Source organism: Nonomuraea lactucae (genome assembly GCF_003313395.1).
Lineage (GTDB): Bacteria > Actinomycetota > Actinomycetes > Streptosporangiales > Streptosporangiaceae > Nonomuraea > Nonomuraea lactucae.
Genome location: NZ_QNFZ01000122.1, coordinates 1 through 47,708, shown reverse-complemented (window position 1 = coordinate 47,708; position 47,708 = coordinate 1). Strand labels below are relative to the sequence as shown.

Here is a 47,708-nt window from a genome sequence, read left to right as displayed (position 1 = left end):
CGATCGCCGCGGCCTGCGCCTGGCGCCTGGCCGGCAAGCCGCCTCACGCCGGCCCGGCGCGCAAGGGCCAGGCGTACGCGGGCACGGATCGACAGTGTCGTGGCCGCCTGCTCGCGGTGCTGCGGTCGGCTCACGGTCCGGTGCCCAAGGCGGCGCTCGACGCCGTGTGGGACGACGCGGCCCAGCGCGAGCGCGCGCTCGACGGCCTGGTCGCCGACGGCCTGGCGGAGCACCTCGACGACGGCACGTACCGGCTGCCGCATGCCTGACCGGAGCAGGCGGGCGGCTGCGAGGCCCATGGGGGCGCCGGTTTATTCGCATGAGGAATAGCACTCTTACGAATAAGGTGCGAAACCCAACAATCTTCGCGAAACACCCTTGATACCGCCGGTAAAGTCGCACAGCGGTGTGCGCCCTGGCATGCCTTTGACTGGAGTGAGGGTGGAGATGGGCGAGATGGCGGCCGGCGGCGCGCGTCCGGCGGCGCGTGACAAGACCGGGCGCGGCGTGAGCAGGGCCCAGGAGCCGGAGCTGCGCCAGCTCCTCGCCGGGCTGACCGCGGTCCGCGACGGCGACTTCGGCACGAGGCTGCCCGACGACGCGGGCGGGCTGCTCGGCGAGATCGCCCAGGTGTTCAACGGCATGGTGGACCAGCTGTCACTGTTCACCTCCGAGGTGACCAGGGTGGCCAGGGAGGTGGGCACCGAGGGCCGGCTGGGCGGCCAGGCCGAGGTGCCCGGCGTCTCCGGCACCTGGAAGGACCTCACGGAGTCGGTCAACGCCATGGCCGGAAACCTCACCAGCCAGGTGCGGAGCATCGCCGAGGTCACCACGGCCGTCGCCAAGGGCGACCTGTCGCAGAAGATCACCGTTGACGCCCGGGGCGAGATCCTGGAGCTGAAGAACACCGTCAACACGATGGTCGACCCTGAAGAACACCGTCAACACGATGGTCGACCAGCTCTCCTCGTTCGCCGCCGAGGTCACCCGCGTCGCCCGCGAGGTCGGCACCGAAGGCCAGCTCGGCGGCCAGGCCGACGTCAAGGGCGTGGCCGGCACGTGGCGCGACCTCACCGACTCCGTCAACTACATGGCCGGCAACCTGACGGCCCAGGTGCGCAACATCTCCCAGGTGGCCACGGCGGTCGCCAAGGGCGACCTGTCACAGAAGATCACCGTCTCGGCGCGCGGCGAGATCCTGGAGCTGAAGAACACGCTGAACACGATGGTCGACCAGCTCTCGTCGTTCGCCGACGAGGTCACCCGCGTCGCCCGCGAGGTCGGCACCGAAGGCCAGCTCGGCGGCCAGGCCACGGTGCGCGGGGTGTCCGGCACCTGGAAGGACCTGACGGACAACGTCAACTTCATGGCCTCCAACCTCACCGGCCAGGTGCGCTCCATCGCGCAGGTGGCGACGGCGGTGGCCAAGGGCGACCTGTCGCAGAAGATCATGATCGAGGCCAAGGGCGAGGTCGCCGCGCTGGCCCAGACGATCAACACGATGGTCGACACCCTGTCCGCGTTCGCCGACGAGGTCACCCGCGTCGCCCGCGAGGTCGGCACCGAAGGCCAGCTCGGCGGCCAGGCCCGGGTGCCGAACGTGGCCGGCACGTGGAAGGACCTCACCGACAACGTCAACTCGATGGCCGACAACCTGACCAACCAGGTGCGCTCCATCGCGCAGGTGACCACGGCGGTGGCAAAGGGCGACCTGACCAGGAAGATCGACGTGGACGCCCGCGGCGAGATCCTCGAACTCAAGACGACCATCAACACCATGGTCGACCAGCTCTCCTCGTTCGCCGCCGAGGTCACCAGGGTGGCCCGCGAGGTCGGCAGCGAAGGCCGCCTGGGCGGCCAGGCCGAGGTCGAGGGCGTCTCCGGCACCTGGAAGCGGCTGACCGAGAACGTCAACGAGCTGGCCGGAAACCTCACCCGCCAGGTGCGCGCCATCGCCGAGGTGACCAGCGCGGTCACCTCGGGCGACCTGACCCGCTCCATCACGGTGGACGCCGAAGGCGAGCTGGCCGACCTGAAGGACAACATCAACTCCATGGTCGGCTCGCTCCGTGAGACGACGCGGGCCAACCAGGAGCAGGACTGGCTCAAGACCAACCTGGCCCGCGTCTCCGGCCTCATGCAGGGCCACCGCGACCTCGCCTCCGTGGCCGAGCTGGTCATGAACGAGCTCGCCCCGCTGGTGTCGGCCCAGTATGGAGCGTTCTTCCTCGCCGAGGACGCCCCCGGCGGCACCGAGCTGCACCTCATCAGCGCGTACGGCTACGCCGACGACGCCGCCCGGCCCACCCGCTTCAAGCTGGGCCAGTCACTGGTCGGCCAGGCCGCCCGGTCCCGCCGCACGATCGCGATGGACGACGTGCCCGCCGACTACATCAGGATCTCCTCGGCCCTCGGCCACACCACGCCCGCCTCCGTGATCGTGCTGCCGATCGTGGTGGAGGAGCAGGTGCTCGGCGTCATCGAGCTGGGGTCGGTCTACGCGTTCACCGCGGTGCACTGGACCTTCCTCGACCAGCTGATGGAGACCATCGGCGTCAACGTCAACACGATCATCGCCAATGCCCGTACCGACGAGTTGCTGGTGGAGTCGCAGCGGCTCACCGCCGAGCTACAGGCCCGCTCGGAGGAGCTGCAGAACCAGCAGGTGGAGTTGCAGCGCTCCAACGCCGAGCTGGAGGAGAAGGCGGCGCTGCTGGCCACCCAGAACCGCGACATCGAGACCAAGAACCTGGAGATCGAGCAGGCGCGCCAGGAGCTGGAGGCGCGCGCCAAGCAGCTCACCCTTGCCTCGAAGTACAAGAGCGAGTTCCTGGCCAACATGAGCCACGAGCTGCGCACCCCGCTCAACAGCCTGCTGATCCTCGCCCAGCTGCTGGCCCAGAACCACACGCGCAACCTCACTCCCAAGCAGGTCGAGTACGCCAGCATCATCCACTCGGCCGGCTCGGACCTGCTGCAGCTGATCAACGACATCCTCGACCTGTCCAAGGTCGAGGCGGGCAAGATGGACATCGCACCCGAGCGGGTGCCGCTGCGGCAGCTCCTCGACGACATCGAGGCCACGTTCCGGCCGTTGACCACGCAGAAGAGCCTCGACTTCGTCGTCGCGACGGCCGCGGGCGTCCCGGTCGACGTGCTGACCGACGACGCCAGGCTCCGCCAGATCCTGCGCAACCTGCTGTCCAACGCCGTCAAGTTCACCGAGGCGGGCAGCGTCGAGCTGCACATCGAGCCGGCCGGACCGAGCGAAGTGCCCGCCCCGGTCCGCGTACACGGCACGGCCATCGCCTTCCGCATCAAGGACACCGGCATCGGCATCGCCGAGCAGCAAGTCGAAGCCATCTTCGGCGCCTTCCAGCAGGCGGACGGCACCACCAGCCGCAAGTACGGCGGCACCGGGCTGGGCCTGTCGATCAGCCGCGAGATCGCCCACCTGCTCGGCGGTGCGATCACGGCGCAGAGCGCGCCGGGCAAGGGCAGCGTGTTCACCCTCTACCTGCCCGTGGCGCGCCCCGACTTCGCGGAGCTGCCGCCGGGCGCGTTCGCGCGGGAGCGGACCGAACGGCCGGAGCACGGCGAGACGGTGCCCGACTCCCCGCCGCCCGCCCCGCGGTCCCACCAGAAGGCGCAGCAGAAGCCACAGCAGCAGCGGCGGTTGATGGTGGTCGAGGAGCGCGACCGCGGGCTGCTGTCGCTGGTGTCCGAGAGCGCGGTGGCCGACCTGGCCAACAACCGCGACCTCGGGGACCCGCGCGGCCCCATCGAGGTCGTCAGTGCCGTCGGGGTGCAGGAGGCGGCCGCCGCGCTCGCCGCGCAGGCGTACCACTGCATCGTGCTGGAGCTCGACATGGCAGACGGCGCGGCGCTGCGCTTCCTGGAGGACATGGACGGCGACTCGGCCCTGCACGGCGTCCCGGTTCTCGCCTACAACAACTGGCGGCTGGACCCCAGGCAGGAGTCCGACCTCCAGGCGCGGACCGGCACCCAGCCGCTGGAGCTGCTGTCCAGCCTCGACGAGTTGCGCGAGCGCATCGCGCTGCACCTGTCCGCCGACGGCCCCGGCGACGTGCTTCCGCTGGTCAGGCACGAGGAGGTGCACAGGCCGGTCGCGCGCACGGTGGACGACTCGCTGGCCGGCCGTACCGTGCTGGTCGTCGACGACGACGCGCGCAACCTCTACGCCCTCACCGGCATCCTGGAGATCCACGGCATGCAGGTCCTGCACGCGGAGAACGGGCGCAAGGGCATCGAGGTGCTCACCTCGAACCCCGAGGTCGACATCGTGCTGATGGACGTGATGATGCCGGAGATGGACGGCTACGCGGCCACGGCCGCCATCAGGCAGATGCCCGAGTACGCCGACCTGCCCATCATCGCGGTGACGGCCAAGGCGATGCCCGGCGACCAGGAGAAGAGCCTCGCGTCCGGCGCGAGCGACTACGTGACCAAGCCGGTCGACGCGACGGACCTGCTCGCCCGGATCCAGCACCGGCTGGCCACGTAGGCCCCGGAGAACCCGGCCCGCCCGCGCACCGGAAGTGGCCGCGTGGGCCGGGAACAGTCCGCGCCCCAGCACATCCACCGTCGAGGAGCAGCACGTGCAAGAGCCCCAACAGCCCACCGGTCGGGGTGCCGGCCTCGGGCGGCTGGCCGCCACCGTCGAGCGGCTCCGCCGCGAGGTGCGCGACGCCCACGCCGCCGCCGACGGCCGCGCCCTGATCGAGCTGGCCAAGGGCATCCTGGTGGAGAGGCTGCGCTGCAACCCCGCGGAGGCGGCCCGGCAACTCGCCGTGCTCGCCGAACGGGCTCAGCTCTCACAGCTGGAGCTGGCCGCCGACATCGTCAACCAGGCGGCCCAGGACCACCTGACCGAGGCCGCCAACCAGTTCCTGCTCTCGGCCACCGGCCGCGGCACCACGAGCCACGCGCTCGCCGGAGGCGACGCACCGACGGAGAGCGACGCGCGGGCAGAGGGCGACACGCAGGCGGGGGACGACACGCGGGCAGAGGGCGACACACGTGCGGGGGACGACACGCGGGCGGGGGACGACACGCGGGCGGGGGACGACACGCGGGCAGAGGGCGACACACGTGCGGGGGACGACACGCGGGCGGGGGACGACACGCGGGCGGGGGACGACACCTCTTCCGTCGCCGTACGGCTGCGCACCGCGGAGAGCGGCGTCCTGGCGGCACGCGACACCCAGGCGGTCAGCGAGTCCCTTCTCCAGCACGCGGTGACCCCGCTGGGCGCCACCGCGGTAGCCGTGTGGGCGGCGGGCACAGACGGCTCGCTGACCCTGGCCGGCTCTGCCGGTTTCGCCACCGGCCAGGCCATGCGCTGGCGCTACGTGCCCCCCGGAGTGGCCACCCCGGCCCGGCAGGCGCTCGTGGAACGACGGACGGTCTGGTTCGGCGACCTTTCGGAGGCGGGCCTGCCGTCCATCGGCCATCACCCGGGCGAGCAGGCCGGCCGGGTCGCCGTGCCCGCCGGCACCGGCGGCCGCATCCTCGGCGTCCTCGAGATCAGCTGGCCGTGCCCCCTGGAGCCGCAGCCCCCGCAGATCCAGCGGCAGGTGGAGGCGCTGGCCGAGCTCGTCGCCCATACGCTCGAAACCCATCCGGCCATCGCGCCGCAGCGGCCCGACTCCGAGCTGGTGGACCTCGTCAACGGCATGCACGACCCCGTCCTGATCCTGCGCCCGCACCTCGACGCCGACGGCGACCTGGCGGACTTCCGCATCCAGCACACCAACACCAACTTCGTCGACTTCGCCGGCCGCGCCCGCAGCGCCGTCAACGGCGCCCTCCTTCTTGAGGCCTATCCGCTGGCCGCCGGTGACGGCGGGCTGTACGAGAAGGTGGAGCACGTCCACGCCACCGGCGAGCCGTTCCGCGCCGAGCGGATGCCGCTCAACGCGCTCATCGACCAGGTGCCGCTGACCGCCGTCGCCGACGTCAGCATCAGCCGCCTCGGCGACAGCGTCCTGCTGGTCTGGCGCGTCCTGGACGAGGCGGCGCGGGTGGCCGGGCTGCTCCAGCACGCGCAGCGCCTCGGCCGCATCGGCGGTTTCGAGGAGTACCTCGCCACCGGCAAGATCACCTGGAACGGCCAGCTCTACTCACTGCTCGGCCTGCCGCCCTCCGCCGGCCCGATCTCCCTGCTAGAGCTGCCGCAGCACGCCCATCCGGACGACGCCGTCGCCATCGGCCGGTTTCTGCGCACGCTGCTGCACCATCACCTGCCCGCGGCCTCGGCCTTCCGGTTCCAGCGCTCCGACGGGGTATCGCGGCACATCCGCGTCGTCGCCGAACCGGTCCTGGACGCCCACGGCAGGCTCCTCAGCGTGCGCGGCGCGTACCAGGACATATCCGCACAGCACTGGACGGAAGTCGCACTGGCCGCCACACGCGACCAGCTCGCCCACTCCGAGCAGCAGGCCGCCGCGCGCAACCGCCTCGCGCTGCAGCTTCAGCACGCCATCATGCCGCCCGCGCACGGCCCGATCGAGGCGTTCGACCTGAGGATCGCCGTCCGCTACCGCCCCGCGGAAGAGGAGCACCTCGTCGGCGGCGACTGGTACGACTGCGTGGTGCTGCCGTCCAAGCAAGTGCTGCTGTCGGTCGGCGACGTGGCCGGCCACGGCATCGACGCGGCCACCGGCATGGTCGTCCTGCGCAACGCGCTGCGCGGGCTCGCCACCACCGGGGCCGGGCCCGCGCAACTGCTGACCTGGCTCAACCTCGTCGCCCACCACCTGACCGAACAGGTCACCGCGACGGCTGTGTGCGCCCTGTTCGACCCGGAGACCCGTACTCTCCGCTGGGCCAGGGCCGGCCACTTCCCGCCGATCATGCTCCGCTCGCAAGAGGCGTCCGAGCTGCCGCTGATCGACGGTGTCCTGCTCGGCGCCCTCGCCGAGGCGCACTACGAGGAGGGCAGCCTCCAACTGGAGAAGGAGGACGTCCTGCTCATGTACACCGACGGGCTCATCGAGCGGAAGGACCGCAGCCTGGAGCACTCGCAGCAGCAGCTCCTGAGCGTGGCCACGGCCGCCGTGGCCACGCTGGAGCAGCGGCTCGACCACCTGCTCACCTACAGCAAGTCCGACACCGACGACGACACCTGCGTCATCGGCGTCCAGCTCCGCTGAACAGGCTCACCAGGCCACGGCCCCGGTGCCGCTCAGGCGATCCGCGGCGGCACACGCTGGTCGCGCTCCCATCGCAGTCCGCGGCGGCATCACTACCGTGTCATCGGTTTCGGCGGCACGCTCAGCAGAACGCAAGAACGGCTTCCCGGGCGACGCCCACGAGAACGCGCCAAGGTGGACTCTCGTGAGACGCACCACCTACGCCTGCCGCTGGCGCCGGGACGGATCCGGCGGCGGCCGTCAGCGCGTGCACCAGAAGCACGGCCACTCCGGCCACGCCTCCCTTCTGGGTAACCACTCGGACGCGCGGCCATGAAGGTGCATGCCGGGACAGGCAGTCGGCGAGGTGACGCCCGCGCGGCGTTGGCCGGTCAGGCGGCGAGTTGCAGGCCCAGGCCCGTGAGGTTGGTGCGGGCCCAGTCGAGCTCCTGGGCCAGGACGGACACCAGGGCGCCGGGGCCCTTGGCGCGGCCCGGGACGGCCAGGTTGTGCGTCTCCACCTCGATGTGGGCGTTGCCGCTCACCGCGCCCGACAGCATGGCCGTGAGCGTGTCGTGCAGAACGGCGCCCGTGCTGCTGGGCGTCTCACCGGTGTGGTTGTGGACGTGGCCGAGCTTGACCACCGGCGCGCCGGCGGCGGCCAGGCCGCGCAGGGCCTCGCCCGCCTGCTCGGAGCCGCAGGCGAGGTGGCAGGCGTCGAGGCAGACGCCCAGGTGCTCGGAGTCGATCCCGCAGACTCGCTCCAACGCCTGCTCCGTGGTTTCGAGGACGCAGCCGGGCCACGGCTCGAACCCGACGCGGATGGTCTTGCCGGTGACGCTGTAGATGCCGCGCAGCTCTCTCGCCAGGCGTTCCAGGCGGCGCGTGGCGATCGAGTGGAGGTCGGCCGGCCAGTCGCGGCGCCAGCCGATCGGGATGGTGGAGATGCTGCCGAACCTGACGTCGTCGGGCAGCAGGAACGCCAGGATCCTGGCCAGCGCCATGGTGTAGCGGTAGCGCTCCGGCTTGGCCCAGTCGGGCCCGGGGACCTCCTGGTTGCGCCCGCCCGTGCCGTTCAGGCTGACGACCTCCAGGCCGCGCTCGTCCAGCGAGCGGCCCAGCCGTACGAGCTCGATGCGGTCGGCCGTGAGGTGGTCGGCCACGCTGGGCGAGAGCCACAGACCTATGCCCATCCGATCGACCCCGAGCCGCTTGCGCACCGGCACCGCGTAGCGGGTGAGGTGGGCGATCAGGTTCTCCAGGTCTTCGGCGGGGTGAACGCCCGCGTTGTAGGCGAGGTGAACGAGCGTTCCGTCGTCGTGACGCAGGCGCATCGGTTTCCTCCACGGCTTGAACCGGTAGTCCCAGCGCCCGTTGTGGGGTTCGCGCGGGGACCCTGTCGAGCATGCCCGCCCCAGGCGAGGCACGCGTCCACCCTGGGTTGATCGCTGCCTACTCCTCAGGGAGCAGTCCCACCCCAGGCAAGCGGTCTTGTGGCTTACCTGGAACAGGTTCGGCGGCGCTCTACGCAGTGTAGTACTACTCCGCGTCGCGGCACACCTTCCCTGCCAACAATTCGGCAACGCGACTTGTTGGCCGCAGGTCGTCACAGAGGTCGCCACCAGTCGCCACCAAAGGCGAAGCCCCCGTGTGAGCATTCACACGGGGGCTTCGGACGAACCTGTGGCCCTCAGCCGTCAGGTCTTGATCGAGCCGGCGATCGCGGCGGCCGAGTCGGGGACGTGGGTGGCGGCGTCTTCACCGGTGAAGATGAACTTCGCGTTGTCCCCCTCGCCCTCGGTCACGACCTTGATGATCTGCCCCGGACGGAGCTCGCCGTAGAGGATCTTCTCCGACAGCGCGTCCTCCAGCTCACGCTGGATGGTGCGCCGCAGCGGACGGGCGCCCATGACCGGGTCGTAGCCGCGGTCGGCCAGCAGCTGCTTGGCCTCGGGCGAGACGTCGAGCCCCATGTCGCGGTCCTTGAGGCGGGCGTCGACCTGGGTGAGCATCAGATCCACGATCTTGATGATCTCGGCCGGCGTCAGCTGGTGGAAGACCACGATGTCGTCGACACGGTTGAGGAACTCGGGCCGGAAGTGCTGCTTGAGCTCCTCCTGGACCTTGGACTTCATCCGGTCGTAGTTGGACTCGGCGTCGTTGGACCTCGCGAACCCGACCCCGATGCCCTTGGAGATGTCACGGGTGCCGAGGTTGGTGGTCATGATGATGACCGTGTTCTTGAAGTCGACCACGCGGCCCTGGGCGTCGGTCAGGCGACCGTCTTCCAGGATCTGCAGCAGCGAGTTGAAGATGTCGGGGTGGGCCTTCTCGATCTCGTCGAAGAGGACCACGGAGAACGGCTTGCGCCGCACCTTCTCGGTGAGCTGGCCGCCCTCCTCGTAGCCGACGTAGCCGGGAGGCGAGCCGAACAGCCTGGAGACGGTGTGCTTCTCCATGAACTCCGACATGTCGAGGCTGATCAGAGCGTCCTCGTCGCCGAAGAGGAACTCCGCCAGCGCCTTGGACAGCTCGGTCTTGCCGACGCCGGACGGGCCGGCGAAGATGAACGAGCCACCCGGACGGCGCGGGTCCTTCAGGCCCGCACGGGTGCGGCGGATCGACCGGGACAGACCCTTGATGGCGTCGTCCTGACCGATGATCCGCTTGTGCAGCTCGTCCTCCATGCGGAGCAGGCGCTGCGACTCCTCCTCGGTCAGCTTGAAGACCGGGATGCCGGTGGCCGTCGCAAGGACCTCGGCGATGAGCTCCTCGGTGACCTCGGCCACGACGTCCATGTCGCCGGCCTTCCACTCCTTCTCACGCCGCTCGCGCTTGAGCTGGAGCTGCTTCTCCTGGTCGCGGAGGGCGGCCGCCTTCTCGAAGTCCTGCGCGTCTATCGCGGACTCCTTGTCGCGGCGGACGTTGGCGATCTTCTCGTCGTACTCGCGCAGGTCCGGCGGAGCGGTCATCCTGCGGATGCGCATCCGGGAGCCGGCCTCGTCGATGAGGTCGATCGCCTTGTCGGGAAGGTAGCGGTCGCTGATGTAGCGGTCGGCCAGCTGCGCGGCGGCGACCAGCGCGCCGTCGGTGATGGACACCCGGTGGTGCGCCTCGTAGCGGTCGCGCAGACCCTTGAGGATCTCGATCGTGTGGCTGAGGGAGGGCTCGGCCACCTGGATCGGCTGGAACCGGCGCTCCAGGGCCGCGTCCTTCTCCAGGTATTTGCGGTATTCGTCAAGCGTCGTGGCGCCGATGGTCTGCAGCTCGCCACGGGCCAGCATCGGCTTGAGGATGCTGGCGGCGTCGATCGCGCCCTCGGCGGCGCCCGCACCCACGAGCGTGTGCAGCTCGTCGATGAACAGGATGATGTCGCCGCGCGTGCGGATCTCCTTGAGCACCTTCTTCAGGCGCTCCTCGAAGTCACCGCGGTAGCGCGAGCCGGCGACCAGAGCGCCGAGGTCAAGCGTGTAGAGCTGCTTGTCCTTCAGCGTCTCGGGCACCTCGCCCCTGACGATCTTCTGTGACAGGCCCTCGACGACGGCGGTCTTGCCGACGCCGGGCTCGCCGATGAGAACGGGGTTGTTCTTGGTCCTCCGGGAGAGGACCTGCATGACCCGCTCGATCTCCTTCTCGCGGCCGATGACCGGATCCAGCTTGCCCTCGCGGGCGGCCTGAGTCAGGTTTCGGCCGAACTGGTCGAGCACCAGGGAGGTCGACGGGGCCGACTCCTGCGGGCCGCCGGCGGCGGCCGGCTCCTTGCCCTGGTAGCCGTGGAGCAACTGGATGACCTGCTGCCTGACACGGTTGAGATCTGCTCCAAGCTTGACCAGCACCTGGGCCGCCACACCCTCACCCTCGCGGATGAGCCCGAGCAGGATGTGCTCGGTGCCGATGTAGTTGTGCCCCAGCTGCAGTGCCTCACGGAGCGACAGCTCAAGAACCTTCTTGGCCCGCGGGGTGAACGGAATGTGCCCCGACGGAGCCGACTGGCCCTGGCCGATGATCTCCTCGACCTGCTGGCGCACTCCTTCAAGGCTGATGCCGAGGCTCTCCAGAGCCTTGGCGGCTACGCCCTCTCCTTCGTGGATCAAACCAAGAAGAATGTGCTCAGTGCCGATGTAGTTGTGGTTGAGCATCCTGGCCTCTTCTTGGGCCAAGACGACAACCCGCCTCGCTCGGTCGGTGAACCTCTCGAACATCTCGTCGCTCCTCACAGAGCGGTCAGTCAGGCCGGTCAATCCGTCCCGTCATCCCGCATGCTAGCCCTGGCTCGGCGAACCGTGCCCACTGCCGCTGACGCGCTCTATAGCAGAGACGTTCCCCGAGAGCAGGGCGTTCACCCTCTATCCAACTACCGTTCGGGCGTGACGTGTTCCCGATACGCCGCAAGCGAACGATGTTTAGGGGGCCTCGGGGAAGCGCCCGCAATTCGGCGCCTCGGCACAGGCAGATCAACACGGATCGCCATCGGACGCTTGAGCGAGCCGGCCCAGGGCGGCCCGCGCCCGCGCATCTCCGATGCCGCGTCCGTAACCCATACGCGAACATGCTACGTCCTCGCTGCTAAGGCTCGCCAATCCGATCGTGGTACGCCCCGAACAACGCCGCCATTCCGCCTTCATGGCCCGCCTTCAAGAGCCCGCCTTCACGGGGCTGTCTTCCCGGGGCTGTCTTCACGAGCCGCCTTCACCGGACGGGCGTCCGCTCCCCTCCTTCTGAGGTCGCGCGCCTTCTCTCCGCTCTCTGAGCGGCCCTCTGGGCGGCGCGCCGTCGGGCCGACCGTCACACTTAGGTCACACCTACTTGCTCTGTCGAACGACGGTTGCTCTGACGAACGGCGGTTGCTCTGTCGAACGGCGGCCACGCGGAGCGTGGCGGGCTGAGGGCACACGGAAGGCCCGAACGTCGCGGCTGGTCGGCGACGAAGACCCCGCACGAACGTGTACGCCGTCGCGCCCAGGGCGCGCGACCCCGACCGCCGCGTACGGGCGGACCCGCGGAACGGGCCACGGCGAAGAAACATCATTGGCCGCGGGCCGGTGCAATGGGGCTTGCGCCGGCGGCATTCGGCGGCGGGAAGGAGAACGGCCGGCGGGCCCAAAAGCCCACATATGGGGGCACACAAAGATCAACTAACCGCCGGGCCGTCCAGCATTCGAGAACGGCGACCGAAAATGATCATGCGCTTATGGCGTTCGCCGGGGTCCTAGGCGAACGGCATAAGCGCATGGTCAGGAGCGCGGGCTCTCAGTGAGCCGCTTCGTACTTCTCGACGACGGTGGAGGCGATACGGCCCCGCTCGCTTACGGGCAGGCCGTGAGCCTTCGCCCACTGACGGATCTCCGAGCTCTTCTCGCGGCTCATCGCACGCTGCCCGCCGCGCCCCTTCTTCCGCGCCGACACGGCGCCGGAGCGGCGCGCGTGCGAGACGAAAGGTGTGAGGGCGTCCCTGAGCTTCTTGGCGTTAAGGTCGCTGAGGTCAATCTCATAGGAGGAGCCGTCAATAGCGAAGCTGACCGTCTCATTGGCCTCGCCGCCATCGAGGTCATCGATGAGAATCTCCTGGATCTGCTTGGCCATCTACGCAATCCTTTCCCGGAGCATTGTTTCATTCGCTGGCCCAAACATATACCCGAAAAGGCGCGGAGACAATTCAACGCTACAAGGATTCTGCTGAGTCGCCGATCAGTTGCCGTTCTCGGCCTGATCCCGGCGGTTTGGGCGCCGCCCGGGGCCCTCCGCGCGGAACAACTTCACCACGCCGAAGATGAAGGCTCCCCCGACGACCGCCGGCGGGATGAGGGCTGACAATACTTCTGTTACGGCCTGCATTCGTCCTCGCCTCCAGAGCGGACGGGGTTTCAGGGACGCCCTTTATGCGCACGCGGCGCGGTGGGCATGAGCGGCCCTCATGCGGGCCCCCTCATGCGGGGCGGGGCGACAACCGCCCGTGCCCGACCATCGCGGCAGCCGGGTGCGCTGCACGCGGCAGGGGCGCCGACATCCGGCGACCGGATGCCCCATAGCCTAATGCCAGTCTCTCCAGGCTCCTTACCGGATCAAGCGAAAATTTTGCGGAAAGGCGTCCGCGCTCCCGGCCGGAGCTCACCGAAGATCTTTGACCACCAGCGTTCCCGCCAGCCGGTCATGGGGTCCACGCTGCAGCGGCCTGTCGATCAAGATGAGCATCCCGACCGCGAACACGAAGATTCCGGCCAGCACATTGACCACCGGAATGCCCATCAGCATGGCAGGTCCGGGATACACGAGGGCACGTTTCAGCAGAGCTCGCCGAGGCAGGTCGTCCGGGACCACGCGAATCTTCATGATCGCCTTGCCGAAGGTACGGCCTCGCCCGGAATGCGCCGCCCAGTCATAGCCGGCATAACCCACCCCGGCCAGCAACCAGGCGAAGACGCCGGGCAACCGCCCGTCGAACACCTCCAGCACCCCTACAGTCCGGAAGACGCCCCACAGCGCGATGAACAGAATGTAATAGAACACCCCGAAGACGAGGCCTTCAATGAGCCGCGCGGCGAGCCGTTCCCACCATTCCGCGGGCACCACGCCCGTCCGCATCCCGCCCATAACCCAACCTTGGCCCATCCGCGATCCGGCCGTCGCCCTTTTCGGGTACGGGCCGGGACACAAACGGGTACGGCCCGGGTACACAAACAGAGGCCGGCCTGGCGCCGACCTCTGTTCGCGTTCGCGCGGAGCGAGCTACTTGATCTTCACCACCACGGTCCTGACCGCCTTGTCGGCGTACGTCTGCTGCAACGGCTTGTCCCAGAGCTGCGAGGCCGCGTTCACGCCCACGGCCGCCCAGGCGAGCAGCCAACCCAGCACCGGGATCACATTCAGGATGTAGCCGCCCCACGTCACGCCGGCCCGCTTCAGTGCCACGTCACTGGGGAGGCCCCCCTGCGGCACGGGCCCGCCGACCGGGGCGATCTTGATACCCATGATCATCTTGCCCACGGTCTGCGCCTTGGCCTTGGTGAGGAAGTACTCGTAGCCGATATAGACGGCGGCGATCAGCGTGTACAGGATGAACTGATACAGGAAACCGCTGAGGCCCCACGTCGCGCCGGTGTTCCAGTTGAAGACGGCGGCGAAGAGCAACGAGAAGATCACCGTCAGCACGACGGTGGCCACGCCGAAGATGGCCCCGTCGATGAGCCTGGCAACCAGCCGCTGCCACCACTCCGCGAGCGGAGCCGGGGCGCCGGGAGGCTGGACCCCGACCGGCTGCCCGTAGGCCTGGCCGTAGCCGGGCTGGCCATAACCCGGCTGGTTGTAGGCGGCCTGGCCGTAACCCTGCTGCTGCCCGTAACCCTGCTCGCCGTAGCCCTGCTGGCCGTAACCCTGCTCGTAACCCTGCTGCGGCTGACCGTACTGCCCCTGCTGGCCGTAGCCGGGCTGGCCGTACTGCTGGCCGGAGGACGCCTGCTGCCCGTACTGCTGACCGGAGGCGGCCTGCTGCCCGTACTGACCCTGACCGTAGTCGGGCTGCGACTGGCCCTGCTGACCGTAGCCCGGCTGGCCGGGCTGGCCGTACTGGCCCTGGCCGTAGCCCGGCTGCGAGGACTGCTGCTGGCCGTAGCCCGGCTGGGTGTACTGCTGGCCCGAGGGGTCCTGCTGGCCATAGCCGGACTGGGGCTGCGACTGGCCCTGCTGGCCGTACTGCGACTGCTGGCCGTAGCCCGGCTGGCCGTACTGGCCGGAGGACGCCTGCTGCCCGTACTGCTGACCGGAGGCGGCCTGCTGCCCGTACTGACCCTGACCGTAGTCGGGCTGCGACTGGCCCTGCTGACCGTAGCCCGGCTGGCCGGGCTGGCCGTACTGCGACTGCTGGCCGTAACCCTGCTGGCCGTAACCCTGCTGGCCGTACTGGCCGGAGGACGCCTGCTGGCCGTACTGCTGGCCCGACGAGCCCTGCTGGCCGTAGTCGGGCTGCGACTGGCCCTGTTGGGCGTAGCCGGGCTGCTGCCCGTACTGGCCCTGCTGGCCGTACTGGCCCTGGCCGTAGTCGGGCTGCGACTGGCCCTGCTGGCCGTAGCCCGGCTGGCCGGGCTGGCCGTACTGCGACTGCTGGCCCTGCTGGCCCTGCTGGGCGTAGCCGGGCTGCCCGTACTGCGGCTGGCCGTAGTCTTCCGCCCGGTAGCCGACGATGGTCGCGTCGGGGTCGGCCTCACCGTGGGGGCGGCCTGTGTTCGGATGACCGTATTCGGGAGACCCGGCAGCGTTCTCGCCGGATTCGTCCTGTGGATACGGCGGCTGTCCGGTGCTCACCGTGTCACCTCGCTTCGAGTGCGCATGTGGCACGTGTCAGGACACATGCCTGTGCTGCCCAACGTATCGACATAGGTATCAACAATCACCTTTCCCGTTAGTCAAGGCCAGCGTCACCCGATGTCAGATGGAGCAGCATGCGGGTGTTGCCCAGGGTGTTCGGCTTGACGTGCTCCAGATCGAGGAACTCCGCCACCCCCTCGTCGTACGAGGCCAGCAGCTCGGCGTAGACCTCGGGAGAGACGGGAGTGCCCTGAATGGGGCGGAACCCGTGCCTCGCGAAGAAGTCGACCTCGAAAGTCAGGCAGAAAACCCGCCTGAGCCCCAGAGCTCTCGCCGTGTCGATCAACGCGGAGACGATCCGGTGGCCGATCCCCAGACCCCGGAACGCGGGATCCACGGCGACCGTGCGGATCTCGGCGAGATCCTCCCAGAGAACGTGCAGCGCGCCGCAACCGACGACCTGCCCGTCCCCGTCGGCGACCCAGAATTCCTGGACGTCCTCGTACAGCGTGACGGTGGCCTTCTCCAGGAGGCGGGGGCCCGCACCGGCATAGGTGTCGACCAGGCGCCTGATCGTCCTGACATCGGACGTGCGGGCGCGCCGCACCACGATCTCGGTGCCAGGGACTGTCACTTCGGCGACCTGCTCCATGGGTCTCCAGCGTACAGATCCCATTACGGCTCATCCCAAAATCCCACCTGTCGCCTCCATCCGGCATATCGCTCCGGCGTACACGAGCCAGGCAACATCTGGCCCAAGCATCGGCAAACAGGGCATAAAGTCAGCCATGTACGGCTGGGCGCGACATCACCTTGTGACCCTTCGGTAGCGAAACCTCTACAGAGTTGGCAGTTCTGGTTGAGCACCAACTCAAGGTGCACTAGTGTCCACCGACGATGTCACCCGCGCGCCCCGCGTGGGAACGCGCCCAATCCCCGTAGGGGGAGCCGGGGACCCGCCGGTGGCGAGCTCGTCCGAGCGCCACCCGGGGTGAGTCCGAGCGTCCAGCTCGGTAGGGCTGCTCCGGCCCGAACCCGCCAGCTAACCCGGTAGGCGTCGATGAGAGGAGCCGGTTGGTGAAGCGCACGCGCGGTCACGAGAGGGTTTCGGCGGGCACACAAGCCCGCCCTCCGAAACGGTCCGTCCCGCGCCGTCTCGCCGTCCTCCGCACCGCGCTCGCCGCGTTCACCGTGATCACCGCGTTCGCCGGGCTCGCCGGGCTCGTCGTCGTCCCCGCCGCTCCGGCCGCCGCGGATCCCGAGCCGTCCCTCGAGGCCCTGTCCAAGCAGGTCGAGAAGATGCACACGGAGATCGAGACGCTGGCCGAGCAGTACAACGGCCAGCGCGAGAAGCTCAAGTCCGCCGAGAAGTCGGCCGAGGCCGCCAAGGAGGCACTGGCCGCCAGCGAGGCCGAGCTGGCCGCCAAGCGCACCGCGGCCTCCCTGCTGGTCCAGAACGAGTACATGACCGGCGGCTTCGGCATGGCGCTGCCGTTCATGTCCTCCAGCGACCCCGACCAGTTCCTCGACCGGGCGGCCACCACCTTCGCGCTCGAACAGGAGCAGGGCGAGCAGCTCAGGCAGGTCCTCCAGGCGATGCAGACGGCCAGGCAGGCCAGAGACGGCGCCAAGACCCGCATGGAAGAGGTGCGGAGGCTCGTCACCGACCTCGACGCCAAGCGCGACAAGATCGTGAAGCTGGTGGCCAAGGTGGAGGGCAACCTCTACCGGCGGGCGCTCGGCGAGGCCGGCCGCCCGGGCACCCGCGCCGTGCGGGTCAACCTGCCGGTCGTCGGCGCCGGCAGGGCCGCCGAGGCCGCCAAGTGGGCGCTCACGCAGCAGCTCAAACCGTACATCTGGGGTGCTGATGGGCCCAGCGGGTACGACTGCTCGGGCCTGGTCATGGCGGCCTTCCAGCGGGTCGGCATCTCGCTGCCGCACTACACCGGCAGCCAGTGGACCGCCGGCCGGCACGTCTCCCGGCAGGAGCTGCGGGCGGGAGACCTGGTGTTCTTCTACAACGACCTGCACCACGTGGGCATCTACATCGGGGGCGGGCTGATGGTCCACGCACCCCGGACCGGCGACGTCGTGCGCGTCGCGTCGATCGCCAAGCGCCCGTTTGCCGGCGCTGTACGCGTCGCAGGCTGACCGAGCGGCCAGGAGCGGCGGGTGCCTCAGATCAGCTGGCGGCGGGCCGCCCACGCCACGGCCTCGATCGCCGTGGCCACCCCGATGCGATCGCAGATGCCGCGCAACCGGCGGCGCACCGTGCGCCCGCTGATGTCCAGGCGCCTTCCGACCCGATCGACGGTGACTCCCTTGGCAAGCTCCGCCAGCAGAGCAAGATCTGCCTGACTCAGCTCAACGCCCTCGGTGAGCACATCCATCGGGAGCCCTCCCCCCAACAGCAGAACTCGGAGACGTCACGTACCCGAGCATGTCCGCTCGTCCCGCAGAACGTAAACGCATCCAGGAAAGGCCGTCAAGCATGACAATCGTGGCATTTGACCGCGTTAACTGACTCCTTCGCGGCGCGCGAAGGAGCGGCCATACGTCTGCACACTTGGGGGCGCGATCAGCCGTCACACGTGCCCTGACAGCGCACCGATCATCCCTCTACCAGCCACCCGAGCCCCGCTTTTGGATCTGTTTCGATCGGGCCTTTCTGTGCGCCCCCATAGCGTGACGCTCACTGAGACGGCTTGACCAGCGGGAAGAGGATGGTCTCGCGGATGTTCTTGCCGGTGAAGGCCATGATCATCCGGTCGATACCGACGCCCATGCCACCGGTGGGCGGCATCGCGTACTCGAGGGCCTGCAGGAAGTCCTCGTCCACTTGCATGGCCTCGGGGTCGCCGCCCGCCGCCAGCAGGGACTGCTCGACCAGGCGGCGGCGTTGCTCGATCGGGTCGTTGAGCTCGGAGTAGGCGGTGCCCAGCTCGGTGCCGAAGCCGATCAGGTCCCACTTCTCGGTGAGCAGCGGGTTGTCGCGGTGGGTGCGGGCCAGCGGCGAGGTCTCCAGCGGGTAGTCCATCACGAAGGTGGGCTGGATGAGCGTGTGCTCGACGAGCTCCTCGAACAGCTCCTGGACGAGCTTGCCCTGGCCCCACTTGGGATCCCAGTGCACGTCGTGCTTGTCGGCGAGCACGCGCACGCGCTCCAGCGGGGTCTCGGTGGTGATCTCCTCGCCTACCGCCTCGGACACAGCGCCGTAGAGGGTGACCCGGGGCCACTCGGGCAGGCCCAGGTCGATCTCGACCCCGTCGTGGGTGACCACCGAGGTGCCCAGCGCCGCCACCACGGCCTTCTGGTACATCCGCTGGGTCAGGTCGGCCATGTCGTTGTAGTCGAGGTAGGTGCCGTAGGCCTCGAGCATCGTGAACTCGGGGTTGTGCGTGGAGTCGGCGCCCTCGTTGCGGAAGTTGCGGTTGATCTCGAAGACCTTCTCGATGCCGCCGACCACCAGCCGCTTGAGGTAGAGCTCGATCGCGATGCGGAGGTAGAGCTCCATGTCGTAGGCGTTGATGTGGGTCCGGAACGGCCGGGCCGTCGCGCCGCCGTGGATGGGCTGCAGCATCGGCGTCTCGACCTCGAGATAGCCCTCCTCGTGCCAGAAGTCGCGCACGGCGCGCACGGCGGCGCTGCGCACGCGGGCCATCTGGCGGGCCTCGTCGTTGACGATCAGGTCGACGTAGCGCTGGCGCACCCGGGCCTCGGGGTCGGTGAGACCGACGTGCTTCTCCGGCAGCGGGCGCAGGCACTTGGACGTGAGCTGCCAGCGGTCGGCCAGGATCGACAGCTCGCCGCGCCGAGAGGTGATCACCTCTCCGGTCACGCCCACGTGGTCGCCCAGGTCGATGTCGCGCTTCCAGGCGGCCAGCGACTCCTCGCCGACCTTGTCGAGCGAGATCATGACCTGCAGGTCGCCGCTGCCGTCGCGCAGCGTGGCGAAGCAGAGTTTGCCGCCCACCCGGTTGAGCATGACACGGCCCGCGACGGCCACCGTGTCACCGGTGGCGGTGTCGGGCTCCAGGCCCTGATGGCGCGCCCTGACCTCGGCGTTGGTCGAGGTGCGCGGAAAGTTCACCGGGTAAGGATCGACGCCCTCGCTGCGAAGGCGGTCGAGCTTCTCTCTCCGGATTCGCATCTGCTCGGGAAGTTCGTCGCTCACACCAACAAAGCGTAGGGGATATGGCGAACTGCAAGGGCTCGTCGGCTGCCTGAAGGAGGGCTGTAGGGCCGCTGCAAGGCCTCTCGCTTACCAATGACGCATGAGCTCGGGGGGGATCGGCAGGGCGCCGGCCCGGGAAGAGCTCAGGGAGAGATCATGATGAAGAAGATCGCGACAGGTTTCCTCGCCGTCGCAGCCACCACCGCGCTGGCCCTGTCGCTGCCTTCCGCCGCGAACGCCACGACCGCCTCGCCGGCCACTTCGTCCGGTTACGACTTTGACGACTACTGGGGCCCGATCTACGCCAGGCACCACCTCGCCAAGGCGCAGGGCTGGGTCGGCGTTGAGTGGGACGAGGACCAGGAGTCGAACAACGCGCACGTCAGGGGCAGGCTGTACGACCTGGACAACCGGACCTACCACGAGGGTGGCAAGTGCGCGTACGTGAAGTTCCAGGCCAGCGACTTCGACCACCACTGGTCCACCGTCTACACCAAGAAGTACTGCGGCTACCCCGGCTACAAGAAGTTCCACTTCGAGACCGACGACGTCTTCAGCCTGCGGGCGAAGGTCTGCCAGGTGCGCCCCTACAGCAACTACGTCACCAAGTGCGGCGACTGGGACTACCTCTACACCGCCGAGACCGAGTAGTCACCACAGCCGGCGTGGCGCACATATTCGACAGGCGGCCCCTTCCCGAGCGGGGGGCCGCCTGTTCCACGTGGGGAACGTTCTAGGCCACGTTGCGGTTGTAGATCAGCCGCAGGCCGATGAGGGTCAGCCACGGCTCGTGCAGGTCGATCGAGCGTGACTCGCTCACCACCAGCGCCGCGTGCCCGCCCGTGGCGACCACGGTGACCTCTTCCGGGTCGTCGGCCAGCTCCGTCGCCATCCGCTCGACGATGCCGTCCACCTGGCCGGCGAAGCCGTAGATGATCCCGGCCTGGAGCGCCTCGACCGTGTTCTTGGCGATGACCGAACGTGGCCTGACGAGCTCCACCTTGTGCAGCTGGGCGCCCGCCGCCGCGAGCGCGTCCACCGAGATCTCGATGCCGGGGGCGGTGACCGCGCCCACGTACTCGCCCTTGGCCGACACCGCGTCGAACGAGGTGGCCGTGCCGAAGTCGACGATGATGCAGGGCCCCCCGTACTGGTCGATGGCCGCGAGCGCGTTGACGATGCGGTCGCTGCCGACCTCCTTGGGGTTGTCCATGCGGACGGGGACGCCCGTGCGCACGCCCGGCTCCACGATCACCGCGTTGACGTCGCCGTAGTAGCGACGGCACATCTCGCGCATCTCGTTGAGCACGCTCGGCACGGTGGAGCAGATCGCGATGCCGCTGATGTCGGCTCCCTTGAGCAGCGGAGACTGGGCCAGCAGCCCCTGGAGCACGACGGCGATCTCGTCGGCGGTGCGACGCGGGTCGGTGGCGAGGCGCCAGTGCTCGATGACGTCCTCCCCCTCGAACAGGCCGAGCACCGTGTGCGTGTTGCCGACGTCGATCGTGAGCAGCATCCCATTACCCCCGTAGGTCCAGTGCGATGTCAAGGGCCGGCGCCGAGTGGGTGAGCGCTCCCACAGCAAGGTAGTCAACGCCAGTTTCAGCCACATCACGGGCCGATTCCAAGGTCAACCCCCCGCTCGCTTCCAAGCGCGCCCGATTTTTCGTGATTTGTACGGCACGCGTGGTGTCCTCGATGGTGAAGTTGTCGAGCAGGATCTCTTCCGCCCCCTCTTCGAGCACCGGTTCGAGCTGGTCCATCCGGTCGATCTCCACTTCGATCGGCAGGTCCGGGTAGCGTTCCCTGACCGCGCGGAACGCCTCGGCCACGCCGCCCGCCGCCACCACGTGGTTGTCCTTGATCAGGGCCGCGTCGGACAGCGACATCCGGTGGTTGACGCCGCCTCCGCAGCGCACCGCGTACTTCTCCAGCGAGCGCAGCCCCGGCAGCGTCTTGCGGCTGTCGCGGACGCGTGCCCTGGTGCCGCTGACCGCCTCCACCCACCTGGCGGTCAGCGTGGCGATGCCGGACAGGTGCGTCAGGAGGTTCAGCGCCGTGCGCTCCGCGGTCAGCACCCCCCTGACGGGCCCCTCCACGGTCATCAGCACGTCGCCCTTTCTGACGCGCTCGCCGTCCTTGGCCCCGCGCTCGGCGCGGGCCGCGCCGAGCCGCACGAAGACGGCCTCGGCGACGGCGAGACCGGAGACGACGCCGTCGGCGCGGGCCACCACGTCGGCCACCGCGCGCTGGTCCGCCGGGATGGTCGCCAGGCTCGTCACGTCGCCGGCCTCCTGAAGGTCCTCGGCGAGCGCCCGGCCGACGAGCGCGTCGACCTCGGCCGGGTCGAGCCCGGCGGCCGCGAGCTCCTGCGCCAGGCGCGCGGGCATCGCGTCGCCGTGCGGGGTGTAGGTCATCCTCAGGCCCTCCTCGGTCAGGGTCACGTCCAGGTGCCCCAGCCACTCGTCGTCGTCCCGTTCGGGGAAGTCGTCCCGCCAGTGCGACCCTCGCGTCTCCAGCCGCGCGGCGGCCGCGGCCGTGAGGACGGTGGCGACCGTGAGCAGGTTCGTCGCCTCCCACGACTCAGTGCGGGGCGCCACCTGGACCGGCGTCCAGCGGGCGTCGCGCAGTGCCCTGGCGGTGTCGGCGAGCGACTCGCGCGCCCGCAGGACGCCCGCTCCCCTGCTCATGTGCGCCTGGATCCGCGTCCTCGCCCGGGGATCCACCAGACCGGCGCTCGCGGGGGCCGCCACCACCGGGGCGGCGGTCGCGTCGTGGCCGGTGGCGTGGATGTCCGCGGCGATGCGCTCGGCGAACACCAGCCCTTCGAGCAGGGAGTTGGACGCGAGCCGGTTCGCGCCGTGCACGCCCGTGCAGGCGACCTCGCCGCAGGCGTACAGGCCGTCGATGGAGGTACGGCCGAGCAGGTCGGTCCGGACGCCGCCGCTCGCGTAGTGGGCTGCGGGAGCGACCGGGATGGGCTCGGCCGCCGGGTCGATGCCGTGCTCGCGGCAGACGGCGTAGATGGTCGGGAACCTGGCCCGCCACCTCTCCTCCCCGAAGTGGCGGCCGTCGAGGAGGACGTGGTCGCGCCCCGTCTCGCGCATCGTGCGCATGATGGCCTTGGCGACGACGTCGCGGGGCGCCAGATCGGCGAGTTCGTGCACGCCGCGCATGAACGCGTCGCCCTCGTGGTCGACCAGGATCGCGCCCTCGCCCCTGACCGCCTCGGAGATGAGCGGCTGCTGGCCGGACGAGCCCTCGCCGAGCCAGAGCACGGTCGGGTGGAACTGGACGAACTCGAGGTCGCGCACCACCGCCCCGGCCCTGAGCGCGAGCGCCACGCCGTCGCCCGTGGAGACGACGGGGTTGGTCGTGGCGGCGTACACCTGGCCCATGCCGCCGGTGGCCAGCACCACGGCCCCGGCGTGGACGGCGCCCACCCCGTCGCGCGCGCCCTCGCCCATGACGTGCAGCGTCACGCCCCTGGCCCGGCCGCGGGCGTCCTTGAGCAGGTCGAGCACGAGCGCGTGCTCGATGACCTCGATCGACGTGCACGCGCGGACCGCCTCGACCAGTGCGCGCTGCACCTCCGCCCCGGTCGCGTCGCCCCCCGCGTGCACGATGCGGTCGCGCCGGTGGCCGCCCTCCCGGGTGAGCTGGAGCTCCCCGTCGGCCGTCCGGTCGAAGCGCGCACCGCGCTCCATGAGCCGCCGCAGCGCTCCCGGCCCCTCGGTCACGAGAGTCCGTACGGCCCGCACGTCGCACAGGCCGACCCCGGCGAGCAGCGTGTCCCTGAGGTGCTCCTCAGGCGTGTCGTCCGGGTCGAGCACGGCCGCGATGCCACCCTGCGCCCACCGGGTCGAGCCGGAGGAGAGCACGTCCTTGGTGACGACCAGGACCTTGGCGGCGGGGTCGAGCTCGGCATGGCGCAGGGCGACGGTGAGCCCGGCGATGCCGGAGCCCACGACGACCACGTCCGCCTCGACGACCCAGCCGGGAGCGGGAGCCGTCAACCGCAACGGGATCGCGGGTGCACTCATGGGGGTCTCCTCGTCGGGCGATTTCGTCACAATGACGATAACGCCTGCCGACGGGTGTCCCTTCCCCGGGGGACGGCTCGGCCCTGCTCGCTCACGCGCTCCTGCGCGGCCCCAGGGTCACGATCATGTTGTCGATCAGTCGTGTGGTGCCGACCTTCGCGGCGACCGCCAGCACGGCCTCGCCGTCGTACGAGTCGGGCACCTCGGTGAACGTGGCCGGATCGACGAGCGCCAGATAGTCGACCGCCAGCTCAGCGGGCGCGTCGTCGAGCACGGCCCGCGCCGCCGCCCGGACCTCGGCGGGCGTGGACCGCGCCACCCCCGCCAGCAGGGCTCGGGACAGCGACAGGGCGACCTGCCTGTCGCCGGCCGACAGGTAGCGGTTGCGGCTCGACAGGGCCAGGCCGTCGGGCTCGCGGACCGTGGGCACGCCCAGGATCTCGATCGGCAGGTCCAGGTCGGCGACCATGCGGCGGATCAGCGCGAGCTGCTGGGCGTCCTTCTGGCCGAAGACCGCGAGGTCCGGCCGTACGAGGTTGAACAGCTTCAGCACGACCGTGAGCACGCCGTCGAAGTGGCCGGGCCGGCAGGCGCCCTCGACGATCGTGCCCATCCGGCCCGACGTGACCTCGACCTGGCGGTCCGGCTGGTACATGGCCTCCACCGAGGGCGCGAACACGACGTCCACCCCTTCGGCCCGGCACGTCTCGAGGTCGGCGTCGAATGTACGCGGATATCGCGAAAAATCCTCGTTAGGCCCGAATTGCAGGGGGTTCACGAAGACGCTCACCACGACCTGGTCGGCACGGCCACGGGCCGCACGGATCAGCGAGCGGTGGCCCTCGTGCAGCGCGCCCATGGTGGGCACCAGCGCCACCCGCCCCTCCCCACGGGCCTTCGCCAGCTCGGACCGGTCCCCGGCGACGATCAGGTCCATCTGTTGCCTCCCAGCGCGTCGAGCAGGCGCTCCGCCTCCTCGGGCTTGAGCAGCCCGGCGGCGAGCGCGCGGTCGGCCGTGAGCCTAGCGAGCGAGATGTAGGCGTCCGCCGCCTCGGGTGCCGCCAGGATCAGCGCGTCCACGTGCTTGCGCACGGTGCCGGCGTCGCCGCGCACCACCGGCCCGGTGAGCCCGGCGATGCCGAGCCTGAGCACGTTGTCGAGCGCGGCCCCGAGCAGCGGGCCCAGCATCCGGCCGGGATGCTCGACACCGATGCGCCGCAGCAGCTCGGACGACTCGGCGATCAGCGTGACCATGTGGTTGGCGGCCCCCGCCAGGGCCGCGTGGTAGAGGGCGCGGTCACGGTCAGCGATCCAGACCGGCTCCCCGCCCATCTCGATGACCAGGGCCTCGGCGATGGGCCTGAGCGGGTCGGGCGCGGTCACGCCGAACGAGCAGCCCGTGACGCGGTTGAGGTCGTCGTCGCGGCCGGTGAACGTCATGACCGGATGGAGCGCGAGCGGCAGCGCGCCGACCCTGGCCGCCGGTTCCAGCACCGAGAGCCCGTACGCGCCGCTGGTGTGCGCCAGCAGCTTGCCCTTGAGCTCGGCCCCGGTCGTGGCGAGCCCGTTGACCAAGTCGGGCAGCGCGTCATCGGGCACCGTGAGCAGGATGAGCTCAGCGGCGTCGACCACCTCGTCGGGCCGCGAGGGCACCACGCCCAGCCGCTCGGCCGCCCAGCGGTGCGAGGTGTCGGACACCCCGCTGGCGGCGACGACCCGGTGCCCGGCCCGCGCGAGCGCCGCGCCGAGCGCGGAGCCCACCTTCCCCGCCCCCAGCACTCCGACGGCCAGCCGTGCCGGGCGTTCACCTGCGTCCATGACGTCCACCCCTGTCGACCTGATGGCACTGCCGCCCAGCGTAACGGCCGACCCTGACTTCGCACGTGACGGGGGTTTTGCCGCATGTTGAGTTAACGACAAATAGGACAAGGGAAGACGAATGGCGCACCCCCTGTCGGAAGAGATGAGGAGAGGGGTTGACCGGATGGCGGCGGGCGCCGAGTCCCCCACCGGACCCGACGCCCACACCTGACGTGCGGCCTCTTGGGAGGTGCCCGCCACGGCCGGCCATCCGCCGACTGACCGGCCCGGAGAGGGAGCTCGGACCGGCTCCGTGTCGCCGCCGATCATGAGATAGTCCAGGCATGTGGCTCACCTGGCGCGAGGCCATGGAGCGCGCGCTCTACGGCGAGGACGGTTTCTACCTCCGAGAACGCCCCTCCGGGCACTTCCGCACCTCGGTGAGCGCCACACCCGCGTTCGCCGAGGCGGTGCTCGCGCTGCTGGTGGAGGTCGACGCCGAGCTCGGCGGGCCGCCGGCGCTGGACCTGGTGGACATCGGGGCCGGTGAGGGGCTGCTGGCGAGCCACGTGCTCGACGCCGCCGACCCCAAGCTGCGCGAACGGCTGCGCATCACGGCGGTCGAGCTCTCCCCGAGACCGGACGGGCTGCCCGACCCGATCGCCTGGCGCCCCACCATCCCGCCCTCGATCACCGGACTGGCGATCGCGAACGAGTGGCTGGACAACATCCCGCTCGACGTGGCCGAGCAGACTCCCGACGGCCCGCGCCTCGTCATGGTCGACACCCGCACGGGCGAGGAGCGGCTCGACGGTCCCCTGTGTCCGGCCGACCGCGACTGGCTCGACCGGTGGTGGCCGCTGGGCGCCGTGGGGGCGCGCGCGGAGGTCGGCCGTCCTCGCGACGCGGCCTGGGCGTCGGTGCTGGCACGGCTCGTACGAGGCCGCGCGCTCGCCATTGACTATGCACACCCTGTGGATAACCGTCCGGCCTGCGGCACGCTCACCGGATACCGCGACGGCGCGGTGGTGCCCCCCATACCGGACGGCACCTGCGACATCACCGCGCACGTGGCGCTCGACGCCTGCGCCGCGGCCGGTGAGCGGGCCGGAGGGATATCCACAGCCTTGTCCACACAGCGTGACGCGCTACGCGCTCTGGGGGTCACCGCCGGCCGCCCGCCCCTCGACCTGGCGCGGCAGGACCCGCGCGGCTATCTCCGGGCACTGGCCCGCGCCTCCGAGGAGGCCGAGCTGATCGATCCGAACGGTCTCGGCGGCTTCGGCTGGCTCGTCCAGAGCCGCTGACGCGCGGCTTCGACCGGCTCCTCCTGAGCCTTCGTCCGGGCTCCGCCTGAGCCGCCGGCACCGAGGCGCCGACCCCGAGGCGCCGAGGGGCCGCGTCAGGCGGCGCGCAGGTCGAGCGAGTCCAGGCCGCGGATGATGTAGCCCGGCTTCCAGACCGGCTCGCTGACGAGCTCCAGCCTGGCCGCCCGGTCCAGCATCGCGCCGAACGACTCCGCGAGCTCGATCCGGGCCAGCGGCGCGCCCAGGCAGAAGTGGATGCCCGCGCCGAACGAGATGTGCGGGTTGTCGGCGCGGCCCACGTCCAGGCGGTCGGGGTCCTCGAACACCTCCGGGTCGCGGTTGGCCGAGCCGAACAGCAGCGCGACCTCGGCGCCGCGCGGGATGCGGGTGCCGTGCACCTCGATGTCCTCCAGCACCCACCGCTCGAACATCTGCAGCGGGGTGTCCCACCGCATCAGCTCCTCGATCGCGGTGGGCAGCAGGCCCCGGTCCGCGCGCAGCCGTACCAGCTCGGCGGGGTTGCGGAACAGCGACCACCAGCCGTTGCCGGTCACGTTCACGGTGGCCTCGTGACCGGCGTTGAGCAGCAGCACGCAGGTGCCGACCAGCTCGTCCTCGGTCAACTCGTCGATCTGGGCGAGCGCCGAGATCAGGTCCTCGCCCGGGCGCGCGGCGCGCTCACGTGCCAGGCCCTTGAGGTAGCCGGCGAACTCGCTCGCCGCTCGGACGGCCGTGTGCTGCGCCTCGGGCGGCGGGTTGAGCTCGTACATGCCGCAGATCTCCGCCGACCAGGGGCGCAGCAGGTGGCGGTCGGCCTCGGGCACGCCCAGCATCTCCGCGATGACCGTCACCGGAAGCGGCTCCGCCACCTCGGCGATCAGGTCGCCGCCGCCCTTGTCCACGTAGGTGTCGACCAGTCCGGCGGCGATGGCCCGCACCCGGGGCCGCAGCGACTCGACCATGCGCGGGGTGAACGCCCTGGAGACCAGGCGGCGCAGCCTGGTGTGGACCGGCGGCTCCACGTCGAGCATGCCGGCCCTGATCACCCGCCAGAACGGCTCCTGGAACTCCGGCTCCGGCTCGCGGCCGAACTCCTCGTGGGTGGCCGCGTGCAGGTACGAACGGCCCAGCCTGCGGTCCCTGAGGAGGGCGTTGACGTCGGCGTACCGGGAGATCAGCCACTGGCCCGTGGGCTCGTAGTAGCTGACGGGGGCGTCGCGCCGGAGGTCGGCGTACACGCCATAGGGATGAGCGACGAAATCCGGATTCCAGGGATCAAAGCGCACTATTGCATCTTACGAAGCGGCCTCCTGCTTGACCTGCCTGCTGCGCATCCGGATGTTCAGCAGCTCGACGATGACGGAGAACGCCATCGCGAAGTAGATGTAGCCCTTGGGGATGTGCTGTTCGAGCCCCTCGGCGATGAGCACCACCCCGATCAGCACGAGGAACGAGAGCGCCAGCATCTTGATGCTCGGGTGCCTGTCCACGAACCTGCTGATCGGCCCCGAGGCGACCAGCATGACGAGAACCGCGACGACCACGGCCGCGATCATGACGCCCAGCTCGTCGACCATGCCGACCGCGGTGATCACCGAGTCGAGCGAGAAGACGACGTCGAGGACCATGATCTGCAGGATGACCGCGGTGAAGGAGGTGACCGCGCGCTTCTTGCCGTCCTCACCCTTCAGCTCCATGCTGTGCCCGATCTCCGTCACGCTCTTGGCGAGCAGGAACAGCCCACCGAGCAGGAGGATCAGGTCGCGCCCGGATATCTCCTGGCCGAGCACCTCGAACAGCGGCTCGGTGAGCCGTACCACCCACGACAGCGCCAGCAGCAGCAGGAGGCGGGTGATCAGGGCCGCGGCCAGCCCCAGGACCCGCGCCCTGTCGCGCTGCTCCGGCGGCAGCCTCCCGGCCAGGATGGAGATGAAGATGATGTTGTCTATGCCGAGGACGATCTCCAGGGCGACAAGGGTGAAGAACCCTATCCAGATCTGCGGGTCGGCCACCCACTCCAACATTGTCCTACCTCCAGGGCGCACGGGTTCGGGGCTGTATCCGGGAGCAACGATCGGGACTCCCCGGAAGTTCGCGATTTGCGTTCGATGGGCGGGTGTCGGTTATAGTGCGGTTCGTAGGTCATGAGTGCCAGCGTCAAGCCCCGGCTAGCTGGCCGGCAACCCTCGCGTCCGCGGCGGGGTGCCCCGGGTGAAGACCTGGTCCGTCACGAGGTGTGGCGGGCAAGCGCGGGCTCCCTGGCTGCTTCCTGGGGTCCGACGGCCCTTGGGAGGAACCGCCGTGTCCACGTTGACGATCTTCAACTCCGTGCCCGCCCAGCCCGGCCAGGCAGTGGAGGAGCCGGGCAGGCAGAGCCGCCGTCCCATCCCGGCCGTGCTGGGGGCCGACCTGGAGGTTCCGGTCAAGGGCGGCAGGCTGGTGGGATACGCCAACCTGGACTACGCGGCGAGCGCCCCCTGTCTGGAGCCGGTCAGCGCCGCCGTCGCCGCCGCGCTCCCGGCCTACTCCAGCGTGCACCGCGGCGCGGGATACGCCTCCCAGCTCACCACCGCCCGCTACGAGCAGGCCCGCCACACGGTCCGGGCCTTCGTCGGGGCCCGCGCCGACGATGCCGTGATCTTCACGCGCAACACCACCGACGCCACGAATCTGCTGGCCGGCTGCCTGCCCGCCGGCGCCACCGCGGTCGTGTTCGACAGCGAGCACCACGCCTCCCTCCTGCCCTGGGAGCGGTCCGTACGCCTGTCTCCCCCTGCCTTTCCCGGCGAGGCGGTGCGCGCGGCCGACGAGGCGCTGGCCGCCATCGACGGGCCCAAGCTGCTCGTGGTCACCGCCGCCTCCAACGTCACCGGCGAGCTCTGGCCGATCGCCGCCCTGGCCCACATCGCCCACCGCCACGGCGCCCGCATCCTGGTGGACGCCGCGCAGTTGGTGCCGCACCGGCGGCTCAACCTGACCGCCCTCGACCTGGACTACGTGGCCTTCTCCGGGCACAAGCTCTACGCGCCGTTCGGCGCCGGAGTGCTGGTCGGGCGGCGCGACTGGCTGGCCGGCGGGGAGCCGTACCTCAAGGGCGGCGGCGCGGTCCGCGCGGTGGCGACGGCCTCCGAGGGCGCCGCGGGCGTCGAGTGGCACGACGACCCCGAGCCGAGGCACGAGGCGGGCACGCCGAACGTGCTGGGCGCCATCGCCCTGGCCGCCGCCTGCGACGCGCTGACCGCCACCGGCTGGACCCCGCTCGTCCGCGAGGAGGAGCGGCTCATCGCCCGGCTCCGCGCTGGGCTGACCTCGATCGGCGGCGTGCGTGAGCTGTCGCTGTGGGGCGCGGACCACCCGCGCGTGGGCATCGTCTCGTTCACCGTGGACGGCTACTCGGCGCGGGAGGTCGCCGAGGCGCTGTCCACCGAGTACGGGATCGGCGTGCGCGACGGGAAGTTCTGCGCGCACCCGTTCCTCCAGCACCTGCTGAGCGAGCAGGGCGGCGGCTGCGAGGACGACACGGCCTCCGCGGTGCGGGCCTCGATCGGCATCGGAACCACCGAGGAGCACGTGGACCGCCTCGTCGAGGCCCTGCGAGACCTCGTCACGCGAGCCACCGCCTGACCCCGGCGCCGGATCTGCCCCGGCCAGACCGGAGGCGGCCCGGCGGCGGGCCTTCAGCGGTTCGGCGGTTTCCGCTTCGCCGGGTCCTCGGTGAACAGGGCGTCCATGTCGCTCATGTCGTCGCGCGCCGGTTCCCCCTGGCCGGTGCCCTGGCGCGGAACGCTCCCCGGCGGGGCCGCCGTCCCTCCGGCGACCGTGCCCCCGGTGGTGCCCCCGGTGGTGCCCCCGGTGGTGCCCCCGGTGGTGCCTCCGGTGGTGGTGCTCCCCGCGGTGGTCTCCGTGGCGGGCCGGGACGCGGCACGCCTCTTCGACCACGTCCCGTGGACGATCCCGTCGATGCCGAACCTGCCTCCGCCTACCGCGATGAACAGCAGGCAGAGCGCCATCAGCGAGGCGACGAACTCCCAGCCGCCCTCTCGGACGAATATGCCCTGCGAGCCGTGCACGAAGACGAGGGCGCCGAGGCCCACGACGAACCACGCCGCCGCCGCCAGCCGTACCAGCAGGCCGATGATCAGCAGGGCGCCTCCCACGAGCTCCGCGGCGATCGTGAACCCGGCGGCGAGCTGCGGCAGCGGAATGCCGATCTCGGCGAACCCCTTTGCCGCGGCGGGCAGACCCTCCTGCCACTTCTGCCACCCGTGAGCCACGAGGATCACGCCCAGCGTCACGCGCGCGACCAGCGCCGCGACATCGAACACAAACCTCTTCATGGTGTTTTCTCCCCCCATTTCCTGCTATATCTGCCCCTGTCCGGTGCTGGGATGCGTGTCCATGCCGTTCCTTGACCTCGCCCTGCGCTGGCTCACCACGGCGGCCGGTGGCAGCATGGCCGTATGACGGAACGTGTGGTCGGCATCGGGGCGGGCGCGAAAGAGCTGGCCACCGAGGACATGATCCTCAACATCGGCCCGCAGCACCCGTCGACCCACGGCGTGCTCCGGCTCCGGCTGACCCTCGACGGCGAGCGCATCTCCACCGCCGAGCCGATCATCGGCTACATGCACAGGGGCGCGGAGAAGCTGTTCGAGGTCCGCGACTTCCGGCAGATCATCATGCTCGCCAACCGGCACGACTGGCTGTCCGGCTTCGCCAACGAGCTCGGCGTGGTCATCGCCGCCGAACGCATGCTCGGCATGGAGCCGCCGGTCAGGGCGGTCTGGGCGCGCACGCTGCTGGCCGAGCTCAACCGGGTGCTCAGCCACCTGATGTTCCTCGGCTCCTACCCCCTGGAGCTGGGCGCGATCACCCCGGTCTTCTACGCGTTCAACGAGCGCGAACGCATCCAGGCCGTCATGGAGGAGATCTCCGGCGGGCGCATGCACTACATGTTCAACCGGGTCGGCGGGCTGAAGGAGGAGCTCCCGTACGGGTGGCTCGACCGGGTGTCGGAGGCGGTCGCCGAGACCCGTCGCCGCGTCCCCGCCATCGAGGACCTCATCCTGCACAACGAGATCTTCCTCGCCCGCACCCGGGGCGTCGGCGTGCTCGACCGCGAGAAGATCATGCAGTACGGGGTGAGCGGCCCCATCGCCCGCGCCTCCGGGGTCGACTTCGACCTGCGGCGCGACGACCCGTACCTCGCCTACCACGAACTGCCCGTGAAGGTCGTCACGCGCGGCACGGGCGACTGCCACGCCCGCTTCGAGGTGCTGCTCGACCAGCTGAAGGTCTCGCTCGACCTGGCCGACGCCTGCGTCGACCGGCTCCGCTCTCTCCCGCCGGGGCCCATCAACCAGCGCCTGCCCAAGGTGCTGAAGGTGCCGGAGGGGCACACCTACGCCTGGACCGAGAACCCCCTCGGCATCAACGGCTACTACCTCGTCTCCAAGGGCGACAAGACCCCGTGGCGGCTCAAGCTCCGGTCCGCGTCCTACAGCAACATCCAGGTGCTTCGGGAGATACTCCCCGGCCACCTGGTCGCCGACATGGTGGCCATCCTCGGGTCGATGTTCTTCGTCGTGGGTGACATCGACAAGTGACCACCCGGCACGAGCCCGGCGCCGCCGTCGCGCCGCGCGACAAGTACGTCGACTGGCTGCGCGCGCTCAGCCTGATCGTCGTGGTGGTCTGGCACTGGGCGTTCACGATCCTGGAGTGGAAGCCGACCGGGCCGGAGCCGACCAGCCCGCTGGGGTTCACCTCGGGGCTGTGGATCCTCACCTGGCTGCTGCAGGTGCTGCCGCTCTTCTTCTACGTCGGCGGACACGTGCACCTGCTGTCCTGGAACCGGGCCCGGATGCGCGGCGTCGGCATCGGGGCGTTCGTCTGGCGGCGCATCCGGGCGCTGGCCGTTCCGGCGCTCGTCCTGTCGGGCGTGTGGGTGGCCATCGGCGCGGTGGTGACGCGGGTGTTCGGCGTCGAGTGGATGTGGCGGGTCGTGCTGCTCGTGCTCAGCCCGCTGTGGTTCCTCGGCGTCTACCTGGTGCTCATCGCGCTCCTGCCGGTGGCGCTCTGGCTGCACCGCCGCTACGACGTGCTGGCCCTGATCTGGCTCGGCGGGACCGCGCTGGTGATCGACGTGCTGCGGTTCCGGTACGGCGTCGGGTGGGTGGGCTGGCTGAACATGGTCGTGGTCTGGGGGCTGGCCCACCAGGCCGGGTTCTTCTACCAGCGGATCGTGGCGCTCCCCCGGCGCTACGACGTCGGGGTGCTGTGGACCGGGCTGTTCGCCCTGTTCGGGCTGGTGTATTCGGGCATCTACCCGGGCTCGATGGTCGGCGTGCCGGGCGACAAGTGGTCGAACATGGCCCCGCCCACGTTCGTCATCGTCGCCCTGCTGATCTTCCAGATCGGGCTGGTCGAGGTGCTCCGACCGGCGATGGAGCGGGTACTGGAGAAGCCGGGCTGGAGCCGGGTCAACGGCACCATCAATCGCTTCGCCCTGCCGCTGTACCTGTTCCACACGACCGGGATGGCGATCGCGCTGGGGATCGGGTGGTGGCTGTTCGGCTCGCTGGGCCAGAAGGTGCCGCCCGACCTGTCGTGGTGGCTGGAGCGCCCGCTCGCCATCCTCGGGCCGCTGGTCTGCACCCTGCCCATGGTCCACCTGTTCGGCCGCCCGCGTCCCAGTGTCGAACAAGTGCCGGACAAACGTTGAACGCGTGGATAGCCTGGAAAACATGGCGAACATCGGATTCCGGGCCACGCCCGAGGACGAGCGGATCATCAAGGCCGCCATGGAGGAGGGCGAGCGCACCAGCGATGTGATCCGTCGCGCGCTCCGCCTGCTCGAACGGGAGATCTGGCTCAAGCAGGCACGCGCCGACGCCCAGCGGCTGGCGGATGAGGACCTGTCCGACGAAGAGGACGCCTGGTGATCCGGGGCGCCGTCTACCGGGTGGACCTGGGAGACGCGAAGAGGGGGCACGAGCAGCGCGGGCGGCGCCTCGGCCTCGTCCTGAGCCCCACCGACATGTCGTGGACCGTCGCGACCATCGTGCCCACGTCCACCAGCGCGCGGCCCTCGGTCTTCCGGCCGGAAGTGGAGCTCGGCGGGCGGCGCACGCGTCTCCTCGTCGACCGGATCCGCACCGTCGACACCTCGCGCGTCCACGGAGAGCCGGTCCACTACCTGGGACGGAACGAGATGGCCGCGGTGGAGCACGCCCTCGGGCTCTACCTGGGCCTCTGATCCTCCGGGTCCTTCGGGATGCGGCAGGCGTTCTCCAGGAAGAGGGCGGCGCAGATGAGCACGACGAACGCCAGGAACGAGCCCGTGGCGACGAAGAACTCCGTGCGCGGCGTCTGCAGCGTGAACATCTGGACCGTGTGCAGCGCGAAGCCCGCGAAGATGCCGCCCAGCACCGCCCCGGCGTAGGCCGACGCCTTCGCGAGGGCGGCCAGCCGGGCCACCGCCAGCGGCTCGACCGGCTTGGTGCCGGGCCTGCGGTCGATCCTGGCCTTCGTCATCCACGCGCTGTAAGCCTCGCCGACGGCCAGCAGCAGCACGGTGGGGATCGCCGTCCACGGCACGATGGGCAGCGCCGCGTAGAACTGCTTGACCAGCATCCACGTGACCAACGCCACGACTATGACGAGACCGACGAGCACGCCGGGACGGGTCGGCCTCAATCCGGGCTCTGCAGCTCGAGGTCGGCACGGAGCGACACGCCCTGCTGGTCGAGCCCGATCAGCAGCTCGGTGACGGGACCGTGGCCGGGCAGGCGGCCCTCGGGGTCGGCCATCGACCACGGCACGAGCACGAAGGCCCGCTCGTGGGCCCGCGGATGGGGCAGGGTCAGGTCGGGGTCGTCGCTGATCGTCTCTCCTACCATGATCAGGTCGATGTCGAGCGTACGCGGACCCCAGCGTTCGAGACGTTCGCGCCCGAAGGCGTTCTCGACGCTCTGTGCCCGCTCCAGCAGGGTACGCGGCTGGAGGCGGGTCTCGGCGATCACGATGGCGTTGAGGTAGGGCTTCTGGCCGCCGGGGCCGCCCACCGGCTCTGTCTCGTAGACCGGCGACGCGGCCACGAACTCCAGCCCCGGCGCGTCGAAGAGCGTGTCGATGGCTCCCTGCAGCGTCTCGAAACGCCGGCCGAGATTGCTGCCGAGAGAGAGGACGCATTTCATGGGCGACTCCGCTCGATCGTCACGATCACATCGTCGAACGGCAGGGGGATCGGGGCGGCCGGCTTGTGCACGCTCACCTCCACGGACCGGACGGGCTCGCGGGCCAGGCAGACGTCGGCCAGACGCTGGGCCAGCGTCTCGATCAGCTCGACCGGCTCACCCTCCACGACCTTGACCAGCGCCTCGGCCAGCTCGCCGTAGTGGACGGTCTTCGTGAGGTCGTCGGCCGCCGCGGCGGGGGCGGTGTCGAGGAACAGCGTCGCATCCACCACGAACTCCTGCCCCAGCTCGCGCTCGGCAGGCAGCACACCGTGCCGTCCCCGGGCCCGCAGGCCCTTCAGCGCGATGCGGTCAGCGCTCAACCTCGCCCTCCTCTGGCACGATGCCGTCACCGCTCAGACTCAGTCGCCATCCTCCACCAGCACAACGCCGTCCCCGCCCAAGCCCGCCGCCCCTCAACGCTCGAAATCACCATCCTTAAACACCCACAAGCCCCTCAACGCTCAACCATCACCGTCCCCACCACGACAAGCCCCTCAACGCTCAATCTTCACCGTCCCCACCACCACAGCCCTCAACGCTCAAACTCGCCATCCCCACCACCACAAGCCCCTCAACGCTCAAAACTCACCGTCCACGCCACCACAACCATGCTCAACCTCGCCGCCCCCTGCCTTCACAACCCCCTTGGCGTTCAACTTCGCCGCCCCCTGCGCTCATAAACCCCTCGGCGCAAGTCACCGCCCCGAGCCTCACAACCACCTTCAGCACTCAACCTCGCCGTCCCCTTCCCCCTCACGACACGAGCGGCCACGAGACGAGCGGCCATGACACGAGGCGACTACGGACACGAGGGGCCACCTCAGCGCTCCAGCTCACCGTCCTCCTCCTCGTCGTCGTCGCCCTGGAGCACCGGAGAGCCGTGGTGCATCCACAGGCGCCAGCCCTGCGGAGTGCGGACGTAGATGTTGCTGGCGACGACCTTGCCCGCCGCGAAGCTGGACTCCCCCTCCTCCCCGGCGGTGAGGATGTTCTCGACGCACGTGAGCACGGCGACATCCCCGAGCACCGTCGTGTTGACGTCGGTCAGCACGAACTGGATGTAGGTGGTGTTGGCCATGATGAGCGCCCAGGAGCGCAGCACCTCGGACCGGCCGGCGAGCAGGGTCCACCCCGGATGCACGCAGGTGACCTGCTCATCGGCGGAGTCCTCGGCCCAGATCTCCGTCATCCGATCGAGGTCACCGGCCTCGATCGCGGTGTAGAAGTCCTGGTTGACCGTCTCGATGGCGGCAGTGTCGACGCTCATGTATTGGCTCCGGCTCTCTTCCAGGCAGCGGCCACGCGGACGGCATCGGCATTGGGGCCGACTTCGTGAACCCTGACGCACCAGGCGCCGGCCTGCGCGGCGAGCGCCGTCACGGCCACCGTGGCATCGTCGCAACGGCTGAACGGGCGCGGGGCGCCGTCGGCATCGGCCAGCAACCGCCCCAGGAACCTTTTGCGCGAGGCCCCGATCAGCAGCGGAAAGCCCAGCTCGGCCAGCTGCGACATGCCGGCCAGCAGCGCCCAGTTGTGCTCGGCGTTCTTCGCGAAGCCCAGTCCCGGGTCGAGCACGATCTGCTCCTCGGCCACGCCCTCGGCCAGCACCAGGTCGACCCGCTTGGCCAGCTCCTCGCGCACCTCGGTCACAACGTCGGCGTAGACCGCCCGGCTCTGCATGTCGTGGCTGTGGCCCCGCCAGTGCATCACCACATAGGGGACGCCGGTGGCGGCGACGACGCGAGACATGTCGGGATCGGCCAGCCCTCCGCTGACGTCGTTGACCAGCCTCGCTCCGGCCGTGACGGCCGCCCTGGCGACCTCGGCGCGCATCGTGTCGACACTGACCGCCACACCCTCAGCGCTCAGCGCCCGGATCACCGGCACCACCCGGGCCAGCTCCTCATCGAGGGACACCCTGGCCGCCCCCGGCCGGGTGGACTCGCCCCCTACATCGACGAGGTCGGCCCCCTGGCCGACCAGCTCGAGACCGTGCTGGATGGCAGCCCTCTCGTCGAACCACAGGCCCCCGTCGGAGAACGAGTCGGGCGTCACATTGACCACGCCCATGACGAGGCACCGCTCCTCGACTGCCAGACCGGGCACGCTTGTCATGGGGCCAAGCCTAGGCGCTTGCCCATACCTGTTGATGTCATGGGTCCCCCATTGTGGATAACGAATCCCACGCAACCGCTCTTGCCACCCCTCCCTCCGTTTTGGACGCCTTTTTACACCCCTCTCGGCAAGCCCCTCACTTGCCCGCCGCACCCAAAAGCCCTCCGACACCACCCAGCGCCCCCCAGCTGGAAGGAGGCAGGGCCGAGCCGCCCTACCACCGGCCCGGGTCCCACCAGCCGATGCCGTCCCACTGGGCACACCGTTCCACTGCCCTGCGCGGTCCCACCGCCCTCTGCACAGCCCCACCGCCCGGTGCCGTCCCACCGTGGCGCATCGTCCCACCGCCCTCTGCAGTCCCACCGGGCGCACCGTGCCGTTCCACCGCCCTGTGCCGTTCCACCGGGCGCACAGTGCCGTCCGCCTGTATGGTGCCGCCGATCGGTACCGCCGCCAGATGCCGTGCTGCCCGTCGTCAGGTGCCGCTGATCGGTGCCGTGCCGCCTGTCGTCACGTGCTGCTGATCGGTGCTGTGCCGTGGCGCAGGGGGCCCTACGGTTCCGGTCGTCGGTGCCGTTCCGCCGACCACACCGGGCACCCACCGCACCCGTGCCGCTGGCCGTGCGTTCGCGGAGTGATGGCGCGCATCGTGGCCGCTCGTGTCATGGGGCGCGAGTGGTGGAGGGCTCGTGGTGGGGGTCGCCGGGTCGTCGGGCGGCTTGGTGGAAGGAGGGGTCGCGTTGGGGGAGGCCGGGGCCCAGAAGGCGCCGTTGCGGCGGCCGGCCACGTGCCGGTCAGAGGGCGTCTTCCTGGAGGCGCTCAGCCCCGTACGGCGGGTGGCGGGCAGGTTGGCGGTGCCGTAAATCCGGAGCCTGAAAGCCCGTACGGCGGGTGGCGGGTAGTTGGCGGTGCCGTAAATCCAGAGCCTGAAAGCCCGTACGGCGGGGGCGAGCCGTAAATCCAGAGCCTGGGGAGAACCCCCTGCGGCGGGGTTAGAGGCGGCCGAGGATGAGGGCCATCGCCTCGGAGCGGGTCTTGTCGCTGGTGCGGAAGTCGCCGCGGACGGCCGAGGTCACGGTCTTGGCGCCCGGCTTGCGGACGCCGCGCATCGTCATGCAGAGGTGCTCGCACTCCAGCACCACGATCGCCCCGCGCGGCTCCAGCACGCGCATCAGGGCGTCGGCGATCTGGGACGTCATCCGCTCCTGCACCTGGGGGCGGCGGGCGAACACGTCGACGAGCCGGGCCAGCTTGGACAGGCCCGTCACCTGGCCGCGGTCGTTGGGGATGTAGCCCACGTGGGCGAACCCGTGGAACGGGACGAGGTGGTGCTCACAGGTCGAGTAGACCTCGATGTCCTTGACGAGCACCATCTCGTCGTGGTCGACGTCGAAGACCTTGTTGAGCACGTCCTCGGGCGTCTGTCCCAGGCCGGAGAACTGCTCGGCGTAGGCCCGGGCGACCCGGGCCGGGGTGTCGAGCAGGCCGTCGCGGTCGGGGTCCTCGCCGATGGCGTAGAGGATCTCGCGGACGGCCTTCTCGATCCGGCCCAGGTCTACGTCGTGCGATTTCACGCACCGTCTCCAGAGGACAGCGCGTCCTGGTGGCCCGCGGTGAGCGAGCCGTTGGCCGACTGCTCCTTCGGGGTCAGGATGGGCGGGCGGTCGGAGGGCAGGCGCTTGCCGTAACCCGCATAGGACGGGCGGTGCTCCTTGACGACCACCGGGGCGAAGATCTGCAGCACCTGCTCGCGGGAGAGGGTCTCCTTCTCCATGAGCTCGAGCACGAGATTGTCGAGGACGTCGCGGTATTGGACCAGGATGTCCCACGCCTGGTCGTGCGCCGTCTCGATCATCCGGCGGACCTCCTCGTCGATCGTGGAGGCGATCTTCTCGGAGTAGTCGCGCTCGTGGCCCATCTCGCGGCCCAGGAAGACCTCGGCCTGGCCGGTGCCGAACTTGCGGGCGCCGAGCTGCTCGCTCATTCCGTATTCGGTCACCATGCGCCGGGCGACGGCCGTGGCCTTCTCGATGTCGTTGGAGGCACCGGTGGTGGGCTCGTGGAAGACGAGCTCCTCCGCCGCGCGACCGCCCAGCAGCATCGCGAGCTGGTCCATCATCTCGGACCTGGTGGCCAGGAACTTGTCCTCCATCGGCAGCGTCATCGTGTAGCCGAGAGCGCGGCCGCGGGACAGGATCGTGATCTTGTGGACCGGATCGGAGTTGGGCAGCGCGTGCGCCACCAGCGCGTGACCGCCCTCGTGGTAGGCGATCATCTTCTTCTCCTTGTCAGACATGACCCGGCTCTTGCGCTCGGGCCCTGCCATGACGCGGTCGATCGACTCCTCGAGGGTGTCCATCGTGATCAGCTTCTCGTCGGCCCGCGCCGTGAGCAGCGCGGCCTCGTTGACCACGTTGGCCAGGTCGGCGCCGGTGAACCCGGGCGTGCGCCGGGCGATGACGTCGAGGTCGACGTTGGGCGCGAACGGCTTGCCGCGGCCGTGGACCTTGAGGATGCCCTTGCGGCCCTCGAGGTCGGGACGGTCGACGGTGACCTGCCGGTCGAAGCGTCCGGGACGCAGCAGCGCCGGGTCGAGGATGTCGGGCCGGTTGGTCGCGGCGATGAGGATCACGCCGCCCTTGACGTCGAAGCCGTCCATCTCGACGAGCAGCTGGTTGAGCGTCTGCTCGCGCTCGTCGTGACCGCCGCCCAGGCCAGCGCCGCGGTGGCGGCCGACGGCGTCGATCTCGTCGATGAAGATGATCGCCGGGGCGTTGGCCTTCGCCTGCTCGAACAGGTCGCGCACGCGCGAGGCGCCGACACCGACGAACATCTCGACGAAGTCGGAACCGGAGATCGAGTAGAACGGCACCCCGGCCTCACCCGCGACGGCGCGGGCCAGCAGGGTCTTGCCGGTACCGGGCGGGCCGTAGAGCAGCACGCCCTTGGGAATCTTCGCGCCGATCGCCTGGAACTTGGCCGGGGCCTGCAGGAACTCCTTGATCTCCTGGAGCTCCTCGATGGCCTCGTCGGCGCCCGCGACGTCGGCGAAGGTGGTCTTGGGAGTGTCCTTGGTGATCAGCTTGGCCTTGGACTTGCCGAAGCTCATCACCCGCGAGCCGCCGCCCTGCATCTGGTTCATGATGAACAGGAAGATCAGCACGATGATGACGAACGGCAGGAAGCTCACCAGGATGCTGACCAGGAGGTTGTCCTTGGGCACCTCGATGGTGAAGCTCTTGGTCTTCTTGGCGTCGACCTGTGCCTGAAGCTCGTCTGTCAGCTTGGCGCCGTAACCGGCGACCCAGTCGGACTGGATCGTCTTGGTGGGGGAGTCACCAGGCCTGACCGCGATCGCGTTGTAAAGCGACAGCTCGATCCGCTGGTCCTTGTCGATAATCTTCGCGTTGCTGACGTTTCCGGCGCGAATCTGCTGGAGGACCGTGGACGTGTCGGCCTGCTTGTAGTTGCCCCCACCGCTCCAGAGCTGAGTGACGAGCAGGAGCAGCACGACGATGCCCAGGATCCACAGCAGTGGCCCACGTGTAAATCGCTTGAGATCCATCCGATGCGGAACCCCTTGCGGGCCCGTCCCTTCCTGACCATGGCCTTGAACCCCGGTGCGGCCCGGGGCCGCGGCATCCGGCGCCGCGACTTCTGACTACCCGAAGGGGACACGCGGTCACCCTTCAGAAGTCAGAAGGTACACCGGCAGGGCGCGCGGAGGGACCGCGCGCTACACCGGTCTTGCCCTACCAACGTACGTCAGGTTGCATCGTGTTCCCGGCCCTGTCGAGATGGCTACCTATAAACGTGGGGCGCGAGTGTTCCGATGAAAGGCAAGTTGCGGAATCGCTCGGCGTAATCGAGGCCGTAACCGATGACGAACTCGTTGGGGATGTCGAATCCCACGTACTTCACCTCGATCGGCACCTTCACCGCATCGGGTTTGCGCAGCGCCGTGCAGACCTCCAGGGAGGCGGGATTGCGCGACTTGAGGTTCTCCAGCAGCCAGTGGAGGGTCAATCCGGAATCGATGATGTCCTCGACGATCAGCACGTGGCGGCCCATGATGTCGGTGTCGAGGTCCTTCAGCACGCGCACCACACCGGACGACCTGGTGCCCGCGCCGTACGACGACACGGCCATCCAGTCCATCTGCACAGGCACGCGCAGCGCTCTGGCCAGGTCGGCCATCACCATGACAGCGCCCTTCAACACGCCCACGAGCAGCACGTCCTTGCCCGCGTAGTCCTCGTCGATCCGCCCGGCGAGCTCTTTGATCTTGGCCTGGAGCTCGTCCTCTGGAATGAGGACCTTCTCGAGGTCCTTGCCCATTTCGGCAGCGTCCACGTGTGGTTCCTTACGGGATGGGACTGATGGCGAGTATCAGGGTGCCATACCGCCTGACGGCGGCCAGACCCCCCGGCAGATCGACGGCCTTCTGCCCGTGCCAGTGCGTGATCAGGCGGTCCACGGCGTGCACGTGCGTCGCCGACAGCGCCCCGGAAGGAGCTCCGGCCGCGATGGCCGCCCGCCGCAGGACCCGCCGCCTCACGGCGCCTGGAAGATCCTCCAGAGCTCGTACGGCCAGCGTCACGGAGCCGCCGATATCGCTAAGAGCGCAATCCAAGTATGCCCTCTCGGCCCACTCGTCCAGGGCGTCGGCGTCGTCCCTCGCCAGTCTCGCCGTCCGCGCGAGCGCCTCGGCCACGCCCGGCCCGAGCTCCTCCTCCAGGAGCGGCAGGATCCGGGCGCGAACGCGGACCCGGGTGTAGCGGGGGTTCGCGTTGTGCGGGTCGTCCCACGGCGTCAGGCCGAGCGCGCGGCAGGCCGCCACGGTGGTCGCTCTCGGGATCTCCAGGAACGGCCTGCGATAGCGTCCGCCGCCGCCCGCCATCCCGGAGATCGACCGGAGACCGCTCCCCCTGGCCAGGCCCAGCAGGACCGTCTCGGCCTGGTCGTCCCTGGTGTGCCCGAGCAGCACGGCCGCCGCCCCGAGCCGGTCGGCGGCCTCGCCCAGCGCCCGGTATCTGGCGTCCCTGGCGGCGGCCTCCGGGCCGCCCTCGGTGCCCACCTCGACGGTGAGGACCTCGGCCGTCTCCAGCCCCAGCGCGCCGGCCATCCCGGCGACCTCGGCGGCCCTCTCGGCCGAGCCGGGCTGGAGCCGGTGGTCCACGGTCAGCAGGCCCGCCCGCAGCCCTGCCCGCGGAGCCACGAACCCAAGGGCAGCGGCCAGCGCGAGGGAGTCGGCGCCCCCGCTGCAGGCGGCCAGCACCAGCCGCCCTCCGGGGACGTCGGCCAGCGCCTCCCGCACGGCCCTGCGCACGTCGGCTACGGCTGGATGAGGTCCCACGGAAGCCATTGTCCCGCTGTCCCGCCGCCGCCCGGCCAGGCACGCCGGGAAGGGGTGAGCGCTAGGCGGGGAGGGCCGGAGGGGTGATGACGCGGCGGATCCAGGCGTCGGGATCGGAGATCTCCGGCGTCGTCGGGAGCGTTTCGGTGGAGGTCCAGACGCGGTTGAAGCCGTCCATGCCCACCTTGCCCACCACCGCGCGGACGAAGGCGGAGCCCTCGGCGTACTGCTTCATCTTGAGCTCGATGCCCAGCAGGCGGCGGATCGTGCGGTCGAGGCGGGAGCCGCCCTCGCGGCGCGCCGCGAACTTGGCGCGGATGTCGGCGACCGTGGGCACCACCGAGGGGCCGACGGCGTCCATGACGTAGTCGCCGTGCCCTTCCACCAGGGTCATCACGGCCGTCAACCGGTCGAGGATCTCCTTCTGGCCGGGCGACTGGATGGCGTCGATGATGTTTCCCTCGCCGCCGCGCACCACGTCGGCCACCGTGTCGGCGGCGCTGCGGAGCCGTTCGAGGAGGGTGGTGAGGTCGAGGTCGGAGGCCAGCAGGAACTCGGTCATCTGCGAGCGGATGTATTCGCGCAGCCACGGCACGCCGGTGAACTGCACCCGGTGGGTCTCCTCGTGCAGGCAGACCCAGAGGCGGAAGTCGTGCGGGTCGACCTTCATCTCGCGCTCGGCGTGGACGATGTTGGGCGCGACGAGGGTCAGGCGGCCCGTGGGCTCGCGGCCGGTGGGGTCGGGCGGGAGGAAGAGCTCGTACTGGCCCAGCACGCGCGAGGCGAGGAAGGCGAGGACCGCGCCGACCTCGACGCCCGTGATGCGGGAGCCCAGTGCGGCGACGAGGGCCGGGGGCGGATTGGGGCCGCTGCCGACCCGCTCGGTGAGCGGCTCCAGGACGACGCGGAAGCCCTCGACGTTGGCCTTGATCCACCCGGGCCGGTCGACGATGGTCGCGGGCTGCGGGGAGGTCTCGGCGTCGATCTTGGTGAACTCGCGCACGTGGCCCTCGGCCTCGCGGGACAGGGTGCGGAGCTCGGTGACGGCCTGCCTGGCCTCCTCCCGGCTCACCTGAGGACCGGAGCGCACGAGGCGCGTGCCGGTCGAGACGGCCAGATCCCAGTCGATCACCTGCATACCGTCCACCGTACGTGCTTATCCTCAAGACCGCGCGACGATGGCGGCGAGCCTGTCGAGCACCGCCTCGGCGTTGACGGGCACGCGGTCGGCCATGAAGGCGAACGTGACCAGCCTGCCGTCCTTGGTGGCGGCGATGCCCGCCAGCGTGTTGACGTGGTCGAGGGTGCCGGTCTTGGCGCGTACGAGGCCGGCCTGCCCCTTGCTGTCGCCGCCCGTGAAGCGCCTGCCGTTGCCGAGCGTGCCGGAGAACCCGGCGATGGGCATGCCGGAGGCGACCGCGTGCAGGCCGGGGTTGGCGGGGGCGGTGGCGACGGCGATGAGCCTGGCCAGGGCGTCGGGGCTGATGCGGTTGAGCGGGGACAGGCCGCTGCCGTCGCGGACCTGGATGCCGCGGGTGACTCCGAGCCGCTTGAGCACCTGCTGGACGGCCTTGGCCGCGCCGTCGAAGGAGGCGGGCTGACCCTCCTTGACCGCGACGTGCCGGGCGAGCGCCTCGGACAGGTCGTTGTCGCTGTGCGTCAGCGCGTGCTCGACGAGGGCGTAGACCGGCGCCGAGTCGACCCTGCCCAGCTCGGCCGCGCCGGGGGGCGCCTTGGCCTGCCGGACGTTCTTGGAGACGCCGATGCCGTGGCGCCCGAGGAGCCTGGCGAAGGCCGCGGCGGCGTACTGGGGCGGGTCGGAGACGCGCGGCTGCGACTGCGAGGGGTCGTGGCGGCCCTCGTCGATGGCGAGGGCGTGCACCGGGGCGACGTTGCCGTCGGGCACGTAGCCGGGCTTCCAGCCAGGGGCGAGGGGCGAGCCGGTGTAGAGGGAGGAGTCGTAGGAGAGCGTGACCTTGGTGACGCCCTGGGACTTCAGCGAGGCGGCCGTGCGGGACGCGAGCGTGGCGAGCGACGCCTGCCTGGGGTAGGAGCGGGGCCTGGCGGAGGGCCCGGCGAGCGTCGGGTCGCCGCCGCCCACCAGGACGATCGAGTCGCGGGCCGCTCCCCGCACGACCCTGGTGGACAGGCGGGCGTCCGGGCCGACCGAGGCGAGCACGGCGGCGCAGGTGACCAACTTGGTGGTGGAGGCGGGGACGATGGCCGTGTCGGCGTCGGCGGCGAAGATCCGCTCGCCGGTGACCGCGTCGAGGACGACCGCTCCCACATGTTCGCCGAGCGCTTTGTCACCCAGGGCGACGGTGAGCTGCCGCGTCAAAGTACCCTTGGTCGGGAGAGGTCCTCCCCCGGCCCTCACCGGCAGCCCGGCCAGCACAGGGCCCGCGGTGACCACGGGGGCGGGCGGAGGTTCCGCAGGAGACGCTGTCGGCTCGGTCGGTGACGACCGCCTCGTCAACGTGCTCAGGTTCATGTCGTTGATCACCGCGTAGAGGGCGGTGACGATGGTGACGACCTGCAGCAGGACGAGAGTGGTCAACATCACCCACCGCTCGTGCCGCGCCACGTCGCCTGACCTCTCTCCTGGTGTTCGCCTACGAGACATTAACGCCCGGCCGGGGGTGCCCGGTGGCTTGAGCGGAGGAACCGCGGTGGAGTTCGACGTTGTCGTTGAGATTCCCAAGGGACAACGGAACAAGTACGAAGTGGACCATGTGACCGGGAAGATCCGGCTCGACCGGCTCCTGTTCACCTCCACGCAGTACCCCGCCGACTACGGCTTCATCGAGAACACCCTCGGCGAGGACGGCGACCCGCTCGACGCGCTGGTGCTGCTGCAGGAGCCGACGTTCCCTGGCTGCTACATCACCTGCCGCGCGGTCGGCATGTTCCGGATGACCGACGAGAAGGGCGGCGACGACAAGGTCCTCTGCGTCCCCTCCACCGACCCGCGGATGGAGCACATCCGCGACATCCACCACGTCGCCGAGTTCGACCGGCTGGAGATCCAGCACTTCTTCGAGGTCTACAAGGACCTGGAGCCCGGCAAGTCGGTCGAGGGCGCCAACTGGGTGGGCCGCATGGAGGCGGAGGTCGAGATCGAGCGCTCCTTCCAGCGGGCCAAGGAACAGGGTCACGCGCACTGACCGTCCGGGGTCGCCCCGTCAGGCGGGCCTGGTGGCGCCCACCAGGTCCGACCGCCAGATCGGCGCGACGCGCACCACGTCTCCGGTCTGCGGGGCGTGCACCATCATGCCCTGCCCGACGTAGATGCCGACGTGGTGGATCGTGCCGGGGTCGTCGCTGATGTGGCCGAAGAAGAGCAGGTCGCCGCGGCGGAGCTCGTCGATCGGTACGTGCGGTCCGGAGGTCCACTGGGTGCCCGTCCAGTGGTCGAGCCGCACTCCGGCGCGTTCCCAGGCCCGCATGGTCAGGCCGGAGCAGTCGTAGCTGGAGGGCCCGTCGGCCGCCCACACGTACGGTTTGCCGAGCTGGGTGAGCGCCCAGTTGGCCGCGAGGTCACCGCTGAGCGAGCCCTTGGCCGCCAGTGAGCCCGCGTAGCCGCCGAGCGCGCTGAGCCTGCGCAGCCTGGCCTCGCGGGCCTCCTCGCGCTCCCTGGCCAGGCGCTCGGCCCGGCTGCGCGCCGCATCGACGCGTTCCTCCAGGGCGTCGCGCTCGCGTTCGAGCAGCCTGGTCTCGCGCCGCTGGCCGGCCACGGCCCGCTCGGCGGCGATCTTCGCGAGCCGGGCGCGTTCGGAGGCCGCCTGCTGTTCGGCGTAGGCGCCGGCCGCCTGGGCGCGCAGGATCGAGGAGACCCGCTTGGCGTCCCGCATGCGGGTGAGGATGCGGGCGCGCTCGGCGCCGAGCTGCTCCAGGACACTGACCCGGTGCAGGTAGCCGTCGGTGCCGCCGACGTCGTTGAACATGACCAGGAACGGCCTGCTCAGGTCGTAGCCGCTGTAGACCTCCGCGGCCACCACGGCGACGGCCTGCCGCGCCCGCTCGGCCTCGGCGTCGGCCGCGACCAGTCTGGCGCGGGCCTGCTCGTAGGACTGCTTGGCGTGTTCGAGCTGGACGAGCTCGCCGTTGTACGCCTCCACCAGGCGCTCCACTCCGGCGGTCAGGTCGTCGAGGCGTGACTGCGCGGTGGCCAGCGCGGCGCTGGCCGTGCTCAGCCGCTCGGTGCGCTCTCGTACGGCGTGCCGCGCGTCGCGGACGTCGCGCTTGGACGGCCCGGGATCGGCGTGGGCAGGCGAGCACAGGGCCAGGATCAGGCAGGCGGCGGCGCCCGCCCTGACGGTGCGCATAGATCCCCCTCATCACACAGGTGACTCTCTGCACACCTTCCCCAGCGGTTACAGTTCACACACCTTTCACTCACGCACCGTAGTCAACGCAGGCGGAACAGGCGTTCCATCCACGGCCGGACCCCCACGCCCGCGGGCGGGGCGCCGCGCGGGTAGGTGAAGACGGGCGTCTGGGTGCCGTAGGCGGCGTGCAGGTCGGCCGCCTTGCACCAGTCGGCGCCGACCCGGGCCGCCGCCCAGGCCGCGGCGATGGCGGGGCGGGCTTCGGGGTGCCGGTCGTAGGTCTGGTAGAGCGTCATCGTGGCGTCGGCCGCCTGGTAGCCGTCACGCGGGTAGGCGGTGCCGGCGAGGTAGGGGGCGGTGACTCGGCCGCCGTGGCAGCTCGCGAGCGCCCACGTCCAGTTGGCGAGGACCAGGCCGAGCACGGGCTCGGGCACCGCGGCCGCCGCGGCGTACATGCGTTCCTGGCGGGGGCCGGTGAGGCGGCGGGAGGCCCAGAACCATTCGAGGTCGCCGGGCGGCTCGTCGGCGGTGGCCAGCCAGGACAGCAGGGCGAGGCCGCGGGCGGTGCGCAGGCGGCAGAGGTCGAGCACGTCGCGCAGCATGCGCGGCCCGCGGTCGAGCCAGGTGGGCCAGGCGACGTGGTGGCTGCGCGGCACCAGGTCGGCCAGCTCCCCGCGGACCGGCAGCGGGCAGACCCGGCAACCGAGGAGGGGGTCCTCGCGCAGCTCGTAGGCCCGCATCCGGCGTCAGGGAGTCGTCGAGACGGACGGTGTCCGGGTCGGCGCGGGGACGGAGGTCGCGGGTGAGGTCGCGGGCAAGGTCGCGGGCGAGGTCGGGGCGGTCGTCGGCGGCGGGGCCGGGGCGCGGGTGGGGCTGGGCCTGCCCGGGGG

At 70.2% G+C, this 47,708-nt stretch carries 40 protein-coding genes, 2 pseudogenes and 2 riboswitches; of the genes and pseudogenes, 14 read left to right on the top strand and 28 right to left on the bottom strand.

Annotation, left to right across the window (positions count from 1 at the left end; all coding sequences use genetic code 11):
• From DQW85_RS08465 to DQW85_RS08455, 4 genes and pseudogenes are all read left to right on the top strand, one after another.
• Positions 1 to 269: pseudogene (locus tag DQW85_RS08465) on the top strand (A/G-specific adenine glycosylase); the annotation flags it as partial.
• A 151-nt stretch (positions 270 to 420) separates the two neighbouring features.
• Positions 421 to 867 (top strand): annotated as a pseudogene (locus DQW85_RS46675) (HAMP domain-containing protein); the annotation flags it as partial.
• An 82-nt stretch (positions 868 to 949) separates the two neighbouring features.
• Positions 950 to 4,525, top strand: a complete 3,576-nt coding sequence (locus tag DQW85_RS08460; protein WP_240197022.1) for a HAMP domain-containing protein — start codon at positions 950 to 952, stop codon at positions 4,523 to 4,525.
• A 94-nt stretch (positions 4,526 to 4,619) separates the two neighbouring features.
• Positions 4,620 to 7,175 carry a SpoIIE family protein phosphatase gene (locus DQW85_RS08455; protein ID WP_240197021.1) on the top strand — a complete coding sequence of 852 codons (2,556 nt, stop codon included), beginning with the start codon at positions 4,620 to 4,622 and terminating at the stop codon, positions 7,173 to 7,175.
• 371 nt (positions 7,176 to 7,546) lie between these two features.
• Here the strand turns inward: DQW85_RS08455 and DQW85_RS08450 are convergent, their stop codons facing one another.
• From DQW85_RS08450 to DQW85_RS08425, 6 genes are all read right to left on the bottom strand, one after another.
• Complete coding sequence (locus tag DQW85_RS08450) at positions 7,547 to 8,488, bottom strand: TIM barrel protein (protein ID WP_113699811.1); 942 nt, start codon at positions 8,486 to 8,488, stop codon at positions 7,547 to 7,549.
• A gap of 363 nt (positions 8,489 to 8,851) precedes the next feature.
• Positions 8,852 to 11,356: an ATP-dependent Clp protease ATP-binding subunit gene (locus DQW85_RS08445; protein ID WP_113699810.1), complete on the bottom strand. Its 2,505-nt coding sequence runs from the start codon at positions 11,354 to 11,356 to the stop codon at positions 8,852 to 8,854.
• 1,048 nt (positions 11,357 to 12,404) lie between these two features.
• A complete protein-coding gene (locus DQW85_RS08440) occupies positions 12,405 to 12,737 on the bottom strand; it encodes a histone-like nucleoid-structuring protein Lsr2 (protein ID WP_113699809.1) in 333 nt (110 codons plus the stop codon).
• A gap of 525 nt (positions 12,738 to 13,262) precedes the next feature.
• Positions 13,263 to 13,745 carry an RDD family protein gene (locus tag DQW85_RS08435; RefSeq protein WP_162794836.1) on the bottom strand — a complete coding sequence of 161 codons (483 nt, stop codon included), beginning with the start codon at positions 13,743 to 13,745 and terminating at the stop codon, positions 13,263 to 13,265.
• 135 nt (positions 13,746 to 13,880) lie between these two features.
• Complete coding sequence (locus DQW85_RS08430) at positions 13,881 to 15,452, bottom strand: RDD family protein (RefSeq protein WP_162794835.1); 1,572 nt, start codon at positions 15,450 to 15,452, stop codon at positions 13,881 to 13,883.
• Between the two features lie 97 nt (positions 15,453 to 15,549).
• A complete protein-coding gene (locus DQW85_RS08425) occupies positions 15,550 to 16,107 on the bottom strand; it encodes an amino-acid N-acetyltransferase (protein ID WP_113699806.1) in 558 nt (185 codons plus the stop codon).
• Positions 16,108 to 16,371: 264 nt separating this feature from the next.
• Positions 16,372 to 16,527: riboswitch (cyclic di-AMP (ydaO/yuaA leader) on the top strand.
• Between the two features lie 5 nt (positions 16,528 to 16,532).
• Here DQW85_RS08425 and DQW85_RS08420 point away from each other — a divergent pair.
• The gene (locus DQW85_RS08420) at positions 16,533 to 17,606 is read left to right on the top strand and encodes a C40 family peptidase (RefSeq protein WP_113699805.1); all 1,074 of its coding nucleotides are present in this window, start codon (positions 16,533 to 16,535) and stop codon (positions 17,604 to 17,606) included.
• 26 nt (positions 17,607 to 17,632) lie between these two features.
• Here the strand turns inward: DQW85_RS08420 and DQW85_RS08415 are convergent, their stop codons facing one another.
• Both DQW85_RS08415 and lysX read right to left on the bottom strand, forming a co-directional pair.
• A complete protein-coding gene (locus DQW85_RS08415; protein ID WP_113699804.1) occupies positions 17,633 to 17,845 on the bottom strand; it encodes a LuxR C-terminal-related transcriptional regulator in 213 nt (70 codons plus the stop codon).
• Positions 17,846 to 18,147: 302 nt separating this feature from the next.
• Positions 18,148 to 19,629 carry a bifunctional lysylphosphatidylglycerol synthetase/lysine--tRNA ligase LysX gene (gene lysX / locus DQW85_RS08410; RefSeq protein WP_113699803.1) on the bottom strand — a complete coding sequence of 494 codons (1,482 nt, stop codon included), beginning with the start codon at positions 19,627 to 19,629 and terminating at the stop codon, positions 18,148 to 18,150.
• A gap of 156 nt (positions 19,630 to 19,785) precedes the next feature.
• Between lysX and DQW85_RS08405 the strand changes: the two genes are divergently transcribed.
• Positions 19,786 to 20,280 carry a hypothetical protein gene (locus DQW85_RS08405; RefSeq protein ID WP_113699802.1) on the top strand — a complete coding sequence of 165 codons (495 nt, stop codon included), beginning with the start codon at positions 19,786 to 19,788 and terminating at the stop codon, positions 20,278 to 20,280.
• Positions 20,281 to 20,362: 82 nt separating this feature from the next.
• Here the strand turns inward: DQW85_RS08405 and DQW85_RS08400 are convergent, their stop codons facing one another.
• The 4 genes from DQW85_RS08400 to DQW85_RS08385 all read right to left on the bottom strand — a co-directional run bounded on the left by DQW85_RS08400 (position 20,363) and on the right by DQW85_RS08385 (position 25,490).
• Complete coding sequence (locus tag DQW85_RS08400) at positions 20,363 to 21,145, bottom strand: type III pantothenate kinase (RefSeq protein WP_113699801.1); 783 nt, start codon at positions 21,143 to 21,145, stop codon at positions 20,363 to 20,365.
• Between the two features lie 4 nt (positions 21,146 to 21,149).
• Positions 21,150 to 23,672, bottom strand: a complete 2,523-nt coding sequence (locus DQW85_RS08395; protein ID WP_113699800.1) for an L-aspartate oxidase — start codon at positions 23,670 to 23,672, stop codon at positions 21,150 to 21,152.
• 91 nt (positions 23,673 to 23,763) lie between these two features.
• Positions 23,764 to 24,609 carry a pantoate--beta-alanine ligase gene (gene panC / locus DQW85_RS08390; RefSeq protein WP_113699799.1) on the bottom strand — a complete coding sequence of 282 codons (846 nt, stop codon included), beginning with the start codon at positions 24,607 to 24,609 and terminating at the stop codon, positions 23,764 to 23,766.
• Positions 24,600 to 25,490 (bottom strand): Rossmann-like and DUF2520 domain-containing protein, encoded by an 891-nt coding sequence (locus DQW85_RS08385; RefSeq protein WP_113699815.1) that lies wholly within the window; start codon positions 25,488 to 25,490, stop codon positions 24,600 to 24,602. The genes panC and DQW85_RS08385 overlap by 10 nt, the downstream gene beginning before the upstream one ends.
• 326 nt (positions 25,491 to 25,816) lie before the next feature.
• On the opposite strand from DQW85_RS08385, the gene DQW85_RS08380 reads away from it, so the two are divergent.
• Entirely contained in the window at positions 25,817 to 26,779 is a 963-nt protein-coding gene (locus DQW85_RS08380) for an SAM-dependent methyltransferase (protein WP_113699798.1), read from the top strand.
• 95 nt (positions 26,780 to 26,874) lie between these two features.
• Here DQW85_RS08380 and DQW85_RS08375 read toward each other — a convergent pair whose 3' ends face one another.
• Together DQW85_RS08375 and DQW85_RS08370 are read right to left on the bottom strand one after the other, a co-directional pair.
• Positions 26,875 to 28,017, bottom strand: coding sequence for a cytochrome P450 (locus DQW85_RS08375; protein WP_240197020.1), 1,143 nt, complete (start codon positions 28,015 to 28,017; stop codon positions 26,875 to 26,877).
• 57 nt (positions 28,018 to 28,074) lie between these two features.
• Complete coding sequence (locus DQW85_RS08370) at positions 28,075 to 28,803, bottom strand: TerC family protein (RefSeq protein ID WP_113699796.1); 729 nt, start codon at positions 28,801 to 28,803, stop codon at positions 28,075 to 28,077.
• Positions 28,804 to 28,919: 116 nt separating this feature from the next.
• Positions 28,920 to 29,035: riboswitch (SAM riboswitch) on the top strand.
• 45 nt (positions 29,036 to 29,080) lie between these two features.
• Between DQW85_RS08370 and DQW85_RS08365 the strand changes: the two genes are divergently transcribed.
• Complete coding sequence (locus DQW85_RS08365) at positions 29,081 to 30,403, top strand: aminotransferase class V-fold PLP-dependent enzyme (RefSeq protein ID WP_205314971.1); 1,323 nt, start codon at positions 29,081 to 29,083, stop codon at positions 30,401 to 30,403.
• Between the two features lie 53 nt (positions 30,404 to 30,456).
• On the opposite strand, the gene DQW85_RS08360 is transcribed toward DQW85_RS08365, so the two are convergent.
• A complete protein-coding gene (locus DQW85_RS08360; protein ID WP_162794834.1) occupies positions 30,457 to 31,116 on the bottom strand; it encodes a DoxX family protein in 660 nt (219 codons plus the stop codon).
• A 123-nt stretch (positions 31,117 to 31,239) separates the two neighbouring features.
• Between DQW85_RS08360 and DQW85_RS08355 the strand changes: the two genes are divergently transcribed.
• Genes DQW85_RS08355 through DQW85_RS08340 form a run of 4 tightly spaced genes read left to right on the top strand, consistent with a single transcriptional unit; the run spans position 31,240 to position 34,037 of the window.
• Positions 31,240 to 32,385, top strand: a complete 1,146-nt coding sequence (locus DQW85_RS08355; protein ID WP_113699794.1) for an NADH-quinone oxidoreductase subunit D — start codon at positions 31,240 to 31,242, stop codon at positions 32,383 to 32,385.
• Positions 32,382 to 33,503 (top strand): acyltransferase family protein, encoded by a 1,122-nt coding sequence (locus tag DQW85_RS08350; protein WP_205314970.1) that lies wholly within the window; start codon positions 32,382 to 32,384, stop codon positions 33,501 to 33,503. The genes DQW85_RS08355 and DQW85_RS08350 overlap by 4 nt, the downstream gene beginning before the upstream one ends.
• A 22-nt stretch (positions 33,504 to 33,525) precedes the next feature.
• Positions 33,526 to 33,723: a hypothetical protein gene (locus tag DQW85_RS08345; protein ID WP_113699793.1), complete on the top strand. Its 198-nt coding sequence runs from the start codon at positions 33,526 to 33,528 to the stop codon at positions 33,721 to 33,723.
• On the top strand, positions 33,720 to 34,037 hold the full coding sequence (locus DQW85_RS08340) for a type II toxin-antitoxin system PemK/MazF family toxin (protein ID WP_113699792.1): 318 nt from the start codon (positions 33,720 to 33,722) through the stop codon (positions 34,035 to 34,037). The genes DQW85_RS08345 and DQW85_RS08340 overlap by 4 nt, the downstream gene beginning before the upstream one ends.
• Here the strand turns inward: DQW85_RS08340 and DQW85_RS08335 are convergent.
• The 5 genes from DQW85_RS08335 to folP form a co-directional block, all read right to left on the bottom strand.
• A complete protein-coding gene (locus tag DQW85_RS08335) occupies positions 34,022 to 34,456 on the bottom strand; it encodes a DUF3180 domain-containing protein (RefSeq protein WP_338043368.1) in 435 nt (144 codons plus the stop codon). The genes DQW85_RS08340 and DQW85_RS08335 overlap by 16 nt on opposite strands.
• A gap of 17 nt (positions 34,457 to 34,473) precedes the next feature.
• Entirely contained in the window at positions 34,474 to 34,977 is a 504-nt protein-coding gene (folK, locus tag DQW85_RS08330; RefSeq protein ID WP_113699790.1) for a 2-amino-4-hydroxy-6-hydroxymethyldihydropteridine diphosphokinase, read from the bottom strand.
• Positions 34,974 to 35,339, bottom strand: coding sequence for a dihydroneopterin aldolase (gene folB / locus DQW85_RS08325; RefSeq protein WP_113699789.1), 366 nt, complete (start codon positions 35,337 to 35,339; stop codon positions 34,974 to 34,976). The genes folK and folB overlap by 4 nt, the downstream gene beginning before the upstream one ends.
• A 500-nt stretch (positions 35,340 to 35,839) precedes the next feature.
• The gene (locus DQW85_RS08320; protein ID WP_113699788.1) at positions 35,840 to 36,286 is read right to left on the bottom strand and encodes a nuclear transport factor 2 family protein; all 447 of its coding nucleotides are present in this window, start codon (positions 36,284 to 36,286) and stop codon (positions 35,840 to 35,842) included.
• A complete protein-coding gene (folP, locus tag DQW85_RS08315) occupies positions 36,283 to 37,134 on the bottom strand; it encodes a dihydropteroate synthase (RefSeq protein WP_113699787.1) in 852 nt (283 codons plus the stop codon). The genes DQW85_RS08320 and folP overlap by 4 nt, the downstream gene beginning before the upstream one ends.
• Positions 37,135 to 37,823: 689 nt before the next feature.
• Here folP and DQW85_RS44320 point away from each other — a divergent pair.
• The gene (locus DQW85_RS44320) at positions 37,824 to 37,997 is read left to right on the top strand and encodes a hypothetical protein (protein WP_162794833.1); all 174 of its coding nucleotides are present in this window, start codon (positions 37,824 to 37,826) and stop codon (positions 37,995 to 37,997) included.
• A gap of 129 nt (positions 37,998 to 38,126) precedes the next feature.
• Here the strand turns inward: DQW85_RS44320 and folE are convergent, their stop codons facing one another.
• From folE to dacB, 6 genes are all read right to left on the bottom strand, one after another.
• Positions 38,127 to 38,708 carry a GTP cyclohydrolase I FolE gene (folE, locus tag DQW85_RS08310; protein WP_113699786.1) on the bottom strand — a complete coding sequence of 194 codons (582 nt, stop codon included), beginning with the start codon at positions 38,706 to 38,708 and terminating at the stop codon, positions 38,127 to 38,129.
• On the bottom strand, positions 38,705 to 40,699 hold the full coding sequence (ftsH, locus tag DQW85_RS08305) for an ATP-dependent zinc metalloprotease FtsH (protein WP_113699785.1): 1,995 nt from the start codon (positions 40,697 to 40,699) through the stop codon (positions 38,705 to 38,707). The genes folE and ftsH overlap by 4 nt, the downstream gene beginning before the upstream one ends.
• 236 nt (positions 40,700 to 40,935) lie before the next feature.
• Entirely contained in the window at positions 40,936 to 41,472 is a 537-nt protein-coding gene (gene hpt, locus DQW85_RS08300; RefSeq protein WP_205314972.1) for a hypoxanthine phosphoribosyltransferase, read from the bottom strand.
• Positions 41,473 to 41,497: 25 nt separating this feature from the next.
• Positions 41,498 to 42,499 carry a tRNA lysidine(34) synthetase TilS gene (gene tilS / locus DQW85_RS08295; protein ID WP_113699783.1) on the bottom strand — a complete coding sequence of 334 codons (1,002 nt, stop codon included), beginning with the start codon at positions 42,497 to 42,499 and terminating at the stop codon, positions 41,498 to 41,500.
• 52 nt (positions 42,500 to 42,551) lie between these two features.
• Entirely contained in the window at positions 42,552 to 43,628 is a 1,077-nt protein-coding gene (locus DQW85_RS08290; RefSeq protein ID WP_205314969.1) for a zinc-dependent metalloprotease, read from the bottom strand.
• A 24-nt stretch (positions 43,629 to 43,652) separates the two neighbouring features.
• Positions 43,653 to 45,074, bottom strand: coding sequence for a D-alanyl-D-alanine carboxypeptidase/D-alanyl-D-alanine endopeptidase (dacB, locus tag DQW85_RS08285; protein WP_113699782.1), 1,422 nt, complete (start codon positions 45,072 to 45,074; stop codon positions 43,653 to 43,655).
• 85 nt (positions 45,075 to 45,159) lie between these two features.
• On the opposite strand from dacB, the gene DQW85_RS08280 reads away from it, so the two are divergent.
• Complete coding sequence (locus DQW85_RS08280) at positions 45,160 to 45,654, top strand: inorganic diphosphatase (RefSeq protein WP_113699781.1); 495 nt, start codon at positions 45,160 to 45,162, stop codon at positions 45,652 to 45,654.
• Positions 45,655 to 45,672: 18 nt separating this feature from the next.
• On the opposite strand, the gene DQW85_RS08275 is transcribed toward DQW85_RS08280, so the two are convergent.
• Both DQW85_RS08275 and DQW85_RS08270 read right to left on the bottom strand, forming a co-directional pair.
• A complete protein-coding gene (locus tag DQW85_RS08275; RefSeq protein WP_113699780.1) occupies positions 45,673 to 46,815 on the bottom strand; it encodes a C40 family peptidase in 1,143 nt (380 codons plus the stop codon).
• Positions 46,816 to 46,898: 83 nt separating this feature from the next.
• Positions 46,899 to 47,558, bottom strand: a complete 660-nt coding sequence (locus DQW85_RS08270) for a hypothetical protein (protein ID WP_113699779.1) — start codon at positions 47,556 to 47,558, stop codon at positions 46,899 to 46,901.
• Positions 47,559 to 47,708 lie beyond the last annotated feature (150 nt).

What these genes read in the sequence shown, in the direction of transcription:
- DQW85_RS08460 (WP_240197022.1), top strand. Translation starts at nt 950, where the DNA reads ATGGTCGACCAGCTCTCCTCGTTCGCCGCCGAGGTCACCCGCGTCGCC.
- DQW85_RS08450 (WP_113699811.1), bottom strand. Translation starts at nt 8,488, where the DNA reads ATGCGCCTGCGTCACGACGACGGAACGCTCGTTCACCTCGCCTACAAC.
- DQW85_RS08445 (WP_113699810.1), bottom strand. Translation starts at nt 11,356, where the DNA reads ATGTTCGAGAGGTTCACCGACCGAGCGAGGCGGGTTGTCGTCTTGGCC.
- DQW85_RS08440 (WP_113699809.1), bottom strand. Translation starts at nt 12,737, where the DNA reads ATGGCCAAGCAGATCCAGGAGATTCTCATCGATGACCTCGATGGCGGC.
- DQW85_RS08435 (WP_162794836.1), bottom strand. Translation starts at nt 13,745, where the DNA reads ATGGGCGGGATGCGGACGGGCGTGGTGCCCGCGGAATGGTGGGAACGG.
- DQW85_RS08425 (WP_113699806.1), bottom strand. Translation starts at nt 16,107, where the DNA reads ATGGAGCAGGTCGCCGAAGTGACAGTCCCTGGCACCGAGATCGTGGTG.
- DQW85_RS08415 (WP_113699804.1), bottom strand. Translation starts at nt 17,845, where the DNA reads ATGGATGTGCTCACCGAGGGCGTTGAGCTGAGTCAGGCAGATCTTGCT.
- DQW85_RS08405 (WP_113699802.1), top strand. Translation starts at nt 19,786, where the DNA reads ATGATGAAGAAGATCGCGACAGGTTTCCTCGCCGTCGCAGCCACCACC.
- DQW85_RS08400 (WP_113699801.1), bottom strand. Translation starts at nt 21,145, where the DNA reads ATGCTGCTCACGATCGACGTCGGCAACACGCACACGGTGCTCGGCCTG.
- DQW85_RS08395 (WP_113699800.1), bottom strand. Translation starts at nt 23,672, where the DNA reads ATGAGTGCACCCGCGATCCCGTTGCGGTTGACGGCTCCCGCTCCCGGC.
- panC (WP_113699799.1), bottom strand. Translation starts at nt 24,609, where the DNA reads ATGGACCTGATCGTCGCCGGGGACCGGTCCGAGCTGGCGAAGGCCCGT.
- DQW85_RS08385 (WP_113699815.1), bottom strand. Translation starts at nt 25,490, where the DNA reads ATGGACGCAGGTGAACGCCCGGCACGGCTGGCCGTCGGAGTGCTGGGG.
- DQW85_RS08380 (WP_113699798.1), top strand. Translation starts at nt 25,817, where the DNA reads ATGTGGCTCACCTGGCGCGAGGCCATGGAGCGCGCGCTCTACGGCGAG.
- DQW85_RS08370 (WP_113699796.1), bottom strand. Translation starts at nt 28,803, where the DNA reads ATGTTGGAGTGGGTGGCCGACCCGCAGATCTGGATAGGGTTCTTCACC.
- DQW85_RS08360 (WP_162794834.1), bottom strand. Translation starts at nt 31,116, where the DNA reads ATGAAGAGGTTTGTGTTCGATGTCGCGGCGCTGGTCGCGCGCGTGACG.
- DQW85_RS08355 (WP_113699794.1), top strand. Translation starts at nt 31,240, where the DNA reads ATGACGGAACGTGTGGTCGGCATCGGGGCGGGCGCGAAAGAGCTGGCC.
- DQW85_RS08345 (WP_113699793.1), top strand. Translation starts at nt 33,526, where the DNA reads ATGGCGAACATCGGATTCCGGGCCACGCCCGAGGACGAGCGGATCATC.
- folK (WP_113699790.1), bottom strand. Translation starts at nt 34,977, where the DNA reads ATGAAATGCGTCCTCTCTCTCGGCAGCAATCTCGGCCGGCGTTTCGAG.
- DQW85_RS08320 (WP_113699788.1), bottom strand. Translation starts at nt 36,286, where the DNA reads ATGAGCGTCGACACTGCCGCCATCGAGACGGTCAACCAGGACTTCTAC.
- folP (WP_113699787.1), bottom strand. Translation starts at nt 37,134, where the DNA reads ATGACAAGCGTGCCCGGTCTGGCAGTCGAGGAGCGGTGCCTCGTCATG.
- ftsH (WP_113699785.1), bottom strand. Translation starts at nt 40,699, where the DNA reads ATGGATCTCAAGCGATTTACACGTGGGCCACTGCTGTGGATCCTGGGC.
- hpt (WP_205314972.1), bottom strand. Translation starts at nt 41,472, where the DNA reads ATGGGCAAGGACCTCGAGAAGGTCCTCATTCCAGAGGACGAGCTCCAG.
- tilS (WP_113699783.1), bottom strand. Translation starts at nt 42,499, where the DNA reads ATGGCTTCCGTGGGACCTCATCCAGCCGTAGCCGACGTGCGCAGGGCC.
- DQW85_RS08290 (WP_205314969.1), bottom strand. Translation starts at nt 43,628, where the DNA reads ATGCAGGTGATCGACTGGGATCTGGCCGTCTCGACCGGCACGCGCCTC.
- DQW85_RS08275 (WP_113699780.1), bottom strand. Translation starts at nt 46,815, where the DNA reads ATGCGCACCGTCAGGGCGGGCGCCGCCGCCTGCCTGATCCTGGCCCTG.
- DQW85_RS08270 (WP_113699779.1), bottom strand. Translation starts at nt 47,558, where the DNA reads ATGCGGGCCTACGAGCTGCGCGAGGACCCCCTCCTCGGTTGCCGGGTC.